We start from the raw sequence: 55,460 nt of genomic DNA on the forward strand, positions 1-55,460 counted from the left end.
GTCCGGTGCCGTGCATCGCAAGGCGGAGGGGCGCCCGTGTACGGGACGTACTCGGGCGCCCCGACAACGCGGCGAGGTGCGGCACCGGACACCGCGGGCCAGGCGGGACTTTGACGACAGCGCCTAGCGCTCGCGGTCTCGTACGCGGTCCAGTGCTACGGCTTGCCGTGCGGGTGGACGACCATCGCCGAACCGCCACCCCGGCGGGTGGTCTCGGCCGCCGCCAGCCAGCGGCCGTCCGGCAGGCGCTGGACGCCGGTGGCGGCGCCGATCTCAGGGTTCTGCCGGAAGCCGTGGCCGAGTGCCTCCAGCGAGGTCCGCAGCGGGCTGTTCCACAGGCCCGGCTCCAGCTCGGTGGTGCTCTGGTTGCGCTGGCTGGCCCGCGGCGCGGCGATCGCGTCGACCAGCGGCAGGCCCCGGTCCAGGTGGCCGGTCAGGGTCTGCAGGACGGTGGTGATGATCGTGGCGCCACCCGGGGAGCCGACCGCCAGGACCGGACGGCCCTCCTCCAGCACGATGGTCGGGGACATGGACGAGCGCGGCCGCTTTCCGGGACCGGGCAGGTTCGGGTCCGGGACGCCGGGCGCGGCCGGGGCGAAGGAGAAGTCGGTGAGCTCGTTGTTGAGCAGGAAGCCGCGGCCCGGGACGGTGATCGCGCTGCCGCCGGTGGACTCGATGGTCAGGGTGTAGGAGACCACGTTGCCCCAGCGGTCGGCGACCGTCAGGTGGGTGGTGTTCTCTCCTTCGTATGTGGTCGGCGCGGCCTGCCCGGTGGTGGCGCACGGCGCCGGGTGACGCGGGTCGCCGGGGGCGAGTGGGCTGGTCAGCGCCTGGTCGGGCTTGATCAGGCAGGCGCGCGTGTCCGCGTACCGCTGGGAGAGCAGTTCCCGCGTCGGCACGTCCTCGGCGGCCGGGTCTCCCACCCAGCGGCCGCGGTCGGCGAAGGAGATCCGGGAGGCCTCGATGAACCGGTGCAGGTACTGCGTCTCGGACAGCTGCGCGAGGTCGCTGCGCTCCAGGATGTTCAGCGCCTCGCCGACGGTCGTGCCGCCGGAGGAGGAGGGCGCCATGCTGTAGACGTCCAGGCCCCGGTAGCTCACCTGGGTCGGGGCCTGCCGCTTGGTCTCGTACGCGCGCAGGTCGCCGGTGGTCAGGTCGCCGGGGCGGACGGTACGGGTGGCCGCCGGGTCCACGGGGGGCTTGCCGACGGCGTCGACGATGTCCTCGGCGAGGGGACCCCGGTAGAGCGCGCCGGTCCCCTTGCGGGCGAGCTCGGCGTAGGTGGCGGCCAGGTCGGGGTTCTTGAAGGTGGAGCCGACCACCGGCAGGGCGCCGCCGGGCATGAACAGCTTCGCGGTGTCCGGGAAGTCCTTGAACCGGGCCTGGTTGGCCTCGGTCTGGGCGCGGAAGGTGGCGTCCACGGTGAAGCCGTCCCGGGCCAGTTTCTCGGCGGGCTTCAGCAGGTGGCGCAGCGGCCGGGTGCCCCAGGCGTCGAGGGCGCTCTTCCAGGTGGCGGGGGTGCCGGGGACGCCGACGCCGAGGCCGCTGGTCTGGCCCTCGGCGAAGGGGATGGGCAGGCCGTTCTCCTGGAACAGCGCGGCGGTGGCCGTGGCCGGGGCGGTCTCGCGGCCGTCGATGGTGTGCACGCGGCGCGAGCGGGCGTCGTAGTAGACGAAGTAGCCGCCTCCGCCGATGCCCGCCGAGTAGGGCTCGGTGACGCCGAGCGCGGCGGCGGTGGCGACGGCCGCGTCCACGGCGTTTCCGCCGGAGCGCAGGACCGCGATGCCGGCCGCGGAGGCGTCGGCGTCGACGCTGGCGACGGCCCCTCCGTAGCCGGCGGCGACGGGCGCCTTGGCCGGGGCGGAGTCCTGCGGTGGCGCCGCGGCCCCCGTGGACACCAGCGCCCCGGCGAGGGCGACGAGCGCTAACTGACGTGCGGCGGGACGGTGCATCCGGACCTCCAGTGGCAGCGTCCGCCGAGCCTATCGGCCGCCGTGGCGTTCCGTCAGGACGTCGGCCCCGTGCCGGTCGATGAGCCCCCGCGCGTACCGGCGGATGAGCCCCCGCGGGCGATGCCCTAGCATCCCGCGCATGAACGACGACGTGCGCAACATCGTGCTCGGGGTGATAGCCACCGCGCTCAGCGGCGGCTTCGGCTGGTTCACCCGGACCTACCTCACGCGCCGCGAACTGCGCCGCAAGCAGGCCTTCTTCGGGCTGCCGACGGGGTCGGACTGCCTGTTCGTGGTCAACCGGCAGATGGGCGGCACCGAATCGTCGCTGCACCGCAACGACGCCTTCGCGCTGCTGGAGATATCCGCCCTGATCAAGGACTGCGGTGCGAACGTGCAGATCGTCACCCACGACACGGCCCGCCAGGGGTTCGGCGAGCGGGCCGAGTTCTGCGTCGGCGGGCCGGTCTCCAACGCCCGTACGACGGCGCACCTGAGCTCCATGCTGCCGGGGGTGCGGGTCGACACCTCCACGGAGCGCGGCCCGGACCGCGGGTCCATCAAGGTCGGCGGCGAGACCTACCGCTGGCAGATGGGCCAGGTCGAGTACGTGCTGCTGGCGCGGCTGACGGCGGGGCGCGGCTCGCGACCGGTGTTCCTGCTGTCGGGTCAGACCGCCAACAGCAACCAGGCCGCGGCCCGCTACCTGGCCCGCCACCACCAGCGCCTGGCCCGCACGTACAACGGGGACTCCTTCTGCCTCGTGCTGAAGGTGATCAACTCCGATGCCTACGGGCCGGACGTGTCGGAGCTGGTCGCCGACGTCACCTCGGCGGCCCGGACACCCGTAGCGGCAGCCGTGTGATCCCGTTGATGAAGTTGGACACGAGCCTGCGCGGCGGGCCCGCCAGTTCGGGCGGCGGCATGGCCGCGCACCACTCCTCGTAGAAGACGCGCAGCTGGAGCCGGGCGAAGTGGGCGCCGAGGCAGACGTGCGGGCCGTCCCCGAAGGAGACGTGCGGGTTGGGCGTCCGGGCGAGGTCGAGGCGACCGGGGTCGGAGAAGACGCGCTCGTCGTGGTTGGCGGAGGCGTGGAAGACCACCACCTTGTCCCCGGCCCGGACGGGCTGCCCGGCGAGCTCGGTGTCCACGGCGGCGGTGCGGCGGAAGCTGAGGACCGGTGGGTGGACGCGCAGGAGTTCCTCGACCGCTCCCGCCGGGGAGCAGTGCCCCGCCGCGAGCCGACGGTAGGCGTCCGGGTCCCGGGCCAGGGCGAGCAGGCCGCCGGGGGCCGCGCTGCGCACGGTGTCGTTGCCCGCGACGGTGAGCAGGAAGAAGAACATCTCCAGCTCGGCCGGGTCGAGCCCGGCCCCGGCCAGGGCGGTCATCACGTCGTCGCCGGGGTGGGCGCGCTTGTGGGCGGCCAGCTCGCGGGCGTACGCGAACATCTCGCCGAGCAGCGCCGGGGAGCGCGGGTTGAGGGGCTTGCCGTCAGGGCCGAGCCGGGGCGCGGGCGCGTCCTCGGGGTCCTGGTAGCCGATGATCCGTACGGTCCACTCCAGCAGCAGTGCCCGGTCGGCGGCCGGGACGCCCAGCAGGTCGGTCAGGTTCAGCAGCGCGTACTCGTCGGTGACGGTGCGCACGAGGTCGGCGGCGCCGTCCTCGGCGCCGTCCCGGGCGGCGGCGAGCAGGGTCCGGGCGCGGTCCCGCACCCGTCCGGCGAAGGCGTCGACGCGGGCCGGGGTGAAGGCCCGGGCCACCAGCCGCCGCAGCCGGCCGTGGTCGCCGGCGGCCTTGGCCGGGTCCTGGTTGAGCATGGTGCGGCGCAGGAACGGCAGGTCGGCGGGGTCGGGGTCGCGGATCTGGGTGGCGCCCAGCCAGGAGGAGTACGTCCGGTGGTCGCGCATGACGCGCACGACGTCGGCGTGCCGGGTGACCGCCCAGAAGCCGGGTCCGGCCGGCCAGCCGTCGATCTCGGGCTCGGCCTGCCAGGAGACCGGGCGGTGCTCGCGAAGGGTCCGGTAGCGCTCGTGGGGGATGCCCTCGGCGTAGATCCGGGGGTCGAAGACGTCGGGTACGTCCGCGGCGTGGTCCATGGGGCCACCGTGACCGGTGCGCGGCGGGGCCGCAAGGGCGCGGCCGGCCCGCGGGCCGGCCGCACGCGTCAGCGCCGGGCCTCGCACTCGGCGGCCGGGTAGGTGGTGTTGGTGTCCCGCAGGACGACCGGGCTGATGACGTCCGGCACGGCGGAGACGCCGATGGTGCACACCAGCTGGTCGCGGGCCGTCTTCGACAGTCCCGCCACGGCGAAGGGCAGGTGGACCGTGATCCCCGTGCCCTGCGCGTACGCGCTCACCGCCAGCGCCGACTCCTGTCCGGGGGCCAGCGGGGGCAGCGCCGTGGTGAGGCCGGCCTCCTGGGCCGGGCCGCTGGGGCCGTTCAGCAGCAGCAGGAGGAGCGCCCTGGGCGCGATGGTGTAGGCGCTGTCGACGGGGAACGGTACCGGGACGAGCCGGCTGCCGTCCTTGGAGACGAAGTAGAGGACGGCGGTCTTTCCACCGGGGCTCTTGACCGTGGCGGCGTGGCCGCTGTCGATCACCCCGGTGGTCTTGATCCCGCATCCGGCGAGCAGCAGGGCGCAGGCCGCCAGCCCCGCAGCGGTCCGCGATGTCCTCTTCCACCCGGTCATGCGCGGGCCTCCAACGGCATGTCGAGGGTGAAGACGGCTCCCCCGAGGGGGCCGTTGGCCGCCCGGAGGGTGCCGCCGTGCAGGCGGACGTTCTCCAGGGTGATGGCGAGTCCGAGGCCGCTTCCGGCGGAGCGGGTCCGCGCCGCGTCGGCCTTGAAGAAGCGGTCGAAGATGTGCGGCAGCACCTCCGGGGCGATGCCGGGCCCGCTGTCGGCGACCTCGATCAGCAGCCGTCCGCCGTCCTGCCCCGGTGCGGTCCTTACGGTCACGCGCACGGGCGCGCCGCCGTGCCGCAGGGCGTTGCCGACGAGGTTGGCGAGGACCACGTCGAAGCGGCGCGGGTCGAGTCGGGCGCGTACCCCGTACGGCAGCTCGACGACGACGCGTTCGTCGTCCCAATGGCGTCGTTCGAGGGTCTTGCGCACGGATTCGGCGATGTCCACGTCGTCCAGGTTGAGCTCGGCGGCCCGGGCGTCGAAGCGGGAGATCTCCATCAGGTCCTCGACCAGGACGGCCAGTTTGCCGGTCTCGGCGCTCACCAGGCGCAGGGCCTTGGCGGTGTCGGCGTCCAGGTGCGCGGCGTCCTCGTCGAGGACCTCGGTCACGGCGAGCATCCCCGCGAGGGGGGTGCGCAGTTCGTGGGAGACGTCGGAGGCGAAGCGGCGGGCGCGGGTCTCCGCTTCGCGGAGCTCGGTCACCGACTGCTCCAGGGCGCGGGCGGTCTCGTTGAAGGTGCGGGCCAGTCCGGCGAGTTCGTCGGCGCCTCGGACCTCGATGCGGGTGTCGAGGCGGCCGCGGCCCATCCGCTGGGCGGCCCGGCGCATGTCGCGGACCGGCCGCAGCACGCTGCGGGCCGCCAGCAGCGCGGGGACGACGGCGATGGCCAGTCCCGGGACGGCGCCCTGCTGGGCGGCGTCGACCATGGCCTGGACGGTCTGTTTCTCGGTGGCCAGGGGGACGCTGGCGTAGAAGACGGCGCCGGTGGGTTCGCTGTAGCCGTTGTGCTCGAAGAGGGCGGGGACGCCGATGGTGAGCCACGGGTTGCCGCGCTGGTCCTCGACGCGCTGGAAGGCGGAGTACCGGTTCTCGCGGACCTTCTCGCGCAGGCCGTCGGTGATCACGGTGGAGGTGGGCGTGTCGGGGTTGGTGGAGACGCGCACGTCCTCGTACTCGCCGAAGATGATCCACGGGTGGGGTTTGCCGCGCTTGCCGAGCTCGATGACGACGCGCTGGAGCTCCTGCTGGGTCAGGGGAAGGCGCATCTCCTGCTGTTCGACCTGGTCCCGCAGGGTGTTGACGGCGGTGTCCTGGGTCTGCTTGAGGATGGCGTTGCGCGCCTGCTGGTAGGTGAAGGCGGCGGTGGTCACGGCGCTGATCGCGGCGACCAGCAGGAAGGCCGCGATGAGCCGGGTGCGCAGGCCGAGCGGTGCTATGCGTCTCACCGTCGCGGGCCTTGGACCGGGCCGAAGCGGTAGCCGAAGCCCCGCACGGTCTGTATGTAGCGGGGGGCGCCGGCGGGGTCCTCGATCTTGTGGCGCAGGCGGCGCACGCAGGCGTCCACGAGCCGCGCGTCGGCGTGGTAGCTGTGGTCCCAGACGTACTCCAGCAGCTGCTGGCGGGAGAAGACCTGCTCGGGCGAGGCCGACAGGTGCAGCAGGAGCTTGAGCTCGCTGGGGGCGAGGGCGACGCGCTCGCCGTTCTTGGCGACGGTGAGCCCGCTGCGGTCGATGGCCAGTTCGGCGTGCACCTCGACCTCGGGGCGGACGCCCACCGGGTCGATGAGGCGGCGCAGTACGGCCTTGATGCGGGCTTCTATGACCTCCGTGCGGGCGGGTTTGACGATGTAGTCGTCGGCTCCGGCCTCCAGGCCGATGACGATGTCGAAGTCGTCGCCGCGCGCGGTGAGCATGATGATCGGCACCTCGCTGGTCTCGCGGATGCGGTGGCAGACCTGCACGCCGTTGATCCCGGGCAGCATCAGGTCGAGCAGGACGAGTTCGGGCCGGAAGGCCCCCATCAGGGCGAGGCCCTCCTCACCGGTCTCGGCCGCTCTCACCTCGTGGCCGCGCCGGCGCAGGCCGAGAGCCACTCCTTCCCGGATGGAAGGGTCGTCCTCGATCAGCAGTACGCGTGGCATCCGGTCAGTATCCAGGGTGGGGGCGGCCCGGCCTCCCGTTATCGGCCCTTCTTGCGCCGCAGGAAGCCCAGCAGGTCGGTGATCTCCGTCAGGCGCAGCGGCCCGGCAAGGAGGACGACGACGAGCGCGAGGGTCGCGGTTCCCGCCCCGACGGCGGCGAAGTCCCCGAAGGGGTCGGCGGCGCGGGCCGCCGCGTACCCGGCGGCGGCCGCCGGAACGCAGGCGGTCAGCAGCCGCAGGTGGGTGCGTACGGCGTTCGCCCGCCTCTCGGTACGCGTGCCCGCGCGCGGGCCGAGCCGGCGGGCGAGGGTGTGTCCGGTGAGGGCGGCGCCCGCGAACAGGGCGACGGAGTTCGCCGCGGCCATGCCGGTGACCGCCCAGCGCGGCGGGAGCAGGGCGTAGGCGGCGGCCGCCAGCCCGGCGTTGAGGGCGGCGATGGTGAGATTGAGGAAGAAGGGGGTGCGGGTGTCGGAGAGTGCGTAGAAGCCGCGGGAGAGCACGTACTGCGCGGAGAAGGCGATCAGGCCCGGTGCGAAGGCGATCAGCATGCCCGCCATCACCGCGATGTCGGCCGGTCCCGTGCGCCCGTACCCGAAGACGCTGCCCATCACCCACGGCGCGAGGGCGGCGAAGAGCGCGGCGGCCGGTACGACGAGGGCGGCGCTGGAGCGCAGCGCGTAGGAGACGTCCGCCCGCACCCTGCCCAGGTCGCCTTCGGAGGCGGCGGCGCTCATCCGGGGCATCAGGGCGGTGACGAGGGACACGGTGACGATCCCCTGCGGGACGATCCACAGCTGGTAGGCGTTGCTGTAGGCGGTGTAGCCGGCGCCGCCCGCGAGGCCCGCTTCGACGGCGTGCTGTCCGGTGGCGGTGGAGAGCCGGGTGATGACCCAGTAGGCGATCTGGTTGGTGAGGACGAGCATGACCAGCCAGCCCGCGTTGCGCAGCGGACGGCCGAGGCCGCTGCCGCGCCAGTCGAACCGGGGGCGCCAGCGGAAGCGGGCGGCGCGCAGCGAGGGGATCAGGGCGAGGGCCTGGACGACGATGCCGGCGGTGGTGCCGAGCCCGAGGAGGCGGGTCTGCGCGGCCGTCAGCCCGGCCGTCGCGTCGTGGGAGAAGGAGAGGAAGAGCCCGAAGACGGCGATGATCACGAGGTTGTTGAGGACCGGGGTCCACATCATCGCGCCGAACCGGCCGCGGGCGTTCAGCACCTGGCCGAGCAGGGTGAACAGCCCGTAGAAGAGGATCTGCGGCAGGCAGTAGCGGGCCAGGGCCGCGGTGGTCGTGGCCTGGGCCCCGTCGTATTCGGTGTACACCGAGACGATCAGCGGGGCGGCGAGGACGGCCAGGGCGGTCAGCGCCACGAGCGCCACCGTGCAGGCGGTGAGCAGCCGGTCGGTGTAGGCGCTGCCGCCGTCCGCGTGTTCCCGGGCGGCCCGGACCAGTTCGGGGACGAAGACGGCGTTGAGCGCGCCGCCGATGAGCAGCATGTAGATGATGTTCGGCACGGTGTTGGCGACGGCGTAGCCGTCCCCGAGCAGTCCGGTGCCGAGCGCCGCCACGACCACGGCGGAGCGGATGAAGCCGGTGGCGCGGGAGACGATCGAACCGGCCGCCATGAGCGCGCCGCTGCGCAGCACCGAGGTCTTCGCCGGTGCGGGCGCGGCGGCCGGGGCGGCGCCCTCGGCGGTGGCGGCGTTGCTCACCGGCGGGCCAGGTAGGCCTGGAAGGCCTTGTAGAGCGCCGTGTTGGTGTATCCGTCCATCGGGGTCTCCCACTCGCCGAGCGTCTCGACGACCTGTCCTCCGGTGCCGAGCTTCCAGCGCAGCAGCCCGAAGGAACGTTCGTCGGGGTCGAGGGTGGAGGGTACCCCGCGCATGTCGTACTCCTCCGCCCCGAGGGCGTGCGCATCGCACATCATGCGCCACTGCAGGGCGTTGCTGGGGCGCACGTCGCGCCGGTGGTCGGCGGAGGCGCCGGTCTGGTACCAGACCCGGCTGCCGGCGACGATCATCGTGTGGGCGGCGAGGATCTCGCCCCGGTGAACGGCCAGGTAGAGCCGCATCCGGCCGGGCTGCTCCTCGTTCAGGACCCGGTACTGCTGCTCGTAGTACGCGAGGGAGCGGCCGAGCCGGAAACCGTCGCGCTCCTCGGTGATCCGCAGCAGCCGGTAGAACTCGGGCAGGTCGGCCGAGGTGCCCAGGACGCACTCCACGCCCGCCTTCGTGGCCTTGCGCACATTGCGCCGCCACTCCTGGTTCAGGCCCGCCCACACGTCATCGAGGGAGCGGCCGGCGAGCGGCACGCGAAAGACGTGGCGGGGCTGGGCGTCACCGTCGTTCTCACCGCCGCACCGCGTCCAGCCCCGGGTGCGCAGCCGGTCGGCGAGGGCGGCGCCCACCGGGTCGACCTCGGTGGCGAGCACGTCGGATATCTGCCGGCCGGGCCCGGTGGCGGCCTTGGCGGTGGCGGCGTCCCAGCGGCGGTAGGCGGGGGTGGGGCCGATGCGGACGGCGAAGGCGCCGGCGGCGCGCAGATGACGCATGAGGGGCGTCAGCCAGCGGTCTATGTGCGGGTCGGACCAGTCGGCGACGGGACCCTCGGGGAGGTAGGCGAAGTATTTGCGGGTGCCCGGGAATTGGCGATAGAGAACGAGTCCGGCACCCTCGATCTCCCCGCCCGGGTAGTGCCACCCGACCCTTTCCGAGCGCCAGAGGTCCTTCACGCGGGCCCAGGAGGGGTATTGGAGAAAGCTCGCCCGGCCATGCCGGGAAAGGAACGCCTCGTACTCGGGGACGGACAGGGCGCGCACCTGGAGCTCCCGTTCGCGGTTCTGATCCTGGGGCCGGTGCCGGTGCTGGTCCTGCTGGGAAGGGGTCGCGAGCATGTACCGGACTCTCACAGCCCGCCGTGACCGCCGTGCGCGGCGCGTGTGACCGGACGATGACCGTTTCGCTGCGGTGGTCGTCACAAAGAGAAAGCGGACCTTTTCCGCGGAAGGCGCAACCTAAAGTCGCCCCATTCGCATCTGTATTTGCGAACGATCACTATTGCCGCTACCTGAAGGGGCCCTTCGTTGAGCCGCATACGCCGCACCGCCATGGCGGGCACCGCACTTCTGGCCGCCGCACTGACCGCCTGCTCGGGCGGGGACGGCGGCAGCGCGACGGGCAAGACCGAGATGAAGCCGAAGCCGGACATGGCGATATCGGTGAACCTCACGGGTGATCAGGTCAAGGCGGGCGAGCCGGTCAAGGTGACCATCGCCGACGGCAAGCTCGCGCTGGTGAAGGTGACGGACGGCAAGGGCGGGGAGCTGGCCGGCCAGATATCCGCCGACGGCAAGACCTGGACCTCCGAGCGCAACGCCTCGCCGGGCACGGACTACAAGGTGGAGGCGCAGAACACCGAAAGCCAGAGCGCGGCGGCGCAGTTCAAGACCGGCGCCGCCGACAAGGTGAACAAGGTCTCGATCAACCTGCCCAAGGGCAGCACGGTGGGCGTGGCGATGCCCGTCTCGCTCGTCTTCGACAACCCGGTGACCAACAAGGCCGAGGTGGAGAAGCAGCTGAAGGTCAGCACGTCGAACAACACCGAGGGTTCCTGGGGCTGGTTCAAGGACTACTCCGGCAAGGACCGGGTGGACTGGCGGCCGAAGGAGTACTGGAAGTCCGGCACCGACGTGAAGGTCGACATGAACCTGAACGGTGTGGACTCCGGCAAGGGCGGCGGACTCTTCGCCCGGGACTACGCCACCGAGTTCAAGATCGGCAAGGACCGCCGGATGGAAGTCAGCCTCGACACGAAGAAGCTGAAGGTCTTCGAGGACGGTCAGAACGTCCGGACCATCTCCGTCTCGGCCGGTACGCCGGGCGGCAAGAAGGCCTCCTGGTCCGGGAAGATGGTGCTGATGTCCAAGGAGGGCACCATCCGGATGGATTCCCAGACGGTGGGCCTGGGCGACGCCTACGACAAGATGGTCGACTACTCGATGCGGCTGACCTGGTCGGGCATGTACGTCCACGCCGCGCCGTGGAACAGCGCCAACTTCGGCCGCGCCAATGCCAGTTCGGGCTGCGTCGGGATGAGTGACTCCGACGCCGCGTCCCTCTACTCCGAGGTGCAGGTCGGCGACCCCTTCGAGGTCGTCGGTGACGGGTCCAAGGGCAACGCGGACCTCGGCAACGGCTACGGCGAGTGGAACCTGTCCTGGGACCAGTGGAAGGCCAAGAGCGCCCTGTCCGGCGGCGCCCAGAACGGCTGACGCGCGGGCGGGGCGGCCGGGCCCGGAGCCGGGGCCCGGGCCACAGGCGGACACCGCCTAGTGCTTGAGGATCTTCGACAGGAAGTCCTTGGCCCGGTCGCTCTCCGGGGCGGTGAAGAACTGCTCGGGGGTCCGGTCCTCGACGATCCGCCCGTCGGCCATGAAGACCACGCGGTGGGCCGCGGAGCGTGCGAAGCCCATCTCGTGGGTGACCACGACCATGGTCATGCCCTCGCGGGCGAGCTGCCGCATGACCTCCAGCACCTCGTTGATCATCTCGGGGTCGAGGGCGGAGGTGGGCTCGTCGAAGAGCAGGGCCTTGGGGTCCATGGCGAGGGCGCGGGCGATGGCCACGCGCTGCTGCTGGCCGCCCGAGAGCTGGGCGGGGAACTTGGCGGCCTGGTCGGCCAGGCCGACGCGCTCCAGGAGCTCCCGGGAGCGCTGGTCCGCCTCCTCCCTCCCGCGGCCGCGGACCTTGACCTGGGCGAGCGAGACGTTGGCGAGGACGGTCTTGTGCGCGAAGAGGTTGAAGGACTGGAAGACCATCCCCACCTCGGCGCGCAGGCGGGCCAGGTCCTTGCCCTCGGCCGGCACCGGCTTCCCGTCGAGCAGGATCGTGCCCGACTCGACGGTCTCCAGCCGGTTGACCGCCCGGCACAGGGTCGATTTGCCGGAGCCGGAGGGGCCGATGACCACCACCACCTCCCCGCGGCCGACGGTGAGATTGATGTCCCGCAGGACGTGCAACTGCCCGAAGTGCTTGTTGACGTCCCGTAGTTCGATCAACGGATCGACGGCCATGCGCTGCCCTGCCCGGTTGTCGGTGTGTCGAGGTCAGCGCAAGCTATCCAGCCGCGGACGGGCACCCCGCCGCGACACGCTCACCGGGGCGGAAAGCTCGACGAGGCCTCGGAGGCCTCGGCGTACGCCTGGCTGAGCTCGGGGGATCCGGTCATCGCCCAGGACACCCCCGACTCGATCACGTTCAGCTCGCGGCCCGAGGCCAGCCGGATCACCGGCTGGCCGTTGGGCCACACCTGCCAGCCGGCGCCCGGGACGGTCCGGATGATCACGGTCCCGAGGTAGAAACCGGCGTCGTTGCCGAGCCAGGGCACGATCTCGGGGTCCCTGCGCCAGCGGGGCATCAGCTGGTCGAGCTCTTCCAAGGAGGCCTGGCTCTCGTCGAGTTCGAGCCCTGCCGCCCGGGCCTGGACCCGCAGCATCTCGCACTCCGAGAACATCTCGGTCACGCCCTCGGGGTCGGCCGCGAGGGCGGCGGCGAGCCCCGCACCCTGTTCCGTTTCACGCCGGTTCAGCCAGTTGTCCAGGAAAGGGATGTTCATACCGCCCAGCGTCGCACCAGGATCCACCCCTGGCCACAGGGCGCGCCTGGATCCGCCGGCCCGGATCCCCCGGCCCGGATCCCCGGCCCGTCCGGGGGACGGGCGTCTCCTAACGGTCGAGGTCCAGGTCCACGACGACGGGCGCGTGGTCGGAGGCGCCCTTGCCCTTGCGCTCCTCGCGGTCGACGTAGGCGTCGGTGACGGCCTTGGTGAAGGGTTCGTTCCCGTATACCAGGTCGATGCGCATGCCCCTGTTCTTGGGGAAGGCGAGCTGGCGGTAGTCCCAGTAGGTGTAGGGACGGTCGTACTTCAGGGGGCGCGGGACCACGTCGGAGAGCCCCGCCGCCCGCAGCGCCTCCAGGGCGGCCCGCTCGGCGGGGGTGACGTGGGTCATGCCCGCGAAGACGGCCGGGTCCCAGACGTCCTCGTCGGTCGGGGCCACGTTGAAGTCGCCGAGCACCGCGAAGGGGCGCGGGCCGGCCGCGTCCTCGGCGACGGCCGCGGTCAGCGCCCGGAACCAGTCGAGCTTGTAGCCGTAGTGGTCGTGCTCGACCTCGCGGCCGTTGGGCACGTACACCGACCAGAGCCGCACCCCGCCGCAGGTGGCGGAGATCGCGCGGGGCTCGTCGACACCCTCGTATCCGGGACCGTCGGCCAGGCCGACGACCACGTCCTCCAGACCGACCTTGGAGAGCAGGGCCACGCCGTTCCAGCGGCCGGTGGCATTGACCACCGACTCATAGCCCAACTCGCGCAGCTCGGCGTGCGGGAACTGCTCCGCGGAGCACTTGGTCTCCTGGACGCACAGGACGTCGGTGCCGGAGGCCTCCAGCCAGGCCAGCAGGCGCGGCAGCCGGGCGGTGATGGAATTGACGTTGAAGGTGGCGATACGCATACGTTCCAACCTACCGCCCGCCACCGACACTCAGAGGTCGGCGCTGTCCCCGGCGGAGAGTCGCCCGTGGTCGGTGCCGCCCAGGGTGTCCAGGGCGAAGTCGTAGATCGGCCGGGCGATGTCGGCGAGGTAGGCGTCGTGGATGTCCAGGGCCCGGCGCGGCTTGACCTCGCGGAGGTAGTCGATCACCTCGGAGACCTTGTTCCAGGGGGCGTGCACCGGGACCATCAGGGTCTGCACCGGCACCCCGGGCACGGTCAGCGCGTCCCCCGGGTGGAAGAGCGAACCGTCGACGAGGTAGCCGACGTTCGTCACCCGCGGGAGGTCCGGGTGGATCACCGCGTGCAGTTCCCCGTGCACCTGCACCTCGAACCCGGCGGCGGTGAAGGCGTCCCCGTGGCCGACGGTGTGCACCCGGCCGGGATAGGCGGGGGCGAGCCTGTCCGCGACGCTGCGCAGGGTCCACAGCGCGGCCGCCGGATTCGCGTCGAGGGCGGCCCGCAGCCGGCCCTCCTCGAAGTGGTCGGGGTGCTCGTGCGTGACGAGCAGGACGTCGGCCCCCAGGCCCGCGTCCGCTTCGCTGAAGGCGCCCGGGTCGATGACGAGCGTGTGCCCGTCCTTCTCCAGCTGGACGCAGGAGTGCAGCCGCTTGGTGAGCTTCATGATCCGAGCCTAGTGCTGTGACCGGGGGGACGGGGCCCGGCCCACCGTGCGGTCGCTCAGGGGGTGGTCGAGGAGACCACGTACACCTTGGAGACCTTGGGGTCGGTGAGGTCGACGGTGATGTCCCGGGTGGGCCTCGGGTCGTCCTGTTCGAGGGTGGTCCCGAGCCACTCGGTCCCGGGCTTCCAGTGCCATCCGGCGACCGAGGTGTCGTGATCGGAGATCGACACCCCGGGGGTCAGCTGCTCGCGGCTGGTGCCGACGGAGGCCAGGAACGCGTCCAGCTCGGGCGGGGTGACCGCGAACTGGGTGTACAGCCGGCTGGTGCGCCAGTTGTTGGTCTCCAGGAACCCGACCCGCCAGGCCTTCGGCGGGATGGGCACCTCGTAGATGCTGCGCTGCACCTTGGAGGGCCAGCCGGGGCGCACCTTGGACGCGCCGACCCGGGCGGCCTTGTCGCGCCCGCTCTCGCGGCTCTGCTGGGTGGAGATGGCCAGGTAGCCGGCGGGTACGCCGATCAGCAGCAGGATGATGATCGCGGTGATCCAGCGGCGTTTGACGACGTGCCGGCGGTCCTCGGCGGTGGCCGGGGGCGCGCCGCCCTCGTCGGGGGCGGAGGCCTGGTGGGGCAGGGTGGGCGGGGTCACGGCTGCTGGTCGTCCTTGGCGTCCGTGGGAGCCGCGGTGTCGCGCCGGCCCAGCTGCTGCGCGTAGCGCTCGTACCGTTCGTACCGCTCGACGCGGCGGCGCGTGGCGCGGCGGAAGCGCCGGGCGACGAGCCGGGCGAGGTCGGCGGCGCCGACCATGCCGGCCTCGGGACCGAGCTGGGCCTTGGCGATACGGGCCTCCGGCCGGTAGCCGCGGCCCGTGAGGTGGCGGCGGAAGGCGTCCCGGGCGGGCCCGATCAGCAGGTCGTCGGCGGCGCTGACGCCGCCCCCGATGACGAAGCAGGCGGGGTCGAGGGCGGCGGCGAGGTTGGCGATGCCGACGCCGAGCCACTGGCCGATGTCCTGGAGCAGTTCGACGCACATGGCGTCGCCCTCGCGGGCCAGCTCGGTGATGAGCGGCCCGGTGATCTCCGAGACGTTGCCGCCGACCCTGGCGATGATGTTGTGCGCGACCGGGGAGTCGGCCGCGGCGAGCTCGCGGGCCTCGCGGACGAGGGCGTTGCCGGAGCTGTACTGCTCCCAGCAGCCTCGGTTCCCGCAGGGGCAGCGGTGGCCGCCGGGGACGACCTGCATGTGGCCGAACTCCCCGGCGACCCCGTACCGGCCGCGCTTGACCTGGCCGCCTTCGAGGATGGCGCCGCCGATGCCGGTGCCCAGCGTGATCATGACGAGGTGGTCCTCGCCGCGTCCGGCGCCGAAGCGCCACTCCGCCCAGGCGGCGGTGTTGGCGTCGTTGTCGACCATGACCGGTACCGCGAGCCGGGACTGCAGGGCGTCGCGCAGCGGCTCGTCGCGCCAGGCCAGGTGGGGCGCGAACAGGACGCGGGAGCGGTCGGCGTCGACCCAGCCGGCCGCGCCGATGCCCACCGCGTGCACGTCGTGCCGGTCCGAGAGGTCCAGGACCAGCTCGACGATGGTGTCCTCGACGACCTTGGGGCTCTTGGACTTGTCCGGGGTCTCGGTGCGGATCTTCTCCAGGATGATGCCGTCGGCGTCGACGACCCCGGCCATCACCTTGGTGCCGCCGATGTCGATGCCGACGGTCGGGACGCGCGGGGCGGTCAGGTGCGACCGGCGCTCACGGGTTCCGATGGTCCGCAGGACGGTGCCTCGCGCCGACCCCCGGTGGGAGAGCGTGAAGTCCCGGTACGTGCTCATCGAGTCGTGTCGTCCCTCGTGGGTGCGGTGGTACGGGAAGCCGGGTCGGCTTCGCCGGCCGGGCCGGCCGGGCCCGCTGCGCCGGGGGTGGCGCCTGGTGCTGATTGTGCCACCCGCTCCAGTTCGTGGCTGAGCTCGTCCAGCTCGGAGCCGCCCGCCATCTGACGGGTGAGCTCGTCGAGGGTGATCGAGTCACGGGTGTGGCTGCCCGCCATGGTGCCGCGCTTGAGGAGGACGAAACGGTCCCCCACCAGGTAGGCGTGGTGCGGGTTGTGGGTGATCAGGACCACGCCCAGACCCGCGTCGCGGGCGGCGGCGACGTACTTGAGGACCACTCCGGACTGCTTGACGCCGAGGGCGGCGGTGGGCTCGTCCAGTACGAGGACCTTCGCACCGAAGTAGACGGCGCGGGCGATGGCCACGCACTGCCGTTCGCCGCCGGACAGGGTCCCGATGGGCTGGTCCACGTCGCGCAGGTCGATGCCCATGCGCAGCAGCTCGGCGCGGGTGGTCGCCCGCATGAACTCCACGTCCAGGCGGCGGAGGGGACCACGGCCCTTGGTGGGCTCGGAGCCGAGGAAGAAGTTGCGCCAGACGGGCATGAGCGGGACGACGGCGAGGTCCTGGTAGACGGTGGCGATGCCGTGGTCGAGGGCGGCGCGCGGGTTGGCGAGCGCGGTCGACTCCCCCTCGATCTCGAAGGTGCCGGCGTCGTGCCGGTGCAGCCCCGCGATGATCTTGATGAGGGTGGACTTGCCGGCGCCGTTGTCGCCGAGCACGCACGTGATCTCGCCCGCCGAGACCTCCAGGGAGACCCCCTGGAGGGCGCGGATGTTGCCGTAGAACTTGCTGACGTCGGTCAGCTTCACCAGTGCGCCGGTCATGCCCGTGCCTCCGCCCGCTTGCGGACCCATGCGTTGAGCAGCGTGGCCAGCAGCAGCATCGCGCCCAGGAAGAACTTGAACCAGTCCGGGTTCCACTGGGCGTAGACGATGCCGTTGCTGGTCATGCCGAAGATGAAGGCGCCGACCGCCGAGCCGATGGCGGAGCCGTAGCCCCCGGTCATCAGACAGCCGCCGATGACGGCCGCGATGATGTAGAGGAACTCGTTGCCGACGCCCTCGCCCGACTGGACCACGTCGAACGAGAAGAGGATGTGCTGCCCGGAGATCCAGGCGCACAGGGCGACGCCCATGTAGAGGCCGATACGGGTCTTCACGACGGGTACGCCGGTCGCGCGGGCCGCGTCGGCTCCGCCGCCCACCGCGAAGATCCAGTTCCCGGCGCGGGTGCGCAGCAGGATCCAGGTGGCCACGGCGACCAGGGCCAGCCACCACAGGACGGTGACCTTGAGGGTGACCGGGCCGAGCGTCCACTGCGAGGCGAACAGGGCGCGGGCGGAGGAGAAGCCCTCCATGTCGGCGATGGTCTTGGTGGAGACCGTGCCGCTGATCAGTTTGGTGAAGCCGAGGTTCAGGCCGGTCAGCATCAGGAAGGTGCCCAGCGTGATGATGAAGCTGGGCAGCTTGGTGCGGGTCAGCATGAATCCGTTGAAGAGGCCGACGGCCAGGGTGACCAGCAGCGACACCAGGACGCCGACCCATACGTTGGCGGTCATCTGGTAGCTGAACATCGAACTCAGCAGGGCGGAGGTGGTGACCATGACACCGGCGGAGAGGTCGAACTCGCCGCCGATCATCAGCAGGGCCACGGGGACGGCCATGATCCCGATGGTCGAGGCCGAGTACAGGACCGTGCTGAGGCTCGACGCCCGCAGGAAGCTGTCGGCGGCGAAGGAGAAGAAGACGAAGACCGCGGCGGCGCCGACGACGGCGCCCAGCTCCGGGCGGCCGAACAGCCTGCGCACCGCGGACGTCGGCGCGAGCCGTTCGTCGACGGCGCCGAGCGTGCTCATCGGCTGCCCCGCTTGATGAACTCCTCCAGCTTGGCGGACTCGGCCGCGGTGACGATCTGCGGGCCCGTGAGGACCGGGCGCCCGCCGCCGAGCACGTCCGCGTTGTAGCGGTAGAGCCAGAGCAGGTCGATGGCCTGGTAGCCCTGGAGGTAGGGCTGCTGGTCGACGGCGAAGCCGAGGGCGCCGGACTTCAGGTCGCGGGCGACCGACTCGTTGAGGTCGAAGGTGTCCACCTCGGCCTTGCTGCCCGCCGCGTCCTTGGCCTTGACGGCGGTGGGAGCGAAGGGCGCGCCGAGGGTGAGGATCGCGTCGACGGAGGGGTCCGCCTGCAGCTTGGCCTGGACGGCCGCCTGGACGGAGGGCATGTTGGTGCCCTCGACGTAGAGGTTCTCCATGGTCCCGGAGAAGGTCTTCTTGGCCCCGGCGCAGCGCTGCTCGTGGCCCACGTTGCCCTGCTCGTGCAGGACGCAGACGGCCTTCTTGCGGCCGCGCTCACTCAGCTCGGCGCCGACGGCCTCGCCCGCGATGGTCTCGTCCTGGCCGATGTGGGTCAGCGCCCCGTACTCGGCGGACTGGGCGGATCCGGAGTTGACCGTGATCACCGGGATACCGGCCTTGACGGCCTTGGCGATGACGTCCTTGAGGGCTTCGGGCTTGGCGAGGCTGACGACGATCCCGTCCACCTTCTGGTCGATGGCGTTCTGCACGAACTGCGCCTGCTGCTGTGCCTGGTCGTCGTGGGCGTAGACGAAGTTGATGTTGTCCTTCGCCGCGGCCTCCTTGGCACCCTTCTGGACGATGTCCCAGAAGGTGTCGCCGTCGCCGGCGTGCGTGACCATCGCGAAGGTCCAGCGCGGGGTGGACACCGCGGGCCGGCCCGCCTCGGCGGCCTTCGCCCGCTCCTCGGCGCGCTTGCCGCCCGTACTGCTGCAGCCCGCGAGCGAGGCCCCCAGTACCGCCGCGAGCACGGCGCCCACGACGCGTACCCCTGTCCGAACCCTAGCCACGTCGCCGCGCCCTTCCCTCGTCACCAATTCGGTCATTCCGGTTCCAGCCGCTCAGTATCCGCCACAGTGGACCATGAAGGGCCATCGGGGCATGCGCGGGCAGATTGACAGGTCCCCCGGAGGGGGTCACGTTGAGTGCATGCGCATCGGGCTCATCGGAACGGGCCGGATCGGCTCCTTCCACGCGGCGGCCCTGTCCCGCCACCCGGAGGCGGGCTCGCTCCTGCTCGCGGACGCCGATCCCGCGCGGGCGGCGCGCCTCGCCGACCGGCTCGGGGCCACCGCCGCGCCCTCCGTCGAGCAGGTCTTCACCTGGGGCGTGGACGCGGTGGTCGTGACCTGCGCGACCGACGCGCACGCCGAGATGGTCGTACGGGCGGTGCGCGCCGGGCTGCCGGTGTTCTGCGAGAAGCCCGTGGCCCCGGACCTGGACCGCACCCTGGCGGTGCTGCGCGAGGTGACGGCCGCGGGCGGGCTGCTGCAAGTGGGTTTCATGCGCCGCTTCGACGCGGGCTACCGCACGGCGCGGGAGCTGGTCCGTTCGGGCGCCCTGGGCAGGCTGCACACCGTACGGACGACGACGGCCGATCCGGCGCCGCCGAGCGCCGCGTACCTGGCGACCTCCGGCGGGCTGTACCGGGACTGCCTGGTGCACGACTTCGACATGATCCGCTGGGTGACCGGGCACGAGGTGGTCGAGGTGTACGCGGCCGGGTCGGACGCGGGGCCGGCGCAGTTCCGGGAGACCGGAGACGTCGACACGGCTGCGGCCGTCCTCACGCTGGACGACGGCACCCTGGCCACCTGCACGGGCTCGCGGATCAACGGCGCCGGCTACGACGTGCGCATGGAGCTGGCCGGGGAGCTGGACCAGGTCTCGGCCGGACTCGACGACCGTACGCCGATCGCCTCGACGGAACCGCACGGTCCGCCCTCGGCCAGCAAGCCGTGGACGGGCTTCCTGGAACGCTTCGGCCCCGCGTACGAGGCGGAGCTGGCGGCCTTCGTGCACCTGGTGCGCGGGGAGGGCGCCAACCCCTGCGACGGCCGGGAGGCGCTCGCCGCGCTCCGGGTCGCGGAGGCGTGCGAGCGCTCGCGCCGGGAGCGGCGCCGGGTCCGGCTGGAGGAACTCCCGGACCTGCCGGTTCTCTGAGCGCACGGGCATTGGGCCACCCTATGGCGGGGGTCCGCCCCTGACTGCGGCGTTTTTCGGACAGGCGTTCTGGCGCGGGCGGGGCTAGGCCGTCACGGACCGCGCCCACGATCTGCTCCACCGTCTCCCCGGCCTGAGCGGGGAGCCATCCCCGCTCCTGCGGCCAGCCGGGCTTTCCTGGGGGTGTAGCGGGACTCCGGGTTGGAGGCCGTACATCGTGAACCCTCTCAGGTTTTCTCTCTTTGTCTCCCTCGCGCGGGGGAGATGGCTCATTCTCGGGCACGAAGACCGGGCGCGGATGCCGGTGTGATCGTGAACGCATGACGAGCTTCCCTGACCTGAGCCAGGTGCCGGGCGCATGAACGCGAAGGCGATAGAAGCCGCTCGGCGGTGGCGGCTGGCACGTCGCCCGACCGCGGTAGCCCCTACATGGGCATGGCCCGCGTACCTGTCCGCTCTCGCCCAACTGGTATACGTGGTGGAGAAGGGCTACTACGCGACCCAAGGACGCCTGGGCATCCCCGGTGGGCCACAGGTGAGCGCCTCGCAGTACGCCGAGACGGCGGATGTCGCGCTCACCCAGTGGACGCTGGCCCTACTTGGTCTGCTCTCCGCCGTCATCGCGCTCGCCGCCGTTCGGCCGTGGGGCGGTCTGGCGCCGCGCCCGCTGCTACTCCTCGGGGTGTGGGCAACGGGCGCACTGGCGGCGGTCAGTCAAATCCACGTGGCCCGGGAAGTCCTCTTCCCTTCCGGTCCCGGTGGATGGTCGCCGTGGGCCGCAGTTCAGGGCGTCGCCGCCCTCTGCCTCTGGCTGGCCATGGCCTGGATCTGCACTCGCCGCCTGGGACTGGACACCACAGCCGTGGCGAACACGGGGCGGGACACGAAATGACGGGAGTGATGGACACGCGGCCTGCGATGCGCCGCACCCTGTCAGTACGGCGATGGGCCGCCTACGCGACTTGTGTCTGGACCCTCGTCGGCTACGGGACGCTCAAACTCTATTGGGCGCTGGGCGGCACGGCGCTCACCTCCAGTGCTCCTTTGCCGCGGTCGGCCCGTGAGGAGCTCGTCGCGCAAACTCCCGGCGCGATCGCCGGCCACTGGATCTCGGTTGGCCTGGTCGTCGTGGGCGCGTTGGCGGCGCTAGCCACAGTGCGGCCCTGGGGACACGTGCTGCCACGCCGGCTCTTGACCGTGCCGATGTGGATCATCGGATGCCTCATGGTGTTGCGGGCGTGTGGCGTGTTGGGTTTTGGCTTCGTCGGTGACGTCATGGTGTTGACGGGCAGCGTTCACGTGGATCCGTCCGACGTGGGGATCGCGCGTCATCTGTCCCGTGTGGACCTGCTGCTCTGGTCTCCCTATTTTCTGGTGTGGGGTCTGCTGTGGGGTACGACCGCATGGGCTACCCCGGTGCGCCGGCCCCCTGTTCGCCCGTAAGCCCGGCCGGGCGTTCAGCAGGCCGGACCACGGAGCGTCGAGCGGCCGGGGCCCGGCCTGCTCGACGAGCTCGAGCCGGGTGCACCGCCCCGCGGGGGTGCTTTCCTCAATGCGTTGATCAGCACCCATGTTATCTTGAACACGTTCAATTGAACGCGTTCAAGGGGGGGTAGGGTGTCCGAGGTACAGCAGGTGGCGGCCCGGCAGGCGGGATGGGCCGTGGCAGCTGCGGTGGTCGCCGCAGTCGTAACCTTGATCGGAATAGTGATGTTCACCGCTGTCGCGGGGTACTTCGTGCTGACCGCGATGGCGGTCATCACCCCGCTCCAGCTGCGAGAACACCCCAAAGCCTTTGCCCGAGTGTGCATCTTCCTGAGCGCCGGGCTGCTGGCCTGGGCGGTGGTCGGCTTGGTCATCGGCATGTTCCTGTTCCTGCCAACAGCGGTGCTGCTGCTGTTCGCAGCCCTCGCCGACGCAGACAACCGTCCAGGGGGGTGGTGGGCGGCGAGTGCCCCGCTCGCGGCCGCGGCAGCCATGGCACTGCCTTCCGTCATGCCGCCGGACACGGGCAACGGGCCGCCTCCCTCTTTCCACGCAAACCTCGATTCCACCTCCCGGTTCCACGACCCGGACTTCAACAAGAAGAAGGCACGGCTGAAGGAGTTCGGAGCCACGAGCGTCTCGGTCGGCGAGTGGGCGGGTCGGCTCGAGCTGACGGTGCAGGTACCCGAGGGCTTCCATGAGGAGAGCCGGGCCAGGCTCGAGGAGCGGATCCGCCAGCTCCCAGGAGTCGTCGACCTGTGCTTCGACACGTACGACACCTGCCAGAAGGAGCTGCAAGGTTAGGGGGTGTGCGCGGGATGTGCGCGGGCCACGGCGCGGCGGCCCCACGCGGTGCCGGCCAGTACCAGGACGACGCCCGCGTAGCCGAGCGGGCCCAGGTGCTCTCCGCCGATCGCGATGCCGGCGAGGGCCGCCCACAGGGGCTCGGTGCCGAGCAGCAGGCTGACCCGGGAGGGCGAGGTGCGCCGTACGGCCCACATCTGCACGAAGAAGGCGAAGAGCGTGCAGAAGACCGAGAGGAAGGCCAGGCCGGCCCATTGCGCCGCACCGAAGCCCACGCCGGCGGCCCAGGGGCTGTCGCCCGTCCCCGGGAGGGCCGCCAGCAGGGCGAAGACCAGCACCGCGCCGCCGAGCTGCACGGTGGTCAGGGACAGCGCGTCGGCGTCCTGCACGGCCTTCACCCGGGCCATCAGCAGGACGTGCACGGTCCGCGCGCACGCGGCGCCGAGGATCAGCAGGTCACCGGAGGCGGGCGCGGTGAAACCGGCGCCCTGGGTGAGCAGCACGACCCCGCCCGCGGACAGCGCGGCGGCCGCGAGGAACGCGCCGGACGGCGCCCGCCTGCTCACCGCGGCCTCGGCGAGCGGGGTGAGGATCATGGTCAGGCTGATGATCAGCCCGGCGTTGGTGGCGGAGGTGTGGACGACCCCGTAGGTCTCCAGCAGGAAGATCCCGCCGAGTACGAGCCCCAGCAGCCCGGCGCCGCGCAGCTGAGCGGGGGTCAGCGCGCGCAGCCGTCCCCACCCGGCCACGACCAGGACGGGAAGGACCAGCGCGAACCGGAGCACGAGCACGGCGACGACCGTGTGCGCGGTGGTGACGCCCTTGGCGGCGAGGTAGCTGCCGCCCCAGACGACGGCGACGGCCAGCACGGGCAGATCGGCGAGCCAGGCCCGGCGGGGAACGTCCAGGGCGGGCGAGATCACGGTCATCGCGGTGTCTCCGACGGTTTGAGTGGTGGAGACTTCGGCGGCTCGCACGGATGCGCGCTCACCGTACCGGAGCCGATCATGGCGGTCGACCCTTTTCCGGTCCGCCGCCCCGCGCCCCGTAGCATCGGCGTCATGGCTGATCTCTACGCCCTTGACCTGGCGTTCGACCTGCTCGACGACACACCGGAAGCCGTACTGGCCCACGTGCGGCGTCAACTGACGGGGGACGGGCTCCTCGCGGCCCGCGGCCCGGCCGCGCGGGTCGCGGGCATGCTCGTCGGGGACCTCGGGCGGCGCCCGGACGGCGGCTGGGCCCTGACCGCCCGCCAGGAGGTCCACGAGGAACAGCTCCCGGAGCTGGAGGACCTCCTGCTGCTCCTCGCCCGCCACATCCGCCCGCCGGGCCCGGTCGGCCGGATCCGGCACTACGAGCACGAGGCCCCGGACCTGCTGGTCCTGCGCGAGGGCCGCGTGGTCCAGCTGGCCCTGGACCCGCGGTAGTTCAGTCGCCGAACGAGCCGAAGGCGGCCCGCCCCTTCGGCCGGTAGGTGTGGATGGCGGTCCCGGCCGACGTCGTGCGGGAGCCGGTCAGTTCGAAGGCCGTCGGCAGCCCGCCGGTCGGGAACAGCCGCCGCCCGGCGCCCAGGAAGACCGGGAACACCAGCAGGTTCAGCTCGTCCACGAGGTCCCGGGCCAGCAGCCACTGTGCGAGCCGCCCACTGCCGTGCACCTGCAGCTCCCCCTCCATCGCGTCCTTCACCCGCACGATCTCGCTCTGCAGGTGCTCCCCGTCCAGCACGGTGGCCGGCCCCCAGGCGGGCTCCTTGAGGGTGGTGGAGGCCACGTACTTCGGCAGGCGGTTCAGTGCGCCCGCCACCGGGTCGGCGGGGTCGTCGTGCTCCGGCCAGTACGAGGCGAAGATCTCGTACGTCCGCCGCCCGAGCAGGAACGCCTCGGTCCGCCCGAACACCTCGGTGACGAACTCCCCCATCCCCTCGTCGGCGAACGGCACGAGCCACCCGCCGTAGTCGAACCCGCCGCTGCGGTCCTCGTCCGGGCCACCGGGGGCCTGCATCACACCGTCGAGGGTCAGAAAGGTGGTGAGGGTCAGCTTGCCCATGTCTCTGCGCTCCTTGCTCGGTCGTCCTGCGGGTTCAGACTCCCGGACCCCGGAGAACTCATCGCCGCGGCGCGCGAGAACGCCGTGTCCGATTCCCGCCAGCACCCGCCCGCTGATTCCCATTTCATTGAAGCCGCAACCACTTAGTGGGCAATCGAGGGAGGAACACCATGGACGGCAAGGTGGCACTGGTGACGGGCGGCAGCCGGGGGATCGGGGCCGCGACCGCGCTGCGGCTGGCCGAGGAGGGCGCGGACGTCGCGTTCACCTACGTCAGCGACGCGCAGGCGGCGGGCGAGGTCGTCGGGAAGATCGAGGCACTCGGGCGGCGCGGCCTGGCCCTGCAGGCCGATGCGGCGGATCCGGAGGCCGCCGCGGAGGCGGTGGAGCGGGCCGTACGGGAGCTGGGGAGGCTCGACGTCCTGGTCAACAACGCGGGGGTCGGGGTCATCGGGCCCCTGGAGGGGCTGACGGCGGCCGACGTGGACCACGTGCTCGCGGTCAACGTGCGCGGCGTCTTCGCCACCACGCAGGCGGCCGCCCGGCGGATGGGCTCCGGCGGGCGGATCATCACCATCGGAACGTGCATGAGCCAGCGGGTGCCGGCGGGCGGCGGAACGCTCTACACGATGAGCAAGTCCGCCATGATCGGGCTGACCAAGGCCCTCGCGCGGGAGCTGGGCGAGCGCGGGATCACCGCGAACATCGTCCATCCGGGGCCGGTCGACACCGATATGAACCCGGCGGCCGGGCCGTACGCGGCGGCGCAGGCCGCGATGACGGCGCTCGGGCGGTTCGGCGCCCCGCGGGAGGTGGCGGCCGTGGTGGCCTTCCTCGCGGGACCGCAGGCCGCGTACGTCACGGGCGCCGAGTTCGCCGTGGACGGCGGGCACGCGGCGTAGCCCTCGGGCCGGGCGTGCGGGCGGGGGTGCAGGCGGCCGGGCGTGCGGCCGGCCCCGAAAGCAGCGCGCCCCGGGGGTGTCGGCCCCCGGGGCGCGGGTGCGGGTGCGGGGCCGGGGGCTCCGCCCCGACCCCGCGCCTCACACGTCGGCGCGGCTGGACTAGCCGCCCAGTTCCTGGTGGCGGGCGGCGTGCGCGGCGGCGCCGGCCTGCGTCAGGGAGCCGAACAGGCGCAGGCGGGAGAAGCCGCCGTCCGGGAAGATGTCGATGCGCACGTGTGTACCGACCGCCGGGGCGTCCAGGACGAAGCGGTGGTTGGTGTCGGGCTGCAGGCGGGTGCGCGGCAGGAACTCCGTCCACTCCCCGTCCTCGCCCGTCTTGACGGACAGGGAGGCCCAGCCCGCGGAGTTGCCCTTGAGGTACGCGGTGTCGATCTCGACGGCGCGGATCTCGGACTCGGCGACGAGCTGGTAGCGGATCCAGTCGTTGCCGTTGTCGCGGCGGCGCGCGGTCTCCCAGCCGTCGTCCATCTTGCGGGAGCGGCCCGGGTTGATGGTGTTGGTCGGCGGGGAGTAGAAGCGGTTGGACGCGTCCTCGACCGAGCCGCCGTTCTCCAGCGCCACGACGTCGAAGGTGCCGAGCGCGGCGAGCCACTTCGGGTCCGCGACGACCTCGCCGTACACGCGCAGGCGGGCGATGCCGCCGTCCGGGTGCTGGTTGACGCGCAGGTGCGTGAAGCGCTGCTCGGCGTTCACCTCGAAGCCGTTGGCGGCGTGGCCGCCGACCGGGGTGCGCGGGACGAGGGTCGTCCACTTGACGTCGTCACCGAGGAGCTCCTCGGGCGTGGGGGCGCCCTCGACCGAGGTGCCCTCGACGGATACGGCCTGCGGCATGTTGCCGCGGAAGTGGGCGGTGTCGACGACGATGCCGCGGATCACGCCGGGGGCGCCGAGGCGGACCAGGGCGTAGTCGTGGTCCTCCGGGGTGGGCCAGGGCTCGGTGGCCGAGACGCCGCGGCGGCGGCGGGTCTCCCAGCCGTCCATGACCTTGCCCTTGTGCCCGAAGTGCTCGGGGTCGAAGTGCGCGGCCTCGGCGATCAGCAGGTTCTCGCGCTCGGCGAAGAACTCGTCGTTGGCGAAGGTGACACCGGCGCCCAGCTCACGGGCGGCGAGGTTCGCGTACTGGGTGAACGGGAAGTCCGCGGTGCGGTAGTCCGCGTACGGGTCGCCGCCTCCGTACGGGTTCGCGTTACCGGTGAAGGAAGCCAGTCCAGTTGAACGCTGTGCCACTGTCAGTTCTGCCTTTCGAGGAGGAGGCCCGTGGGCTCGGTCGGGGTGCCGTGGTCGGCGATCTTCGTACCGCGCAGCCAGGTGGACTTCACGACGCCGTGCAGGGTCTTGCCCGCGTACGCCGTGACCCGGTTGCGGTGGTGGAGCTCGGCCGGGTCCACGGTGAAGGTGTCTTCGGGGGCCAGCACGGCGAAGTCGGCGTCGCGGCCGGCCTCGATCGCGCCCTTCTGCGCCAGGCCGGCGAGCGCCGCCGGGGCGGCGGACATCCAGCGGACGACGTCCTCCAGGGTCCGGCCGCGTCGGCGCGCCTCGGTCCAGATGGCGGGCAGGCCCAGCTGGAGGGAGGAGATGCCGCCCCAGGCGGTGGAGAAGTCGCTGGTCTTGAGGTCCGCGGTGGAGGGCGAGTGGTCGGAGACGATGCAGTCGATGGTGCCGTCGGCGAGCGCGTCCCACAGGAGGTCCTGGTTGGCGGCCTCGCGGATGGGCGGGCAGCACTTGAACTCGCTCGCGCCATCGGGCACTTCCTCGGCCGTGAGGGTGAGGTAGTGCGGGCAGGACTCGACCGTGATCCGGACGCCCTCGGCCTTGGCGGCGGCGATCAGCGGCAGCGCGTCGGAGGACGACAGGTGCAGGACGTGTACGCGGGCGTTCAACCGCTTGGCCTGGGCGATCAGATTGCCGATCGCGGTGTTCTCGGCGTCGCGCGGGCGGGAGGCGAGGAAGTCGGCGTACTTGGGGCCCGGGACGACGGGGGCGGCGTCGAGGTGGTGGGGGTCCTCGGCGTGCACGATCATCAGTCCGCCGAAGCCGGTGATCTCGGCGAGGGAGGTGGCCAGCTGCTCCTGGTCCAGCTCGGGGAACTCCTCGACGCCGGAGGGCGACAGGAAGCACTTGAAGCCGTAGACGCCGGCGTCGTGCAGCGGGCGCAGGTCCTTGACGTTGTCCGGCAGGGCGCCGCCCCAGAAGCCGACGTCCACGTGCGCCTTGGCGCGGGCGACCTCCTGCTTGACGCGCAGGTTGTCCGTCGTGGTGGTCGGCGGCAGGGAGTTCAGCGGCATGTCGAGGATCGTGGTGATGCCTCCGGCCGCCGCGGCGCGGGTGGCCGTCCAGAAGCCTTCCCACTCCGTGCGGCCCGGGTCGTTCACGTGGACGTGGGTGTCGACCAGGCCGGGGAGCAGGACGTCGTCGCCGAAGTCCTCCAGCCGGGCTCCGGCCGGTACCTCGGCCTCGTACGCCAGCACGGCCGTGATCTTCCCGCCGGCGACGGCCACCGAAGCGGCACGCGTCCCCTCGGGGGTGATGACGCGCGTCGAGCGCAGTACCAGTTCCACAGCCACGTCGGACACCGGAACCTCCCCATCTACTTCCACAGAGCGAAATTCAACGTTCTGTTGAGGGAGTCTTCATGGCGATCCGGGAGCAGTCAAGAGCGCCCGGAGGGGCGGCTGACCGATCTGGATCCCAGTTGGATGTTTCCACAGGATGGAATTATGATTTCGCTATACAGAATGTAGCTACCACCACCGGGAACGGGGAAGGTAACTTCCCGAGGACGTCCGCCACCCGGACACACCACCTCTGACCGGCGGTGACGGGCCCGACCCCAGCACTAGGGCCGCCGTCGGCCGCCGGGTAGGCTGCTCCCTTGCCTGCCAGCACCGAAAGGACCGCGCCGTGCCGACGTCCAGCGCCAGCACCACCGACGCTTCCTCAAAGACCCCTGCCGCCAGCGGTGGCGTCCAGTCCCTTGAGCGCGCCTTCGATCTGCTCGAACGCATGGCGGACGCCGGGGGCGAGGTGGGCCTCAGCGAGCTCTCCGCCGCCAGCGGTCTGCCCCTGCCCACCATCCATCGCCTGATGCGCACGCTGGTGGCGTGCGGTTACGTACGCCAGCAGCCCAACCGACGGTACTCCCTCGGCCCCCGCCTGATCCGCCTCGGCGAGTCCGCGTCGCGGCTGCTGGGTACCTGGGCCCGCCCCTATCTGGCCCGTCTGGTCGAGGAGACCGGCGAGACGGCGAACATGGCCCTGCTCGACGGGGACGAGATCGTCTACGTCGCCCAGGTGCCCTCCAAGCACTCGATGCGCATGTTCACCGAGGTCGGCCGCCGGGTGCTGCCGCACTCCACCGGTGTCGGCAAGGCGCTCCTCGCCCACACCCCCGCCGACGAGGTGCGCGCCCTCCTCGCCCGCACCGGGATGCCGGCGGCGACCGAGAAGACCATCACCACGCCCGAGGGCTTCCTCGACGCGCTGGAGCAGGTCCGCAAGTCGGGCTACGCGGTCGACGACAACGAGCAGGAGATAGGAGTCCGCTGCCTCGCCGTCTCGGTGCCGAACTCGCCGACCGCCGCCGCGATCTCCATCTCCGGCCCGGCGGGCCGGGTGACCGAGGCCGTGGCCGAGTCCTTCGTGCCGATCCTTCAGGGCGTGGCCGCCGAGCTGTCGGTGGCCCTGTCCAACCAGACCCCGGCGTAGGCCCCGTCCGGCGCGGACAATACGAAGGCCCCGGCGCCCCTCGGTGAGGGGCGGCGGGACCTTTCCGTGCCGTATGTGACCTGCCGTACGCCCCCGCGAGGGGGGCGGTCAGGCCGCCCGGGCGGGCTCCGGCCCCTGCGTCAGGCAGCCGTCGGTCATCGTCACCGTCCGGTCCATCCGCTCCAGGTGGGCGCGGTCGTGGGTGACCAGCACCGTGGCGGTGGAACGCTCGCGGGTCAGGGCGACCAGCAGGTCGAGGACCGCCGCGCCCCGCTCGTGGTCCAGGGCGCTGGTCGGCTCGTCGACCAGCAGCACCGCGGGCTCGTTCATCAGGGCGCGGGCGATGTTGACGCGCTGGCGCTGCCCGCCGGAGAGCTGGTGGGGACGCTTGTCGGCCTTGTCGGCCAGGCCCACCGCGTCCAGCAGCTCCAGCGCCCGCGGGCGCAGCTGCCGTGCGGGGCGCCCGGACAGGTGCCCCATGACCTGGAGCTGTTCGGCGGCGGTCAGCGAGGCCAGCAGGTTCGGCTGCTGGAAGACGATGCCGATCTTCTCCCGGCGCAGCGCCGACTTCTCGGCGGCGGTGAGGTGCGCGGTGTCCCGGCCCGCCACGACGACCCGCCCCGAGTCCGGGGTGACGAGGGTGGCGGCGACCGCGAGCAGGCTGGACTTGCCGGATCCCGACGGTCCGATCACCGCCGTCAGCGTGCCCGCGGGCACCTCCAGGCGGACCGCGTCGAGGGCGGTGAGCCGGCTCTCGCCGTCGGGGTAGGTGAGCGTCACGTCGTCCACGAGCAGGGTCATCGGGCGCTCCCCAGAGCGGTCAGCGGGTCTACGGCGGTGATCCGCCGGATGGACAGGGCGGCGCCCAGCGCGCCGAGCACGATCATGATCGCGGCGGGCCCCAGCACGGTGGCGGCGTCCAGGACGAAGGGCACGTCCCCGCCGCTGATCAGCGCGCCGAAGCCGGCGGCGAGCGCGGTGCCCAGCCCGGTGCCGAGCGCGAGCATGACCACGGCCTGGCCGAGGGCGTCCTTCAGCAGATACGGGGTGGAGGCACCCAGTGCCTTCAGGACGGCGACGTCCCCGCTGCGCTGGATCGTCCAGACGGTGAAGAAGGCGCCCGTCACCAGGGCCGAGATGGCGAAGAGGAAGCCGCGCATCAGCTGCAGCGAGCCGTTCTCGGCCTGGTACGAGCCGATGGCGCCCAGCGCCTCGTCGACGGTGCGAACCGCGGTCCCCGCGGCCCCGTCCGCGGCGGCGAGGTCGACGCCGGTCCCCGAGACGGCGACGACGGTGGCGAGGGTGTCGAGGGAGGTGCCGGGATTCCCGATGCGCTGCCAGTCGTTGAGGTCCATCCACACGACCGGGGTGTGGCTGTAGGCGGCGGTCCCGGAGACTGCGGCCACGGTCAGTTCGAGCGGGCCGATCTTCAGCGCGGCGCCTGCCGTGAGGCCGCCGAGCTCCTTCGCGGCCTTCTCCGCGAGGACCACCCGGCCCTGGGCCAGACCGGTCCCCTTCGGGGCGAGCGGGCCGGCCGGGTCCACGCCGAAGACCGAGACGGCGGCGGTGCGCTCACCCGATACGGCGTTGGTGGTGCGGATGCCGAGCGGCTCGGCGGACTTCACCCCCGGCCCCTTGCGCCACGCCTGCCAGGCCCTCTCGGTCACCTGCGAGCGGGCGAAGGAGACCTCCTGGTCCCCGGTGGGCGCGGCGAAGGCCAGGTGCGTGGCGGGCAGGCCGGTGACGGCCGAGACGTTCTCCCGGGCCAGGCCGGAGGTGAGCCCGGACAGCAGGCCGACCAGCAGCGTGATCAGCACGACGACCGAGCCCATGAGGGCGAAGCGGCCCTTGGCGAACCGTAGATCTCTCCATGCGACGAACATGTTCCCCACCTTGGTCTTCCGCGGGGACACAAGGCATCGCGCCACAGGAGCGATCCTGGTATCGAAGGGCGCACCGGGACATCAAACTTTTGGTTGACCGGGGCCGGTCCGCACCGACTTACGCTGGTCAGGCCATGACTGCACCGGACCCCCGCGCCCCTCGCGACCCCCGCGCCCCTCGCGCCCTCACGCCCGTGTCGAAAGTGCTGCGGCTGTGCCTGCACGCGCTGTTCCTCGCGCTGCTCGCACTCGCCGCCGGGCGGGCCGTCGCCGGTTCCGCGCCACGCTCCGGCTGGGTGGTGGCGCTCTGCGCGGTGCTGGCCGCCGCGTACCTGGGCGGCGTTCGGGTCCCGGCGGTGCACAGCTCCCCGCGCGCCGGGGCGCTGTGGCTGGCCGGGCTCGGGGCACTGTGGGCGGCGCTGCTCGCGCTCTCCCCCGACGGCCTGTGGATCGCCTTCCCGCTGTACTTCCTGGAGCTGCACCTGCTGCGGCTGCGCTGGGGGGTCGCGGCCGTCGCGGTGACGGCCTGCGCCGCCATCGCCGGCTACCTCGGGCACAACGGCCCCGCGCACGGCGGCGCGGTGAACCCCGGCGCCTTCCTGGGGCCGCTGCTGGGCGGGGCGGTGGCGGTGGCGACCGTACTGGGCTACCAGGCGCTGTACCGCGAGAGCGAACGCCGCCGCGAGCTGATCGAGGAGCTCATCGCGACGCGGGCCGAGCTGGCCGCCGCGGAGCGCAGCGCCGGGATCCTGGCCGAGCGCGAGCGCCTGGCCCGGGAGATCCACGACACCCTCGCCCAGGGGTTGTCCTCCATCCAGCTGCTCCTGCGGGCCGCGGAGCGCGCCCTCGGGGAGCCGGACCCCGCGCCGGGCCCGGCGGTGGAGCACATCGCCCGCGCCCGGGAGGCCGCCCAGGAGAACCTGGCCGAGGCGCGTCGCTTCGTACGGGCGCTCACCCCGCCGGACCTGGAGCACGGCTCCCTCGCGGCGGCATTGGGGCGGCTGTGCGCGGCGGCGCCGTGGCCCCGGGTCCGGTTCTCGCTGAGCGGCAGCCCGAGGGTGCTGCCGACGCCCTACGAGGTGGCCCTGCTGCGGATCGCGCAGTCGGCGCTGGCCAATGTGGTGCGCCATGCGCGGGCCGGGCGTGCCGAGATCACCCTGACCTTCATGGACGCCTCGGTCACGCTGGACGTCGTGGACGACGGGCAGGGCTTCGACCTCTCCGCGGCGGCGTCCCGTTCCGGCGCGGGCTCGGGCGACGGCGGCTTCGGGCTGCCCGCGATGCGCTCGCGTGCCGAGACGCTGGGCGGGCTGTTCACCGTGGAGTCCGACCCCGGCCAGGGCACCGCCGTGGCCGTCACCCTGCCGTTGCCGCTGGAACCCGTGGAGGCACCGTGACCATCCGTCTGCTGCTCGCCGACGACCACCCGGTGGTCCGGGCGGGGCTGCGTGCGGTCCTGGACACCGAGGCGGACTTCGCGGTGGTGGCGGAGGCCGCGACCGCCGAGCGGGCGGTGGAGCTGGCGGCACAGGAGTCCGTGGACGTGGTCCTGATGGACCTCCAGTTCGGGCCCGGCATGCACGGCTCCGCGGCGACGGCCCTGATCACGGCCCGCCCGGACGCGCCCCGGGTGCTGGTGCTGACCACGTACGACACGGACGCGGACATCCTGGCGGCGGTCGAGGCGGGCGCCTCGGGCTACCTGCTCAAGGACGCCCCGCCGGAGGAGCTGGCGGCAGCCGTACGGACGGCCGCGGAGGGTCAGTCGGCGCTGGCCCCGGCGGTGGCGCTGCGGCTCATGGACCGGATGCGGACCCCGGCGGAGGCGCTGACGAAGCGGGAGCTGGAGGTGCTGCAACTGGTCGCGGACGGCCTGTCGAACCAGCAGATCTCCAAGAGGCTCTTCCTCAGCCAGGCCACGGTCAAGTCGCACCTGGTGCACGTGTACGCGAAGCTGGGCGTGGACTCCCGTACGGCGGCGGTCGCGGCCGCCGCGACCCGCCGGCTCATCCGCACGCCGTAGTGGGCGTCGGGGGCGGGCCGGAAGTCCTCCGGCGGCGGGCCGGACGGCCCCTTCGGCGTCCCGCCCGCGTGGACGGCGGGCGGCTGGGCAGGCGCACTTCGCAGCCCCGTACCGACGGAAGGAAGGGATCGTGGCTCACGCCTCCTGACCCGCGTCCTTGCCACACTGCGCACGGGCATGCCCGCCGCGTGACCGCGGCGGCGCCGCCGGTGCCAGCTACCCAGCCGGTGATGCCATATGAGCCCCTTCGTCCCCCAGGACCCCGACACGCTGAAGCAGCTCCTCGCCCGCGAGGTGACGGCTTTGCGGGAGGCCGCCCGCCACGATGCGGGGGTCCGGCTCGACGAAGGACCCGCAGGGTCCGGGGCGCAGTCGGCCGGCGAGGTCGGGGAGTCCTGCCGGTGCGGTGCGGCGGGGCCCGGGCACGGCTGCGGTGACGAGGACGGGGAGCACGACCCGTGGGCGTGTGTCTGTGCGACGCTGCCCGCCATCCCGCTGTCGGCCGCGCTGTTCACGCCCGAACACGACGAGGCCGGACGGACGGTCGACTTCACCGTCACGGCCGGCAACCACGTCCGCGCCGCCGAGTGGCTGGAGGCTCCCGATCGCCAGATCGGCCGGCGGTTGCTGGAGGTCCAGCCCGGCGCCGCGGTCGGCGGGCTCGTCGGGGCCCTGGACTCCGTGCTGCGCACCGGTCGCGCCCTGAAGTCGTACGCCCTGGACTATACGGAGCAGCGCAGCGACGGTCTGCACCGCACGAAGCTCCTGTACGACGCGGCGGCCTGCGGCGGGAAGGTGCTGGCGACGTGGCGGGCGGCCCACAACCGCATGGAACTGCTCTCGCTCGACGCGCAGTACATCGCGTCCATGGGATGGGGCACCTGGGACCTGCTGTCCGGCGAGGTCACCTGGTCGGAGGGGTTGTCGTCGATCTTCCGCAACGATCCGTCCCGGCCCCTGTCACTCGCCGACCTGTGCGACACGGTGCTCCTGGAGGACGTACCGCGCTTCGGGACGTTCCTGCTGGCGCTGGTCGACGGAGAGGAGCCGCCCGGGGCAGAGATCCGCTTCAGCGTGCTCGGGGAGGTGCGTACCCTCCAGTTGGTGGGGCATCCGGTCATCGCGACCGACGGGCTTCCCTGGTCGGTGCACATCATCGCGCGCGATCTGACGTCCCAGGTACGCAGTCGGCAGCGGCTCGCCGCGACGCGCAGGCAGTCCGACCGGCTGCGGGAGCAGGCCGCCGCCGAGCGGCGCGTGGCCTCCGCCCTGCGGGAGGCGCTGCTCCCGACGCACTCCACGGAACTGGCGCAGGCGGGCCTGTCGGTGGCGGCCGCGTACCTGCCGGTGGAAGCGGACTCCGCGGTGGGCGGCGACTGGTACAAGTGCCGCGCGCTGCCGGACGGCCGGATCCTGCTCGCCATCGGCGACGCCTGCGGCCACGGGCTGAGGGCGGTCGCCCGGATGGCGCAGCAGCGGCACGCCCTCGCGGGTCTCGCCCACGCCCCGGGGACGCACGCGGGCCAGCTGACCACCTGGCTCAACGAGCTGCTGTGCGCCGACCCCGCCGCCGAGACCGCGACCGGGATCATCGGGCACATCGACCGGGGCCGGCGGTTCCGATGGGCGTGCGCCGGCCATCCGGCGCCGCTGCTGCTGCGTGACGGAGCGGCCTCGGCCCTGGACACGGCGCACCGGGGGCCCCTCTTCGGACTCCTGCCCGGGCACGAGTACGGGACCGCGACCGTGGAGCTTCGCCCCGGGGACCTGCTGCTGCTCTACACGGACGGCATGGTCGAGCGCCGGGGCGAGGACATCACGGACGGCATCGAGCTCCTGGGCAAGGTGCTGACGAGCTGCGGCGGACTCGGCCCGCAGGACGCCCTCGACCGCATCATGGAGGCGTGCACGCCCGAGGAGAACGAGGACGACACCTGTCTGCTCGCCCTGAGCGTCGGCTGACACGCAGGTCGGCGAAGTGGCCGCGGGGCGACGGGCGGTCAGGAATCAGGCCACCCAGTGCGGCCGTTCCACCGCCGGGGTCAGCGGGACGCCGTCGTGGAACGCCTGCGCGAGGAGCCGTACGCCCTCGTCCAGGCGGTCGGCGGGCAGCGAGTACGGGATCCGCAGGCGGTGTTCGAAGGTGCCCGGGTCCACCCCGAAGCGGGCCCCTCGGCCGATGTGCACTCCGGCGGCCGCGGACCGCTCGCCCAGCGCGGAGCTGACCGGCTCGCCCAGGTCGACCCAGAGCGAGAGCCCGCCCGGCGGCAGCTGCCAGGACCATTCCGGCGCGTACCGCTGGAGGGCGCGCACCAGGGCCTCGCGCTGGGTCCGCAGCTGCGCGAGGCGGGCGGGCAGGGTCCGGTCCAGGCCGTCCATCAGGGGGAGCGCGACCAGCTGGTCGAGGACGGAGCCGGTCATGTCGGCGGCGACCCGTACGGCGGTCAGCTCCATGATCATCTTTTCGGTGGCCCGGACCCAGCCCACCCGCAGGCCGCCCCAGTGCGTCTTGCTGAGCGAGCCGATGGTGATCACGTGGTCCGCGCCGCCGCGCGGCCCGAGCGAGGCCAGGGGCGCGGGCGCGGGAACGTCCAGGGCGATGTCGGCGATCGTCTCGTCGACCACCAGCCAGGTCCCGGTGGCCCGGGTGGCCGCCAGCAGCCGCATCCGCTGCTCCGGGGGCATCAGCGCGCCCGTCGGGTTGTGGAAGTCGGGGATCACGTACGCCAGCCGGGGCACCAGCTGCCGCAACGTGGACTCGGCTATCTCCATGTCCCAGCCGGCGTCGGAGACGGCGATGGACCCGGTGCGCAGCCGCGCGTGGCGCAGGGCGTCGAGGGCGTTGGCGTAGGTCGGGTTCTCGGTGACGACCCGGTCCCCCGCCCGGCACAGGAGGCCGACGACCAGCGCGAAGGCCTGCTGGGCTCCGGCCGTGACCAGGATCTGCTCGGGGCGGGTGGGCAGTCCGCGGCGGGTGAACCGCTCGGCGATCGCCGTCCGCAGCTCGGGCATCCCGAAGGGGTGGTAGCCCGGCGAGCGGGCGAGCCCCGGCAGCCTGGGGGCGGCCCAGGCGAGCGCTTCGGCGAGGCTGCCGTCGGGTGCGCCCATGGCGGCGATGGCGAGGTCGATGCCGGTGTCCCCGTCGGCGCCGTAGCCGCCCGCCCCGACGAGCGCGTGCGCCCCGACCGGGCGGTGGCCGTCGGGGAGCTCGGTCCAGGTGCCGGAGCCGCGCCGGCTGCGGACGTAACCGCTCTCGCGCAGCAGGTCGTAGGCGCCGGTGACGGTGGCCCGGCTGGCACCGACCGCCTCGGCGAGCTCGCGTTCGGCGGGCAGCCGTACGTGCAGGGCGATCCGGCCGTCGAGGATCAGCGTGCGCACGGCGTCGGCGAGCGCCCGGTAGCCCGGGCGGGCCAGCACCTCGGCGGGGAGCAGGGCGGCGAGCTGGCGGCTGCCGATGGTTCTGTCCGCTGTCTGGACCACTCGCCCGTTTGCCATGCCAACCTCCCCTGATTGGCTCTGACGGCCAGGCCAATCGAGGACCAGACTCGCTGTATTGGCCCCCGAATGGCAAGGAGAAGCCGAGATGTTGACCGACCGTGACGAACGCGCCCTGGCGAGCGCCGCCGAGAACCGGATCTCCCGGCCGCTGCGGATCGGGGCCGCCCTGGCCTCCGTACGGCGCACTCTGACACGGCGCTCACCGCAGGGCGTGCAGGAGCGAGAATCGGTGGCATGTCAGCCCAAGACGACACCCTCCCCGCCCACACCGCTCCACCAGTGATCGCGGGCCTGCTCCTGGCGGCCGGCGGCGGCCGGCGGCTCGGCGGGCGGCCCAAGGCCCTGCTCCCCTACCGCGGCCGCCCGCTGGTCGAGAACGCCGTACGGGTGCTGCGCGAAGCGGGCTGCGGCCCGGTCCACGTGGTGCTCGGCGCCGGCGCACCCGAGGTCCGCGAGCGCGCGGACCTGACCGGCTGCGTGCTCGTGGAGAACCCGGACTGGGCGCAGGGCATGGGCTCCTCCCTGCGCGTCGGTCTCACCTCGCTGGCCGGTACGGGCGCCAGCGCGGCCCTGGTCTCGCTGGTGGACCAGCCGGGCATCGGTCCGGCGGCCGTCGCCCGGGTCCGGGAGGCGTACCGCTCCCCCGCGAGTCTGGTGGCGGCGGCGTACGACGGGGAGCGCGGCCACCCCGTGCTGTTCGGCGCGGACCGCTGGGCCGACATCGCGGCGACGGCCACGGGCGACAAGGGGGCGCGCGTACACCTCGCACGACACGCCGAAGAGCTCATGCTGGTGGAGTGCTCGGACGTCGCGGAGGCCTTCGACATCGACACGCCGCCCGACCTGGCGCGTCTGCTCTGAGCACGGCGTGACGACAGTGGCACTGAGGGCCACCGACGGGCGGAATGTGTCGACCAAGAGAATCTCGACATCAACAAACCATTGAACTTCCACCATGAGGAAATTACTATCCACTGGTCAGAAACGCCCTGAACCCACAGACGGCGCCCGCGACCGTATCCCGGAACTCTCCACACCCGACGGCACTGCGTGCCGTCTCGCGCGAGCATTCCCCCGCGGCCGCCAGGCACCGCCGCTGAAGGAGTGACAGATATGTCCGCACCAGCGCCGTCCCCGCTGGCCATCGTCGACGCCGAACCCCTGCCCCGGCAGGACGAAGTCCTCACCGAAGCGGCTCTCGCCTTCGTGGCCGAGCTCCACCGGCGGTTCGCCCCCCGCCGCGCCGAGCTCCTCGCCCGCCGCGCCGAGCGCCGTGCCGAGATCGCCCGGACCTCCACCCTCGACTTCCTCCCGGAGACCGCACAGGTCCGCGAGGGCGACTGGAAGGTGGCGCCGGCCCCGGCCGCGCTGAACGACCGCCGTGTGGAGATCACCGGTCCGACGGACCGCAAGATGACCATCAACGCCCTGAACTCGGGCGCCAAGGTCTGGCTCGCCGACTTCGAGGACGCCTCCGCTCCCACCTGGGAGAACGTCGTCCTCGGCCAGCTCAACCTGATCGACGCCTACGAGCGGCGCATCGACTTCACCGACGCCCGCACCGGCAAGTCGTACGCCCTCAAGGCGGCCGACGAGCTCGCGACCGTGGTCATGCGCCCGCGCGGCTGGCACCTGGAGGAGCGCCACCTGCGGTTCGAGGGCGGCCCGGCCTCCGGCTCGCTCGTGGACTTCGGCCTGTACTTCTTCCACAACGCGAAGCGCCTGATCGACCTCGGCAAGGGCCCGTACTTCTACCTGCCGAAGACGGAGTCGCACCTGGAGGCACGCCTCTGGAACGACATCTTCGTCTTCGCACAGGACTACGTCGGCATCCCGCAGGGAACCGTGCGCGCGACCGTCCTCATCGAGACGATCACCGCCGCGTACGAGATGGAGGAGATCCTCTACGAGCTGCGCGACCACGCGGCCGGACTGAACGCGGGCCGCTGGGACTACCTCTTCTCCATCGTCAAGAACTTCCGTGACGGCGGCGAGAAGTTCGTCCTGCCGGACCGCAACGCGGTGACGATGACCGCCCCGTTCATGCGGGCGTACACCGAACTGTTGGTGCGCACCTGCCACAAGCGCGGCGCGCACGCCATCGGCGGCATGGCGGCCTTCATCCCGTCCCGCAAGGACGCCGAGGCCAACAAGGTCGCCTTCGAGAAGGTCAAGGCCGACAAGGACCGCGAGGCGGGCGACGGCTTCGACGGCTCCTGGGTCGCCCACCCCGACCTGGTCCCGATCGCGATGGCCTCCTTCGACGCGGTCCTCGGCGACAAGCCGAACCAGAAGGACCGCCTGCGCGAGGACGTCTCGGTGGCCCCGGGCGAGCTCATCGCGATCGACTCCCTGGACGCGAAGCCGACGTACGAGGGCCTGCGCAACGCGGTCCAGGTCGGCATCCGCTACATCGAGGCCTGGCTGCGCGGCCTCGGCGCCGTCGGCATCTTCGGCCTGATGGAGGACGCGGCCACGGCCGAGATCTCGCGCTCGCAGATCTGGCAGTGGATCAACGCCGGCGTCACCTTCGAGCACGAGGGCGAGCACGTGCTCGCCACGGCGGAGCTCACCCGCGCGATCGCCGCCGAGGAACTGGCCGCCATCCGCGCCGAGGTCGGCGAGGAGGCCTTCGCGGCCGGCAAGTGGCAGCAGGCCCACGACCTCCTCCTCCAGGTCTCCCTGGACGCGGACTACGCGGACTTCCTCACCCTCCCCGCATACGACCAACTGGTCGGCTGAGAACGGGTTTCGGCTGAAACGCACAGCAGTCGAAACCGCCGGCTCCGCCCCCGTCGCCCTACGGCGCGGGGGCGGAGCCGTTTGCGTTGCGGAAGGTGAGCCGCCGAACGACCGGTCGGTTGTTACTTGTTCGTAACTTGCCTGTACCTAGCGGTAACAAGCAGCCGCGTGTCACCTTTCCGATGCCACCGGCCGGCGGTACCCCCACTTCCCAGCCACGCGACGCAGTCGTCGCCGACGCAGTCGTCGCCGACTTCGGCGTGGCCGAACGCAGGAGTTCCGCAGTGATCGGATTCCGCAAGGTCAGCAAGGACCGGGGCCGCAGTCGTATGCGACGGCTGGCCGGTGCCGGGATGGTCCTCCCGCTCGCCGTCAGCGCTCTGCTGGCCGGCGGGGCCGGCACCTCCGCTGCCAGTCCGGGCACCGGCCCGACCGCCGTGGTGTCCATGGGCGACAGCTACATCTCCGGCGAGGCCGGCCGCTGGAAGGGCAACAGCCTGACCAACACCGGCAGTCGCGACGGGACCGACCGGGCCTGGATCACCGGAAGCACCTACGACCCCACCAAGGTGTACGGGACCACCGCGGGCGGATGTCACCGCTCCGACTCCGCCGAGGTGCGCAGCGCGGGCGCGATCGCCGACGTCGCGGTGAACCTCGCCTGTTCCGGGGCCACCTCCGACAACGTGTTCCGCTCCTCCAACGGCGGCGTCGCCTTCAAGGGCGAGGCCCCGCAGGCCGATCAGCTCGCCGCGGTGGCCGCGAGCCACAACGTCAAGGTCATCGCGCTGTCCATCGGCGGGAACGACCTGGGCTTCGCCGACATCATCAAGGAGTGCGCGCTCGACTTCACCCTCTGGTACTCCTACTGCTACGACGACCAGCAGTACGCCGTGGACCAGCGGATCGACGGCGTCATGGTCAAGGTCGGCAAGTCCGTCGACGAGATCCGCGCCGTGATGCGGGGCGCCGGGTACGCCGACTCCGCGTACCGGATCGTGCTGCAGTCCTACCCGTCGCCGATCCCGCGCGGCACGGAGAACCGGTACACGCAGAGCGACTGGAGCCGCCTCAACACCGGCGGATGCCCCTTCTGGAACCGGGACTCCGACTGGGCGCGGGACTCGCTGGTGCCGCAGATCGCGGGCCGCATCAAGGGCGTCGCCGCGGCCAAGGGCGTGCAGTTCCTGGACCTGCGGGACATGCTCCAGGGCCGCGAGGTGTGCGCCAAGGCGAGCAAGCAGGTGACGTCCACGGTCCCGGCCTCGGCGAAGACGAGCGAGTGGGCGCGCTGGATCGACAACAACGAGTCGCAGGGCCTGGTCCAGGAGTCCATGCACCCGAACTACTTCGGCCAGCTGGCCGCCGGGCGCTGCCTCTCCCTGGTCGTCGCCCAGAGCGCCACCTCCGGTTTCAGCTGCAAGAACACCGCCGGGGCGGACGAGAGCGGGATGTACCTGACGCCCCCGTCGTAGGGCGGGAACGCTTGGCAGGACGCACGCGTACGGCGGTGCGCACGCCACACCCGCAGTGGGTGGCGTGCACACCGCCGCACGGCGCCCGGGAACCGGGGCGGTACGCGGCGCGGGCGGCGGCCGGTCAGTGCACCAGCGCCGGGTCCGGGACGGCCGGCGAGGCCGCTCCCTTCTTCGCCCCGAGGTGGTTGAAGCCCAGGTTGAGCAGGATGGCCACGACGCAGCCGGTGCTGATCCCGGAATCGAGGACGACCAGGAGGTCCTTCGGGAAGGCGTGGTAGAAGTCCGGCGCGGCGATCGGGATCAGGCCGATGCCCACGGAGGCGGCGACGATCAGGGCGTTCTCGCCCTTCTCCATGGCCGCACCGGCCAGGGTCTGGATGCCGCTGGCGGCGACCGATCCGAAGAGGACGATGCCGGCGCCGCCGAGGACGGGCAGCGGGACCACGCCGATGACGGAGGCCGCCATCGGGCACAGGCCGAGCAGGATCAGGATGCCGCCGCCCGCGGCGACCACGAACCGGCTGCGCACCTTGGTCATGGCGACCAGCCCGATGTTCTGGGCGAACGCGCTGCACATGAATCCGTTGAACAGCGGGCTGATGGCGCTGCCGAGGGTGTCGGCGCGCAGGCCCCCCGCGATGGTCCTGGCGTCCGCCGGCCGGCCGACGATCTTCCCCAGCGCCAGGATGTCGGCGGTGGACTCGGTCATGCAGACGAGCATGACGATGCACATCGAGACGATCGCGGCGACCTGGAACTGCGGCAGGCCCAGGCTGAAGGGGGTCGGGAAGCCGACGACGGACGCGTTCTTGACGGCGTCGAAGCTGGTCATGCCGAGCGGGAGGGCGATGAGCGTGCCCGCGATCAGGCCGAGCAGGATGGATATCTGCTGGAGGAAGCCGCGCAGGAACTTGCGCATCAGCAGGACGATGACGAGGGTGACGGCGGCCATGCCGATGTTCTTCATCGAGCCGTAGTCGGTGGCGGTGCGGTTCCCGCCCTGCGACCAGTTGAAGGCGACGGGCAGGAGCGAGACGCCGATCAGGGTGATGACCGTGCCCGTGACGACCGGCGGGAAGAAGCGGACGAGCTTGCCGAAGTAGGGGGCGGCGAAGAAGCCGACGATTCCGGCGACGATGATCGCGCCGAAGATGACGGGGAGGGCGTCGTCCCCCTCCCCCTTCCCGATCGCGATCATCGGGGTCACCCCGGCGAAGGAAACGCCGTTGACGAAGGGGAGTTTGGCACCGATCTTCCAGAACCCGAGGGTCTGGAGGAGGGTGGCGAGGCCGGCGGTGAAGAGCGAGGCGCCCATCAGGAAGGCGGTCTCGGTGGCGGAGAGTCCGACGGCCGGGCCGACGATCATGGGCGGGGCCACGACACCCGCGTACATGGCGGCCACGTGCTGCAGGCCGCTCGTGAACATCTTCAGCGGGGGCAGGATCTCGTCGACCGGGTGTTTCTCCCCGGAGACCTGCGGTACTGCGACTGCGTCTTTGCGAAACCTGGGCGCCTGGGCCACGGCTTCCTCCGGTCGGGTAACACGTCGGCAGGGACGTGGGTGTCTTGGAGGTGGTGCGAAAGCGGAGCGAGTCGAGCGGTATGGAGTTGTGGCGGTATGGAGTTGTGGGTGGTGCGGATGCTTGTCCCAAGGGGTGCAGAAACGATTCGCCCAAACCGTTCCGCGTACGTTCGCGCGCAGGGCGGAGCCCATGGCGTCAGTCACCGTCCCCGGGGGCGCCTTCGGATCTCCTCGGGCGCTTCCCGGGAACGGCTGCCGCGGACCCCGCTCGGGTCCGCGGCCGCCGGCCGGAGGCCGTCCCCCCCGGCCGGACTTCTGGGGGTCCTCCCGGCGCAGCCAGGGGGAGATCAGCCCTGCGCGGTGATCCGCGCGAGGCGCTGGGCCTCTTCCCGGGTGGACACGGCGATGGCGTCCTCGTCGGCGAAGAGGAGGCGGTTGTCCTCGACGATCTGCTTGCCGTTGACGAACGACGCGGTCACCGGGGCGGCCGCACCGAAGACCAGCGCGGTGACCGGGTCGGCGATCGAGGAGTGCAGGAAGGTGCTCAGGTTCCACAGGACCAGGTCGGCGCACTTGCCGACCTCCAGCGAGCCGATGTTCGCGGCGCGGCCGAGGACCTGGGCGCCACCGTACGTACCCAGGCGCAGGGCCTGACGCGCGTTCAGGGCGCGCTCGCGGTGGACCGGGTTGAGGCGGTTGATCAGCAGCGCGTTGCGCAGCTCGGTGTGCAGCTCACCGGACTCGTTGGAGGCGGTGCCGTCCACGCCGAGGCCGACCGGGACGCCGGCGGCGAGCATGTCCGGTACGCGGGCGATGCCGGCGGCCAGACGGGCGTTGGAGGACGGGCAGTGCGCGACACCCGTCTTGGTACGGGCGAACGCGGCGATGTCGGAGTCGTTCATGTGGACGCTGTGCGCCATCCACACGTCCTCGCCGAGCCAGCCGGTCGACTCGAAGTAGTCGGTCGGGCCCATGCCGAACAGTTCCTTGCAGAACTGCTCCTCCTCGACGGTCTCGGAACCGTGCGTGTGCATGCGCACGCCCAGGCGGCGCGCCAGCTCGGCGCCCTGCTTCAGCAGCTCGGTGGAGACGGAGAAGGGGGAGCAGGGGGCGACGGCGACCTGGGTCATCGCGTCGAAGGAGGCGTCGTGGTACTTCTTCACGGTCGCCTCGGTGTCCGCGAGCGCACCCTCCAGGGTCTCCACCGCGTGGTCCGGCGGCAGGCCGCCGTCCTTCTCGCTGCGGTCCATGGAACCGCGGGCGAGGGTGAAGCGGACGCCCATCTCGGAGGCGGCGCGGATGATCGAGCCGGAGAGGTCGCCGGCGCCCTTCGGGTACACGTAGTGGTGGTCCATGGCGGTGGTGACACCGCCGCGGGCCATCGCGGCCAGGGAACCCTGGGCGGCCGTGTAGGCCATCTGCTCGTCGATGCGCGCCCACGTCGGGTACAGCGCGACGAGCCAGTTGAAGAGGTTGTGGTCGGTGGCCAGGCCGCGCGTGATCCACTGGTAGAAGTGGTGGTGCGTGTTGACCAGGCCGGGGGTCACGAGGTGTCCCGTGCCGTCGATGCGGCGGACCACGTTCTCGAGGTTCTCGGGGGCCTTGCCCGCGCCGATGGACTCGATCTTGTTGCCGGCGACGACCACGTGGCCCGAGGCGTACTCGGTGTCGTTCGCGTCGACGGTCGCAATCGCGCAGTTCTCGATGACGATGCGCTCGAGCGCGCTGTCAGGGGCTGCCGATGCTGCCATGGGACTTCCTCGTGCTTTCAGTGGCGGTGTGGGCACGGCAAGGCCCAGGAGATTTGAGTGCCGGAGCGGGGGCCTTGACAGCTGACAGTACTGCCGCCCCGTGGGGTGCGTCCGGGTGCCGATTCAGGAAGCTGAAGGTGTCGCGGCGTCCCGGGGCCACTGCGGTGCCCCGGGACGCGCGTGCCGCGTTCGGGCGGCGCTCTAGAGGTTGGTCATGTCCACGGGGATACGGGCGTCGACGCCGTCACGCAGGACCGTGGCCTCGATCAGGCCGTACGGACGGTCCGCGGCGAAGTACACCTCGTTGTCGTTCTTGAGGCCGAACGGCTCAAGGTCCACGAGGAAGTGGTGCTTGTTCGGAAGCGAGAAGCGGACCTCGTCGATCTCCGAACGGTGGTTGATGATGCGCGAACCCATCTGGTACAGGGTCTGCTGCAGCGAGAGGGAGTAGGTCTCCGCGAAGGCCTGGAGCATGTGCTTCCTGGTCTCGGCGTAGGACTTCTCCCAGTTGGGCATCCGCTGCTCGTCGTCCGACCAGTTGAAGCGCCAGCGGGCCGACACCTGGGTGGCCAGGATGCGGTCGTAGGCCTCCTTCAGCGTCGTGTACTTGTCCTTCACGTAGCCCCAGAACTCGGAGTTCGTGGAGTTCATGACGACGAGGTCCTTGAGGCCGGAGATGACCTCCCAGTTCTTGCCGTCGTACGTGATCTGGGTGACGCGGGTCTCCATGCCCTGGCGGACGAAGGAGTGGTTGACCTCGTCGGAGCCGATGAACTTGGAGTTGGCGTCCGAGGTGGCGATCCGGTCCCAGGCGTACTCCTCGATCCGGATGCGCGCCTTCTGGATCGGCTCCTGGCTGTTCACGAACCAGCGCGCCAGGTGGATGCCGAACTGCTCGGCGGACTCGATGCCGTGCTCCTTGGCGAACGCGTACACCGTGTTCTTGGTGGTGTCCGTCGGCAGGACGTTGGCGTTGGAGCCGGAGTAGTGGACGTCGTCCATGTCGCCGGAGAGGGCGACCGAGACGTTCAGGTCCTTGATGTGGTGGGTGTCGCCGTCCCGCGTGATCTTGACGACGCGGTTCTCTGCCTTGCCGTACTGGTTCTGGCCCAGAATCGTGGCCATGCTAGCTCCCTCGGTAAACGGAGTAGCCGAACGGGTTGAGCAGCAGCGGTACGTGGTAATGCTCGCCGGGAGTGACCGCGAACGTGATCGTCACTTCCGGGAAAAACGCACCGCTGTCCCTTACGCGGGGGGCGTCCTGCTGCGCCTCGGCTTGCTGATCGGAACTGTGCTTGTGAAAGAAGTACGTCTCGGTCTCGAAGTCGAGACGCACGTGGGTGGTGCCCTCCGGCAGCGCCGGCAGGTCCTTGCAGCGCCCGTCCGCATCAGTGGCGGAGCCGCCCAGGGCCGTCCACTCCCCGTTGAGGCCCGCACGGGCCGACAGGGAGACGGCGACGGACTCGGCGGGCTTGCCGATGCTGGTGTCCAGGATGTGCGTGGACACCGACGCGGTGGTCTCCGTGCTCATGCGCGGCTTCACTCTCCTTCGACGAGTCGGGTCAGGCGGATCTTGTTGATCTTGACGAGCTCACCGCGGGCGATCTCCCGCTCCTGCTGCGGCGAGTTGTCGATCCGGACCTTGACCGCGTCCCGCATGAACTCACCGGTCGCACCGGTGGCACAGATGAGGAAGACGTGGCCGAACTTCTTCTGGTAGGCCAGGTTCAGTTCGAGGAGCTCGTTCTTGAGCTCCTCCGAGGCACCGGCCATGCCGCGCTGCTCGCGGGCGGAGGTCGGGTCTCCCGGCTTCGGCCGGCCGATCGGCGCGTGGCCTCCCATGGCCTCGGCCAGGTCGTCCGCGGTGAGCTCCGCCATGGCGGCCTCATTCGCGGCGAACAGGGCCTCGGCGCTGGTGAAGGGGCGCTGGGCGAGCATCTTGCTCCCCCACGCCGAACTGGCGCAGACCTCGTGCAGCTCGGCCGTGGCCGCGCTGTCGTCCAAGGCGTTGAACCGGGTGAGACCCGGGGTCGGACTCGAAGTCACGGTAGGCCTCCGTGGCCTGTTGTTGCTTTGACGGGCTGCGCATAGCTAACGCCCTCCACCACACGGCGTCAACACTTTGTTGAAACTTCCCGTACACAAAAGCCGCCGCCCGGGTGAATTGGGCGGCGGCTCGTCGCTGTGGGTCAGGAAACGCTCACTCCGGGCTGCGCTTGGCGGACCCCTTCGCGGCGCCGGAGTCCCTGTTCAGGTAGTTGTAGACGGTGAAACGGCTGACGCCCAGGGCGCTCGCGACCGTTTCCACCCCGTGCCGCACCGAGAAGGCGCCTCGCGCCTCCAGTATCCGCACGACGTCCTGCTTGGTCTTGCGGTCGAGCTGCGCCAACGGTACGCCGTGGCGGCGCTCCAGGGCCGCAAGGATGTGGTCGAGCGAGTCCGAGAGCTGCGGCAGGCGCACGGCGAGCAGGTCCTGCCCCTCCCAGCTGAGGACGACGTCGTCGGGCTGCGCCAGGGCCGGATCCATCAGCTCCCCGCCCATGGCGTCCACCAGCGGCTTGACCGCGGCGACGAAGGGGTGGTCGCGGGGTTCGGTCATGGGGTGTCCTCCCCGATCACGTTGACCTGGAGCGAGACGCGCGTGGCTCCGGCCTCCAGGGAATCGCGCAGCAGCGCGCGCACCGCGTCCAGTACGCGCTCGGCCTCACCCTCGGCGGTGTTGCCGAACGGGCCGACGTCCACCGCGTCCAGCTGGGCCTTCTGGATGACCTCGCGGGCGGCCACGGCATGGGCAGGAGCCTCTTCGAGATCGAAGGGCTCGGTCGTGAACTCCACTCTCAATCGCACGCGGTCAAGCTACCCGGATGAAAAGCGGCGGCGCGAACGCGCCTCCTCGAGGGGCGGCGGTCGAGCGACGGGCGGGCGGGGTTTTCCGGGAGTCCGCACTTGACATCCGCGCGGAACCCCATGCAGTCTTCCATCAAGCAGAAACTAACTTCCGCAATACGGAAGGAGCGCACACCCCTCATGGGATACACGGACCAGCGCTTCGATGTGAACCTTTCGATCCTCTTCACGGAACTCCCGCTCCTGGAGCGTCCCGCGGCCGCCGCCGCGGCGGGCTTCACGGCGGTCGAGCTGTGGTGGCCCTGGATCGAGACCCCCACCCCCGCACAGGAGGAGCTCGACGCCCTCAAGAAGGCTCTTGAGGACGCCGGCACCCAGCTGGTGGGACTGAACTTCTACGCCGGCCAGCTGCCGGGCCCGGACCGCGGCGCGGTATCGGTTCCCGGTGAGGAGTCGGAGCGCTTCAACGCCAACATCAACGTGGCCGCCGACTTCGCGGCCTCGGTCGGCTGCAAGGCGCTGAACGCCCTCTACGGCAACCGCGTCGAAGGCGTGGACCCGGCCGTCCAGGACGAGCTCGCGCTGAAGAACCTGGTCGTGGCCGCTCAGGCCGCCGACCGCGTCGGCGCGATCCTCCTGATCGAGACCCTCAACAAGCCCGAGTCGCCGCTCTACCCCCTGGTGAGCGCCCCGGCGGGCATCGAGGTGGTGGACAAGGTCAACGAGGCCACCGGCCTCGGCAACGCCAAGTTCCTCCTCGACCTGTACCACCTGGCGATGAACGATGAGGACCTCTCCGGGGTCATCGAAAAGTACGCCGCCAAGACCGGGCACGTCCAGATCGCGGACAAGCCCGGACGCGGTGCCCCCGGCACCGGCGAGCTGCCCCTGGAGGAGCTGCTCGACCAGCTGAAGAAGGCCGGATACGAGGGCTACGTAGGCCTGGAGTACAAGGCCGCCGACGCTGCCGCGTCCTTCGCATGGCTGCCGGCCGAGGCCCGCGCCGCGAAGTAGGCGGACAAAGTCCAGGCGATCCGCCAGGCACGTCACGAACTTTTCGTACAAAGCATTAAGAGAAGGACCCTCATCATGAGCAACCCCACTGCGCTCCCGTCGATTGCGTGGATCGGACTCGGCATCATGGGCTCCCCCATGGCCGAGAACCTCCTCAAGGCCGGCTACTCGGTCACCGGCTTCACCCTGGAGCAGGACAAGCTGGACCGCCTGGCCGCCGCCGGCGGTACCGCGGCCGGCTCGATCGCCGAGGCGGTCAAGGAAGCCGACGTCATCATCACGATGGTGCCCGCCTCCCCGCAGGTCGAGGCCATCTCCTACGGTGAGAACGGCATCCTGGAGAACGCGAAGTCCGGCGCGCTGATCATCGACATGTCGTCGATCACGCCCCAGACCTCGATCGACCTCGCGAAGAACGCCGCCGAGAAGGGCATCCGCGTCATCGACGCCCCGGTGTCCGGCGGCGAGGCCGGCGCCATCGAGGCCGTCCTGTCGATCATGGTGGGTGGCGAGCAGGCCGACTTCGACGAGGCCCTGCCGGTCCTGGAGGCCCTCGGCAAGACCATCGTGCTCTGCGGTCCGCACGGTTCCGGCCAGACGGTGAAGGCCGCCAACCAGCTCATCGTCGCGGTGAACATCCAGGCGTGCGCCGAGGCCGTGGTGTTCCTGGAGAAGTCAGGCGTGAACCTCCAGGCCGCCCTGGACGTACTGAACGGTGGGCTCGCCGGTTCCACGGTCCTGACCCGCAAGAAGGACAACTTCCTGAACCGCGACTTCAAGCCCGGCTTCCGGATCGACCTGCACCACAAGGACATGGGCATCGTCACCGACGCCGCCCGCAACGTCGGTGCGGCCCTGCCGGTCGGCGCGGTCGTCGCCCAGCTGGTGGCCTCGCTGCGCGCCCAGGGTGACGGCGGCCTGGACCACTCGGCCCTGCTCCGCGCCGTCGAGCGCCTCTCCGGCGCGCAGGTCTGAGCCCGCGGCCCGCTCGCCGGGCCGCTCCTCCCCCTCACGGGGGCACCCCTCCCCCTCACGGGGGCCTGAGTTTCCGGATGGCGTCGGTGCTGACACCTGTCCTGTCGCGCCCAAGTGCCGACGCCGTCCGGATTACCTCTCCTCAACTTCGTTCAACAAACTGTTGACGTTTAGTTCGTGCCGAAATTAGGCTCCGCATGACGGAAGACACTTTCCGTCAGCAGTTACCCGTACGGAAGGTCACCATGTCGAAGCGCACGCTGACGACCGAGTCCGGCGCCCCGGTCGCCGACAATCAGAACTCCGCCACCGCCGGCGTCGGTGGCCCGCTCCTGATCCAGGACCAGCAGCTCCTGGAGAAGCTCGCCCGCTTCAACCGCGAGCGCATCCCGGAGCGCGTGGTGCACGCCCGCGGCTCGGCCGCGTACGGCTACTTCGAGGTGACCGACGACGTCACCGCGTACACCAGCGCCGCGTTCCTGGACACGGTCGGCAAGAAGACCGAGACCTTCCTGCGGTTCTCCACCGTCGCGGACTCCCTCGGTGGCGCGGACGCCGTCCGCGACCCGCGCGGCTTCGCGCTGAAGTTCTACACCGAAGAGGGCAACTACGACCTCGTCGGCAACAACACCCCGGTGTTCTTCATCAAGGACCCGATCAAGTTCCCCGACTTCATCCACTCCCAGAAGCGCGACCCCTTCACGGGCAAGCAGGAGCCGGACAACGTCTGGGACTTCTGGGCGCACGCCCCCGAGGCGACGCACCAGATCACCTGGCTGATGGGTGACCGCGGTATACCGGCGTCGTACCGTCACATGAACGGCTACGGCTCCCACACCTACCAGTGGACCAACGCCCGGGGCGAGGCCTTCTTCGTCAAGTACCACTTCAAGACGAACCAGGGCATCCGCTGCCTGTCCTCCGAGCAGGCCGCCGAGCTCGTCGGCAAGGACGCCAACTCGCACCAGACCGACCTGCTCCAGGCCATCGAGCGCGGTGTGAACCCGTCGTGGACCCTGTACGTGCAGATCATGCCGGCCGCCGAGGCCGCGGACTACCGCTTCAACCCGTTCGACCTCACCAAGGTGTGGCCGCACGCCGACTACCCGCTGCAGCGCGTGGGCCGTCTGGTCCTCGACCGCAACCCGGACAACGTCTTCGCCGAGGTCGAGCAGTCCGCCTTCTCCCCGAACAACTTCGTCCCGGGCATCACCGCCTCGCCGGACAAGATGCTCCAGGGCCGTCTCTTCGCGTACGCCGACGCCCAGCGCTACCGCCTGGGTGTGAACCACACCCAGCTGCCGGTCAACGCCCCGAAGGCGACGAAGGCCGACAACTACGGCCGCGACGGCGTCATGGCGCTGCGCAACGGCTCGCGCCACGACAAGAACTACGAGCCCAACTCGTACCAGGGTCCGGCCGAGACCGGTCTGGCGCTGGGCGCCCCGAAGGCCGTCTCCGGCTACACGGGCACCCACGAGGCCCCGGCCCACACCAAGGACGACGACTTCTTCCAGGCCGGTGAGCTCTACCGCCTGATGTCGGAGGCCGAGAAGCAGCGTCTGGTGGCGAACATCGCCGGCGGCCTGTCCCAGGTCACCCTGGAAGACGTCATCGAGAAGAACCTGGCTCACTTCCACGCCGCCGACGCCGACTACGGCAAGCGCGTCGAGGAGGCCGTCCGCGCCCTGCGCGACGCCTGAGCCGCACAGCTGTACCGGGGGCCTGACGGGAGGTCAGGCCCCGGGTGCTGGCCCGAGCTGCTTGCCCGGATGAGGGGTGGTACGCAGTGAGGGCAGACTGCGCCAGCTTATGCGGCTGGCGCCGCGTGAGGACCGTGGTGGGCGTGCGAGCCAGTGCGGTGGTAATGGGTTCCGAGGCCCGTCTCTTGACCTGAGGGAGACGGCGCCGGAGTTCTCGTCGCCCGCCCACCACGGTCCCAGCCATCCTCTTCCCGCGGGGGCCGCGCACAGAGTCCCCCGGGGGTACGAGGACCTCCTACTCCGCCCGGCGGCGCGAACGTCCTGTCGCGCCAGCCTCGCTCCGTCGGGCGGAACCAACCAGAGCGCCGAGTCACGGACGGTCCCGTGACTCGGCGCTTTGTCGTTTCGGGGTACCGGGGAGAGGGTGAGGACTGACCCGCCAGACGCCCCCTAGGCGGCCACCGCGTCGGCGAAGACGTCGGGGTTGTCGAACATGATGTTGTGGCCGGCGCCGGGGACGGTCACGACGTCCACGCCGGCGGCCCGGAGCCCGTCCGCGCCGGGCAGGTCGCCGCTGAGCTCGCCCTGCAGGTAGACGCGCGGGACGCGCGCGTGGACGAACATGTCCCGCATCACGGGCTCGGTGCCCCATACCAGGTGGGTGGCGGAGCGGTGCAGGGCGAGTGGATCGGCCAGGCGCATGGTGGCCGCCCAGGCCGGGCCGACGCGCTCAAGGGCGCGGGCGAAGCCCCCGCCCCGTACAAACTCCTCCTCCGTGTACGACGCGATGCCGCTGCTGCCGGCCGTCGGCTCCGGAAACGCGTCGAGGTTGCCCTCGGTGACGACGAGCCGTCCCACCAGATCGGGCCTGCGGTGGGCCAGAACGATCGCGACCGCACCGCCCATGCTGTGTCCGGCGATCACCCCGCCGCGCACCCGGGCCGCGTCGAGCGCGGCGGCCAGGGCGTCGGCGTGGTCTTCGAGCCGGTAGTCGAAGTCGGCGGGCCGGTCGCTGATGCCATGCCCCGGCAGGTCGACGAAGAGGACACGTCGGCCGGCGAGTTCGGGGCGGGCCGCGATGTGCGCGTGGTAGACGGTCGACGCGGCCCCGAGGCCGTGCACGAACACGACCGCGGGGTCCTCGCCGGCCGCCTCGGTCCATCGGATGACGCTGCCCCGCTCGTCGAATCGTGCCTCGCGCACCGTGCACACCCCTCTCGTATACCTCGCCGCCACAGTACTACGTCGACGTAGTACTGCGACAGCGTCCTCCTGCGAGAGAATGCGGGCATGCTGGAACTGTCCATCCTCGGCTTCCTCTACGAGGCCCCGCTGCACGGCTACGAGCTGCGCAAACGCATCACCGCCCTCACCGGCCACGTACGCCCGGTGGGCGAGTCGACCATCTACCCGGCCATCAAGCGCCTGGAGAGGGCCGGCCTGCTGGTACGCGAGACCCGGCCCGGCCCGGCCGCCGCGCCCCGCCAGGTCCTCACCCTCACCCCCACCGGCCGGGAGGAACTCAGGCGCCGTCTCGCCGACGCGGACGGCCCCGAAGTGACCGACGAGAACCGCTGGTTCACCCTCCTGGCCTTCCTGCGCCACCTCGACGACCCCGCCGCCCAAACCGCGGTCCTGCGCCGCCGCCTCGCCTTCCTGGAGGAACCCGCCAGCTTCTTCTACGACGGCGAGCGCCCCCTGCGCGCCGAAGAACTGGACGACCCGTTCCGCCGCGGCATCCTCACCATCGCCCGCGCCACCACCCGCACGGAACTCACCTGGCTCCGCGCCACCCTCACCGACCTGGAGAGCACCTAGGGGCGCCTTGTTAGCTCGTTGGCCGCCGCCCCAAACCGGCCGACGGCGGCCGTGGCCGCACGTTGATCGACCGGCGTCTGTATCTGCCCACGTCATCAAAGGCTGACCGCGAACGGTCCGGGGCCGCTGGCATCGACGGCACGGTTGCATTTCAGACGTAGCGGTGATGGCCATGTCTTCCACGTCATATCCACCGCCTATCACGACACCGTCGTCACCGGCTGGGTGATCGACCACCCCGTCCACAACCTGTTCCCGGGCTGCCCCGGCAGAAGTGGAAGCGCCGTTCCTACGGCGACGGCGCCCACGGCCCGCGCGCCTATGACTGGGGGCAGGTCGAGGTCCGCCCGCCCCTGGCACCGCGGGGACCGCCGGCACTGGGTCATCGCCCGCCGAAGCATCCGCCGCCCGGACCAGATCTCCTATTACGTCGCCTACTGCCCGGCCGGTATGGCCAGTGCCCGGTGGGAGTTCGAGGAATGCCTCCAAACCGCGAAACAGGAATGCGGCCTGGATGATTACCACGTCCGCCGCTACAAAGGCTGGCGCCGCCACATGACCCTCGCGATGGCCGCCCACGGCCTCACCGTCCTGCAGACCAGCCAACCAGACACCGGGAAAGCAGAAGGGGACCCCCCTCAACTCATACCCCTCACTCCCCCCGAGCTCCGACGCCTGATCCACCGACTCACCCGCCCCGCCCACGAACCGACCACGTCCTCCACTGGTCACACTGGCGGCGGCGTGAAGCCAACAAACCATTCCTGCTAGCACCGTTGCAGTACTAGCACCAGGCATCACGGTCGCGCAGGACGAGTTCGACAACGGCTTCGTTCTGAACGCTCTCAAGGTCGCGAACGTAGGGAGGGGTATTGGGGTCGTGGGTGCAGAAAGTTACGGAGGCCGTCAAGAGGTCGTCGTCGACACCGCCCAACGACAGGACGATGTAGGACCGCGTCTCCTGGTCACCGAACCGCTTCTCAGCCTCTCCGAGGCAAGCGAACGCGTACGCGAGGCAGCGCCTGAGGAGGGGACCCGTCCGCTCGGATTCTGTTACGGGGAGGTCGTAGCCGATCATGCCCCGCCCGTTGATCGACGTCTCCTCCTGGAGCACGTCGAAGTAGGACGCGGCGAAATCGGGAATCAGCCCCTTCAGCACGCGCGCTCCGTTGGGCGTGTATACCCAGCCTTCCTCCTTGACCTCGCGGAACATGGGCGGGACGTCCTGGTCCGTGAGCCCAACCGGGGGGTACTTCGTCAGGAGTTCCGCCATCTTCTGATTCACTCGCATGGTTATCATCCCTCCCCGAGAGCAGAGAGGCCCTTTCTGATCGCTCCGACAAACCCCGGAGTGTTTCCTGCAGCCTTCTGGATGGATCGCGGAAGTCCGTCGAATTGCTGGGTTTCAAAATTATACTGAGACTTGGCGCCCTTGTTCGACTGGTGGGCCGGCCACCGCCCGGCCCGTTACCGCCCCGCTCCCGCACCACCTTCACCAGCTTCACGAACCGCTCGATCCGCAAGCCCGTAAACGTCTCCACCCACAACGAGTCAGCCCTCAACACCCCATCCAGACAGGGGAAATGCCCGAACCGAAGCCTTCTGCAACACCCTTTACGAGCTCGTGCATGTTTGGCGGTGACCCGTCGAAAGGTGCAGGTCGGCCCGGCGCTCACTGTCGCTGACTGGCCCCGCGGGTGACGGTCTGCTGGTGTGAAAGGAGTCCGGCGACGGCTTGGATCGTGTCGCTCATGTGCTCGCGTCGGCCCAGGTGCCGGGCGAGGGCTCGCCAGTTCTTGAGGTGTGCGATGCCGTGCTCGACGCGGATACGCCGTGAGGAATGCGCCTTGCGCTGCCGCTCGTAGATCTCCTCGTACCACTCTGGCGGGTTCTTCTTGAACTTGCGGTGCGGTGGTGTCACGACACGGCCCCCGGTCTGAGCACCCAGCCCCTGATAGCCGGCGTCAGCGAGAACTTCCACGGCCGGGCCGTTGACCAGGTGCTTGACCAGGCCCAACTGCCGGGCATGGGTGATGTCGGCACAGCTTGCCGGCTGGGCTGGACTGCAGAACAACAACCCGCCAGCAGAGTCGGTGAGGACCATGGTCTTCACGGCGTTCTGCTTGTTCTTGCCGGAGATGAACTTCTCCCGGTCCCTGCGGCCTGCGGCTGGCCGCCGGACTCGGATCTCGGTGCCGTCGATGATTCCGGCCTCTCCGCTGGCGCCGAGGTGGTCGATGACCTGGGCCAGGGTGCGGAGCCGGATGCCGGTGGCGACGGTGCAGCCCCGCTCGGCGAGCAGTGGCCGCACCTCGCCGATCGCCCGGGTGACCGTGGAACGGTCGACGCCGAACCAGCAGGCCAGCACGTCATGAGTGGTTGCGTGGCGGAGATGGACGAGCGTGGCCAGGAGCCGGTCGATGAAGACCAGCCGGTGCTTTGCGCCGGCCCCGACGGCCCGCTTTCGCGGCCTGGACTCCAGTCCCGCCTGATGCCGTTCATGCCATAACGGACCCACCTCGGCGACGAGTTCCGCGATCACCTCGGCCCGCAGTCCTGTGATCCGCCGGTCGCTGACGATCGCTGCACGAGCCTCATTCCCCACCACACGAACATGATCAGGGATCAAGCTCCAGCATCGCACCGCCAACCATGCACGAGCTCGTTAGTACTGCAACGGTGTTTGCGGTGATGGTTTGTCGGCTTCTGGTGGTGTGTGGCCGCCTCGTCTGTAGGGGCTACCTGCCCCGGCCAAGGCAGGTCGACACGGGCTGCTGGCACGTGGAACGACCCCCGGCCCTCTCGGAGGAGGGGCGGGGGTCGTCGTGTGGGACAGGGCTACGCGGCTACGGGGTTACCGAGTGCCGGGCCTGCTGGGGCTGATCAGACCTGGAGGGCCTTGATCGCGGTCGGGGCGTGGCCCGGCTCGGTGGCGAGTTCCTCGAACTCGGTGACGTCGCTCATGTCGACCGTCTTGCTCATCGAGATGTTGGTGACGCGCTCCAGGATGGCCTCGACGACGACCGGGACCTGGAACTCCTGGGCCAGCTTCTTGGCCTGCTCGAAGGCGGCGCCCAGCTCCTCCGGGTCGGTGACGCGGATGGCCTTGACGCCCAGGCCCTCGGCGACCTTGACGTGGTCGACACCGTAGACACCCAGCTCGGGGGTGTTGATGTTCTCGAATTCGAGGTTGACCTCGAAGTTGATGCCCAGGCCGCCCTGCGCCTGACGGATCAGACCCAGGTAGGCGTTGTTCACCAGGACGTGGACGTAGGGGACCTTGTGCTGCGCGGCGACCGCGAGCTCCTCGATCATGAACTGGAAGTCGTAGTCGCCCGAGAGCGCGACGATCGGGGTC

Annotated in this window: 54 protein-coding genes and 2 pseudogenes (1 of these 56 running past the window's edge); 21 read left to right on the forward strand and 35 right to left on the reverse strand. The window is 71.1% G+C overall.

The annotated features are described in order from the left end of the window. Positions 1-155: 155 nt before the first annotated feature. Complete coding sequence (ggt, locus tag AC07DU_RS31300; RefSeq protein WP_479115127.1) at positions 156-1,952, reverse strand: gamma-glutamyltransferase; 1,797 nt, start codon at positions 1,950-1,952, stop codon at positions 156-158. A gap of 139 nt (positions 1,953-2,091) precedes the next feature. On the opposite strand from ggt, the gene AC07DU_RS31305 reads away from it, so the two are divergent. Further along, on the forward strand, positions 2,092-2,817 hold the full coding sequence (locus AC07DU_RS31305) for a hypothetical protein (RefSeq protein ID WP_479115129.1): 726 nt from the start codon (positions 2,092-2,094) through the stop codon (positions 2,815-2,817). Here the strand turns inward: AC07DU_RS31305 and AC07DU_RS31310 are convergent. From AC07DU_RS31310 to AC07DU_RS31335, 6 genes are all read right to left on the reverse strand, one after another. Continuing rightward, positions 2,777-4,048 carry a cytochrome P450 gene (locus AC07DU_RS31310; protein ID WP_479115131.1) on the reverse strand — a complete coding sequence of 424 codons (1,272 nt, stop codon included), beginning with the start codon at positions 4,046-4,048 and terminating at the stop codon, positions 2,777-2,779. The two genes, AC07DU_RS31305 and AC07DU_RS31310, sit on opposite strands and share 41 nt — an antisense overlap. Before the next feature lie 68 nt (positions 4,049-4,116). Then, on the reverse strand, positions 4,117-4,641 hold the full coding sequence (locus tag AC07DU_RS31315) for a hypothetical protein (RefSeq protein ID WP_479115133.1): 525 nt from the start codon (positions 4,639-4,641) through the stop codon (positions 4,117-4,119). Further along, entirely contained in the window at positions 4,638-6,083 is a 1,446-nt protein-coding gene (locus tag AC07DU_RS31320) for an ATP-binding protein (protein WP_479027927.1), read from the reverse strand. The genes AC07DU_RS31315 and AC07DU_RS31320 overlap by 4 nt, the downstream gene beginning before the upstream one ends. Then, a complete protein-coding gene (locus AC07DU_RS31325; RefSeq protein ID WP_360889436.1) occupies positions 6,080-6,778 on the reverse strand; it encodes a response regulator transcription factor in 699 nt (232 codons plus the stop codon). The genes AC07DU_RS31320 and AC07DU_RS31325 overlap by 4 nt, the downstream gene beginning before the upstream one ends. A 38-nt stretch (positions 6,779-6,816) precedes the next feature. Further along, the gene (murJ, locus tag AC07DU_RS31330) at positions 6,817-8,484 is read right to left on the reverse strand and encodes a murein biosynthesis integral membrane protein MurJ (RefSeq protein ID WP_479115135.1); all 1,668 of its coding nucleotides are present in this window, start codon (positions 8,482-8,484) and stop codon (positions 6,817-6,819) included. Then, complete coding sequence (locus AC07DU_RS31335) at positions 8,481-9,665, reverse strand: lipid II:glycine glycyltransferase FemX (RefSeq protein ID WP_453373029.1); 1,185 nt, start codon at positions 9,663-9,665, stop codon at positions 8,481-8,483. The genes murJ and AC07DU_RS31335 overlap by 4 nt, the downstream gene beginning before the upstream one ends. A gap of 213 nt (positions 9,666-9,878) precedes the next feature. Between AC07DU_RS31335 and AC07DU_RS31340 the strand changes: the two genes are divergently transcribed. Further along, positions 9,879-11,042, forward strand: a complete 1,164-nt coding sequence (locus tag AC07DU_RS31340) for a L,D-transpeptidase (protein WP_453373092.1) — start codon at positions 9,879-9,881, stop codon at positions 11,040-11,042. A 57-nt stretch (positions 11,043-11,099) separates the two neighbouring features. On the opposite strand, the gene AC07DU_RS31345 is transcribed toward AC07DU_RS31340, so the two are convergent. The 9 genes from AC07DU_RS31345 to AC07DU_RS31385 all read right to left on the reverse strand — a co-directional run bounded on the left by AC07DU_RS31345 (position 11,100) and on the right by AC07DU_RS31385 (position 18,690). After that, positions 11,100-11,843 carry an amino acid ABC transporter ATP-binding protein gene (locus AC07DU_RS31345; protein ID WP_479115137.1) on the reverse strand — a complete coding sequence of 248 codons (744 nt, stop codon included), beginning with the start codon at positions 11,841-11,843 and terminating at the stop codon, positions 11,100-11,102. Between the two features lie 80 nt (positions 11,844-11,923). Next, entirely contained in the window at positions 11,924-12,385 is a 462-nt protein-coding gene (locus AC07DU_RS31350) for a DUF6278 family protein (protein ID WP_479115139.1), read from the reverse strand. 109 nt (positions 12,386-12,494) lie between these two features. Continuing rightward, positions 12,495-13,280 (reverse strand): exodeoxyribonuclease III, encoded by a 786-nt coding sequence (locus tag AC07DU_RS31355; RefSeq protein WP_360889448.1) that lies wholly within the window; start codon positions 13,278-13,280, stop codon positions 12,495-12,497. Positions 13,281-13,310: 30 nt separating this feature from the next. Then, positions 13,311-13,943, reverse strand: coding sequence for an MBL fold metallo-hydrolase (locus AC07DU_RS31360; protein WP_479115141.1), 633 nt, complete (start codon positions 13,941-13,943; stop codon positions 13,311-13,313). Between the two features lie 56 nt (positions 13,944-13,999). After that, positions 14,000-14,590, reverse strand: coding sequence for a hypothetical protein (locus AC07DU_RS31365; RefSeq protein ID WP_453374722.1), 591 nt, complete (start codon positions 14,588-14,590; stop codon positions 14,000-14,002). Beyond that, complete coding sequence (locus AC07DU_RS31370; RefSeq protein ID WP_360889457.1) at positions 14,587-15,768, reverse strand: ROK family glucokinase; 1,182 nt, start codon at positions 15,766-15,768, stop codon at positions 14,587-14,589. Before AC07DU_RS31370 ends, AC07DU_RS31365 begins: the two co-directional genes overlap by 4 nt. After that, positions 15,765-16,682: an ATP-binding cassette domain-containing protein gene (locus AC07DU_RS31375; protein WP_479115143.1), complete on the reverse strand. Its 918-nt coding sequence runs from the start codon at positions 16,680-16,682 to the stop codon at positions 15,765-15,767. The genes AC07DU_RS31370 and AC07DU_RS31375 overlap by 4 nt, the downstream gene beginning before the upstream one ends. Then, positions 16,649-17,683 (reverse strand): ABC transporter permease, encoded by a 1,035-nt coding sequence (locus AC07DU_RS31380; RefSeq protein ID WP_360889463.1) that lies wholly within the window; start codon positions 17,681-17,683, stop codon positions 16,649-16,651. Before AC07DU_RS31380 ends, AC07DU_RS31375 begins: the two co-directional genes overlap by 34 nt. Then, positions 17,680-18,690, reverse strand: a complete 1,011-nt coding sequence (locus AC07DU_RS31385; protein WP_479027948.1) for a sugar ABC transporter substrate-binding protein — start codon at positions 18,688-18,690, stop codon at positions 17,680-17,682. Before AC07DU_RS31385 ends, AC07DU_RS31380 begins: the two co-directional genes overlap by 4 nt. A gap of 139 nt (positions 18,691-18,829) precedes the next feature. On the opposite strand from AC07DU_RS31385, the gene AC07DU_RS31390 reads away from it, so the two are divergent. The 4 genes from AC07DU_RS31390 to AC07DU_RS31405 all read left to right on the forward strand — a co-directional run bounded on the left by AC07DU_RS31390 (position 18,830) and on the right by AC07DU_RS31405 (position 22,132). Further along, positions 18,830-19,843: a Gfo/Idh/MocA family protein gene (locus AC07DU_RS31390; protein WP_453374719.1), complete on the forward strand. Its 1,014-nt coding sequence runs from the start codon at positions 18,830-18,832 to the stop codon at positions 19,841-19,843. Positions 19,844-20,201: 358 nt separating this feature from the next. Continuing rightward, positions 20,202-20,735, forward strand: coding sequence for a hypothetical protein (locus tag AC07DU_RS31395; protein WP_479115145.1), 534 nt, complete (start codon positions 20,202-20,204; stop codon positions 20,733-20,735). Then, the gene (locus tag AC07DU_RS31400; protein ID WP_479115147.1) at positions 20,732-21,286 is read left to right on the forward strand and encodes a DUF3995 domain-containing protein; all 555 of its coding nucleotides are present in this window, start codon (positions 20,732-20,734) and stop codon (positions 21,284-21,286) included. The genes AC07DU_RS31395 and AC07DU_RS31400 overlap by 4 nt, the downstream gene beginning before the upstream one ends. A gap of 174 nt (positions 21,287-21,460) precedes the next feature. Continuing rightward, positions 21,461-22,132, forward strand: a complete 672-nt coding sequence (locus AC07DU_RS31405) for a hypothetical protein (protein WP_479115149.1) — start codon at positions 21,461-21,463, stop codon at positions 22,130-22,132. On the opposite strand, the gene AC07DU_RS31410 is transcribed toward AC07DU_RS31405, so the two are convergent. Beyond that, on the reverse strand, positions 22,129-23,061 hold the full coding sequence (locus tag AC07DU_RS31410; RefSeq protein ID WP_479115191.1) for a DMT family transporter: 933 nt from the start codon (positions 23,059-23,061) through the stop codon (positions 22,129-22,131). The genes AC07DU_RS31405 and AC07DU_RS31410 overlap by 4 nt on opposite strands. A 132-nt stretch (positions 23,062-23,193) precedes the next feature. Here AC07DU_RS31410 and AC07DU_RS31415 point away from each other — a divergent pair, with 132 nt between their 5' ends. After that, positions 23,194-23,562, forward strand: a complete 369-nt coding sequence (locus tag AC07DU_RS31415) for a hypothetical protein (RefSeq protein WP_453374715.1) — start codon at positions 23,194-23,196, stop codon at positions 23,560-23,562. Between the two features lies 1 nt (position 23,563). On the opposite strand, the gene AC07DU_RS31420 is transcribed toward AC07DU_RS31415, so the two are convergent. Further along, complete coding sequence (locus AC07DU_RS31420) at positions 23,564-24,181, reverse strand: dihydrofolate reductase family protein (RefSeq protein ID WP_479115151.1); 618 nt, start codon at positions 24,179-24,181, stop codon at positions 23,564-23,566. Positions 24,182-24,351: 170 nt separating this feature from the next. Here AC07DU_RS31420 and AC07DU_RS31425 point away from each other — a divergent pair, with 170 nt between their 5' ends. Continuing rightward, positions 24,352-25,083 carry an SDR family NAD(P)-dependent oxidoreductase gene (locus AC07DU_RS31425; protein ID WP_479115153.1) on the forward strand — a complete coding sequence of 244 codons (732 nt, stop codon included), beginning with the start codon at positions 24,352-24,354 and terminating at the stop codon, positions 25,081-25,083. A 159-nt stretch (positions 25,084-25,242) separates the two neighbouring features. Here the strand turns inward: AC07DU_RS31425 and alc are convergent, their stop codons facing one another. Both alc and allB read right to left on the reverse strand, forming a co-directional pair. After that, positions 25,243-26,370: an allantoicase gene (gene alc / locus AC07DU_RS31430; protein WP_453374713.1), complete on the reverse strand. Its 1,128-nt coding sequence runs from the start codon at positions 26,368-26,370 to the stop codon at positions 25,243-25,245. 2 nt (positions 26,371-26,372) lie between these two features. Next, a complete protein-coding gene (gene allB, locus AC07DU_RS31435; protein ID WP_453374726.1) occupies positions 26,373-27,707 on the reverse strand; it encodes an allantoinase AllB in 1,335 nt (444 codons plus the stop codon). Positions 27,708-28,044: 337 nt separating this feature from the next. On the opposite strand from allB, the gene AC07DU_RS31440 reads away from it, so the two are divergent. Then, positions 28,045-28,848: an IclR family transcriptional regulator gene (locus AC07DU_RS31440; RefSeq protein ID WP_361947551.1), complete on the forward strand. Its 804-nt coding sequence runs from the start codon at positions 28,045-28,047 to the stop codon at positions 28,846-28,848. Between the two features lie 108 nt (positions 28,849-28,956). Here the strand turns inward: AC07DU_RS31440 and AC07DU_RS31445 are convergent, their stop codons facing one another. Both AC07DU_RS31445 and AC07DU_RS31450 read right to left on the reverse strand, forming a co-directional pair. Further along, the gene (locus AC07DU_RS31445) at positions 28,957-29,649 is read right to left on the reverse strand and encodes an ABC transporter ATP-binding protein (protein ID WP_479115155.1); all 693 of its coding nucleotides are present in this window, start codon (positions 29,647-29,649) and stop codon (positions 28,957-28,959) included. Further along, a complete protein-coding gene (locus AC07DU_RS31450; protein WP_479115157.1) occupies positions 29,646-30,731 on the reverse strand; it encodes an ABC transporter permease in 1,086 nt (361 codons plus the stop codon). The genes AC07DU_RS31445 and AC07DU_RS31450 overlap by 4 nt, the downstream gene beginning before the upstream one ends. Before the next feature lie 134 nt (positions 30,732-30,865). Here AC07DU_RS31450 and AC07DU_RS31455 point away from each other — a divergent pair, with 134 nt between their 5' ends. The 3 genes from AC07DU_RS31455 (at position 30,866) to AC07DU_RS31465 (ending at position 34,716) form a co-directional block, all read left to right on the forward strand. Then, on the forward strand, positions 30,866-32,128 hold the full coding sequence (locus AC07DU_RS31455) for a sensor histidine kinase (RefSeq protein ID WP_479115159.1): 1,263 nt from the start codon (positions 30,866-30,868) through the stop codon (positions 32,126-32,128). Beyond that, entirely contained in the window at positions 32,125-32,754 is a 630-nt protein-coding gene (locus AC07DU_RS31460; protein WP_479115161.1) for a response regulator, read from the forward strand. Before AC07DU_RS31455 ends, AC07DU_RS31460 begins: the two co-directional genes overlap by 4 nt. 237 nt (positions 32,755-32,991) lie before the next feature. Then, a complete protein-coding gene (locus AC07DU_RS31465) occupies positions 32,992-34,716 on the forward strand; it encodes a PP2C family protein-serine/threonine phosphatase (RefSeq protein WP_479115163.1) in 1,725 nt (574 codons plus the stop codon). A gap of 45 nt (positions 34,717-34,761) precedes the next feature. Here the strand turns inward: AC07DU_RS31465 and yczR are convergent, their stop codons facing one another. Further along, positions 34,762-36,249, reverse strand: coding sequence for a MocR-like transcription factor YczR (gene yczR / locus AC07DU_RS31470; RefSeq protein ID WP_479115165.1), 1,488 nt, complete (start codon positions 36,247-36,249; stop codon positions 34,762-34,764). Between the two features lie 88 nt (positions 36,250-36,337). On the opposite strand from yczR, the gene AC07DU_RS31475 reads away from it, so the two are divergent. The 4 genes from AC07DU_RS31475 (at position 36,338) to AC07DU_RS31490 (ending at position 40,469) form a co-directional block, all read left to right on the forward strand. Next, positions 36,338-36,535, forward strand: a complete 198-nt coding sequence (locus AC07DU_RS31475; protein WP_479027968.1) for a hypothetical protein — start codon at positions 36,338-36,340, stop codon at positions 36,533-36,535. After that, a complete protein-coding gene (locus AC07DU_RS31480; protein WP_453374708.1) occupies positions 36,487-37,113 on the forward strand; it encodes a nucleotidyltransferase family protein in 627 nt (208 codons plus the stop codon). The genes AC07DU_RS31475 and AC07DU_RS31480 overlap by 49 nt, the downstream gene beginning before the upstream one ends. 252 nt (positions 37,114-37,365) lie before the next feature. Then, positions 37,366-38,994: a malate synthase A gene (gene aceB / locus AC07DU_RS31485; protein WP_366864157.1), complete on the forward strand. Its 1,629-nt coding sequence runs from the start codon at positions 37,366-37,368 to the stop codon at positions 38,992-38,994. A 329-nt stretch (positions 38,995-39,323) separates the two neighbouring features. Beyond that, complete coding sequence (locus tag AC07DU_RS31490) at positions 39,324-40,469, forward strand: GDSL-type esterase/lipase family protein (RefSeq protein WP_479115193.1); 1,146 nt, start codon at positions 39,324-39,326, stop codon at positions 40,467-40,469. A 124-nt stretch (positions 40,470-40,593) separates the two neighbouring features. On the opposite strand, the gene AC07DU_RS31495 is transcribed toward AC07DU_RS31490, so the two are convergent. From AC07DU_RS31495 to AC07DU_RS31525, 7 genes are all read right to left on the reverse strand, one after another. Beyond that, positions 40,594-41,994 (reverse strand): nucleobase:cation symporter-2 family protein, encoded by a 1,401-nt coding sequence (locus AC07DU_RS31495; protein WP_360900900.1) that lies wholly within the window; start codon positions 41,992-41,994, stop codon positions 40,594-40,596. Between the two features lie 347 nt (positions 41,995-42,341). Then, on the reverse strand, positions 42,342-43,745 hold the full coding sequence (locus AC07DU_RS31500) for an 8-oxoguanine deaminase (RefSeq protein WP_453372292.1): 1,404 nt from the start codon (positions 43,743-43,745) through the stop codon (positions 42,342-42,344). Between the two features lie 201 nt (positions 43,746-43,946). Continuing rightward, positions 43,947-44,870, reverse strand: coding sequence for a factor-independent urate hydroxylase (gene pucL / locus AC07DU_RS31505; protein WP_360900894.1), 924 nt, complete (start codon positions 44,868-44,870; stop codon positions 43,947-43,949). A 1-nt stretch (position 44,871) separates the two neighbouring features. After that, positions 44,872-45,276 carry a hydroxyisourate hydrolase gene (uraH, locus tag AC07DU_RS31510; protein WP_360900891.1) on the reverse strand — a complete coding sequence of 135 codons (405 nt, stop codon included), beginning with the start codon at positions 45,274-45,276 and terminating at the stop codon, positions 44,872-44,874. Positions 45,277-45,284: 8 nt separating this feature from the next. Beyond that, the gene (uraD, locus tag AC07DU_RS31515) at positions 45,285-45,791 is read right to left on the reverse strand and encodes a 2-oxo-4-hydroxy-4-carboxy-5-ureidoimidazoline decarboxylase (RefSeq protein WP_479115167.1); all 507 of its coding nucleotides are present in this window, start codon (positions 45,789-45,791) and stop codon (positions 45,285-45,287) included. Positions 45,792-45,945: 154 nt separating this feature from the next. Further along, complete coding sequence (locus AC07DU_RS31520) at positions 45,946-46,344, reverse strand: helix-turn-helix domain-containing protein (RefSeq protein ID WP_360900885.1); 399 nt, start codon at positions 46,342-46,344, stop codon at positions 45,946-45,948. After that, on the reverse strand, positions 46,341-46,592 hold the full coding sequence (locus AC07DU_RS31525) for a thiamine-binding protein (protein WP_360900882.1): 252 nt from the start codon (positions 46,590-46,592) through the stop codon (positions 46,341-46,343). Before AC07DU_RS31525 ends, AC07DU_RS31520 begins: the two co-directional genes overlap by 4 nt. A 180-nt stretch (positions 46,593-46,772) precedes the next feature. On the opposite strand from AC07DU_RS31525, the gene AC07DU_RS31530 reads away from it, so the two are divergent. The 3 genes from AC07DU_RS31530 (at position 46,773) to AC07DU_RS31540 (ending at position 50,284) form a co-directional block, all read left to right on the forward strand. Further along, the gene (locus AC07DU_RS31530; RefSeq protein ID WP_479115169.1) at positions 46,773-47,606 is read left to right on the forward strand and encodes a TIM barrel protein; all 834 of its coding nucleotides are present in this window, start codon (positions 46,773-46,775) and stop codon (positions 47,604-47,606) included. Between the two features lie 75 nt (positions 47,607-47,681). Further along, the gene (locus AC07DU_RS31535) at positions 47,682-48,581 is read left to right on the forward strand and encodes a 2-hydroxy-3-oxopropionate reductase (RefSeq protein WP_360900876.1); all 900 of its coding nucleotides are present in this window, start codon (positions 47,682-47,684) and stop codon (positions 48,579-48,581) included. A 245-nt stretch (positions 48,582-48,826) separates the two neighbouring features. Continuing rightward, positions 48,827-50,284 carry a catalase gene (locus AC07DU_RS31540; RefSeq protein ID WP_479115195.1) on the forward strand — a complete coding sequence of 486 codons (1,458 nt, stop codon included), beginning with the start codon at positions 48,827-48,829 and terminating at the stop codon, positions 50,282-50,284. A 450-nt stretch (positions 50,285-50,734) separates the two neighbouring features. Here AC07DU_RS31540 and AC07DU_RS31545 read toward each other — a convergent pair whose 3' ends face one another. Then, complete coding sequence (locus AC07DU_RS31545; RefSeq protein ID WP_479115171.1) at positions 50,735-51,487, reverse strand: alpha/beta fold hydrolase; 753 nt, start codon at positions 51,485-51,487, stop codon at positions 50,735-50,737. Positions 51,488-51,574: 87 nt separating this feature from the next. Here AC07DU_RS31545 and AC07DU_RS31550 point away from each other — a divergent pair, with 87 nt between their 5' ends. Continuing rightward, positions 51,575-52,102, forward strand: a complete 528-nt coding sequence (locus AC07DU_RS31550) for a PadR family transcriptional regulator (RefSeq protein ID WP_479115173.1) — start codon at positions 51,575-51,577, stop codon at positions 52,100-52,102. A 47-nt stretch (positions 52,103-52,149) separates the two neighbouring features. Next, positions 52,150-52,781, forward strand: a pseudogene (locus AC07DU_RS31555) (transposase family protein); the annotation flags it as partial. Between the two features lie 105 nt (positions 52,782-52,886). On the opposite strand, the gene AC07DU_RS31560 reads toward AC07DU_RS31555, so the two are convergent. The 4 genes and pseudogenes from AC07DU_RS31560 to gcl form a co-directional block, all read right to left on the reverse strand. Then, complete coding sequence (locus tag AC07DU_RS31560) at positions 52,887-53,375, reverse strand: hypothetical protein (RefSeq protein ID WP_479115175.1); 489 nt, start codon at positions 53,373-53,375, stop codon at positions 52,887-52,889. A gap of 172 nt (positions 53,376-53,547) precedes the next feature. Further along, a pseudogene (locus tag AC07DU_RS31565) lies at positions 53,548-53,676 on the reverse strand (IS5/IS1182 family transposase); the annotation flags it as partial. Between the two features lie 98 nt (positions 53,677-53,774). Next, positions 53,775-54,710 (reverse strand): transposase family protein, encoded by a 936-nt coding sequence (locus AC07DU_RS31570; protein WP_479115177.1) that lies wholly within the window; start codon positions 54,708-54,710, stop codon positions 53,775-53,777. Positions 54,711-54,985: 275 nt separating this feature from the next. Beyond that, positions 54,986-55,460, reverse strand: partial view of a glyoxylate carboligase gene (gene gcl, locus AC07DU_RS31575; protein ID WP_479027991.1) — the final stretch only. It continues 1,313 nt past the right edge of the window; the window shows 475 of its 1,788 coding nt (coding positions 1,314-1,788); its start codon lies beyond the right edge, outside the window — the gene reads right to left on this strand; the stop codon is at positions 54,986-54,988.

It is taken from the genome of Streptomyces sp. NPDC045695, assembly GCF_056432025.1.

Bases quoted from the DNA above. Each gene is read 5' to 3' on its own strand.
- AC07DU_RS31465 (WP_479115163.1), top strand. From the start codon at position 32,992: ATGAGCCCCTTCGTCCCCCAGGACCCCGACACGCTGAAGCAGCTCCTC.
- uraH (WP_360900891.1), bottom strand. From the start codon at position 45,276: ATGAGCACGGAGACCACCGCGTCGGTGTCCACGCACATCCTGGACACC.
- AC07DU_RS31355 (WP_360889448.1), bottom strand. From the start codon at position 13,280: ATGCGTATCGCCACCTTCAACGTCAATTCCATCACCGCCCGGCTGCCG.
- AC07DU_RS31375 (WP_479115143.1), bottom strand. From the start codon at position 16,682: ATGGGTCCGCAAGCGGGCGGAGGCACGGGCATGACCGGCGCACTGGTG.
- AC07DU_RS31400 (WP_479115147.1), top strand. From the start codon at position 20,732: ATGACGGGAGTGATGGACACGCGGCCTGCGATGCGCCGCACCCTGTCA.
- aceB (WP_366864157.1), top strand. From the start codon at position 37,366: ATGTCCGCACCAGCGCCGTCCCCGCTGGCCATCGTCGACGCCGAACCC.
- AC07DU_RS31420 (WP_479115151.1), bottom strand. From the start codon at position 24,181: ATGGGCAAGCTGACCCTCACCACCTTTCTGACCCTCGACGGTGTGATG.
- AC07DU_RS31315 (WP_479115133.1), bottom strand. From the start codon at position 4,641: ATGACCGGGTGGAAGAGGACATCGCGGACCGCTGCGGGGCTGGCGGCC.
- AC07DU_RS31350 (WP_479115139.1), bottom strand. From the start codon at position 12,385: ATGAACATCCCTTTCCTGGACAACTGGCTGAACCGGCGTGAAACGGAA.
- AC07DU_RS31370 (WP_360889457.1), bottom strand. From the start codon at position 15,768: ATGAGCACGTACCGGGACTTCACGCTCTCCCACCGGGGGTCGGCGCGA.
- AC07DU_RS31380 (WP_360889463.1), bottom strand. From the start codon at position 17,683: ATGAGCACGCTCGGCGCCGTCGACGAACGGCTCGCGCCGACGTCCGCG.
- AC07DU_RS31500 (WP_453372292.1), bottom strand. From the start codon at position 43,745: ATGGCAGCATCGGCAGCCCCTGACAGCGCGCTCGAGCGCATCGTCATC.
- AC07DU_RS31425 (WP_479115153.1), top strand. From the start codon at position 24,352: ATGGACGGCAAGGTGGCACTGGTGACGGGCGGCAGCCGGGGGATCGGG.
- AC07DU_RS31345 (WP_479115137.1), bottom strand. From the start codon at position 11,843: ATGGCCGTCGATCCGTTGATCGAACTACGGGACGTCAACAAGCACTTC.
- AC07DU_RS31535 (WP_360900876.1), top strand. From the start codon at position 47,682: ATGAGCAACCCCACTGCGCTCCCGTCGATTGCGTGGATCGGACTCGGC.
- yczR (WP_479115165.1), bottom strand. From the start codon at position 36,249: ATGGCAAACGGGCGAGTGGTCCAGACAGCGGACAGAACCATCGGCAGC.
- AC07DU_RS31455 (WP_479115159.1), top strand. From the start codon at position 30,866: ATGACTGCACCGGACCCCCGCGCCCCTCGCGACCCCCGCGCCCCTCGC.
- AC07DU_RS31450 (WP_479115157.1), bottom strand. From the start codon at position 30,731: ATGTTCGTCGCATGGAGAGATCTACGGTTCGCCAAGGGCCGCTTCGCC.
- AC07DU_RS31325 (WP_360889436.1), bottom strand. From the start codon at position 6,778: ATGCCACGCGTACTGCTGATCGAGGACGACCCTTCCATCCGGGAAGGA.
- AC07DU_RS31490 (WP_479115193.1), top strand. From the start codon at position 39,324: ATGCGACGGCTGGCCGGTGCCGGGATGGTCCTCCCGCTCGCCGTCAGC.
- AC07DU_RS31395 (WP_479115145.1), top strand. From the start codon at position 20,202: ATGAACGCGAAGGCGATAGAAGCCGCTCGGCGGTGGCGGCTGGCACGT.
- AC07DU_RS31415 (WP_453374715.1), top strand. From the start codon at position 23,194: ATGGCTGATCTCTACGCCCTTGACCTGGCGTTCGACCTGCTCGACGAC.
- AC07DU_RS31305 (WP_479115129.1), top strand. From the start codon at position 2,092: ATGAACGACGACGTGCGCAACATCGTGCTCGGGGTGATAGCCACCGCG.
- AC07DU_RS31335 (WP_453373029.1), bottom strand. From the start codon at position 9,665: ATGCTCGCGACCCCTTCCCAGCAGGACCAGCACCGGCACCGGCCCCAG.
- AC07DU_RS31390 (WP_453374719.1), top strand. From the start codon at position 18,830: ATGCGCATCGGGCTCATCGGAACGGGCCGGATCGGCTCCTTCCACGCG.
- pucL (WP_360900894.1), bottom strand. From the start codon at position 44,870: ATGGCCACGATTCTGGGCCAGAACCAGTACGGCAAGGCAGAGAACCGC.
- AC07DU_RS31550 (WP_479115173.1), top strand. From the start codon at position 51,575: ATGCTGGAACTGTCCATCCTCGGCTTCCTCTACGAGGCCCCGCTGCAC.
- AC07DU_RS31360 (WP_479115141.1), bottom strand. From the start codon at position 13,943: ATGAAGCTCACCAAGCGGCTGCACTCCTGCGTCCAGCTGGAGAAGGAC.
- AC07DU_RS31530 (WP_479115169.1), top strand. From the start codon at position 46,773: ATGGGATACACGGACCAGCGCTTCGATGTGAACCTTTCGATCCTCTTC.
- AC07DU_RS31480 (WP_453374708.1), top strand. From the start codon at position 36,487: ATGTCAGCCCAAGACGACACCCTCCCCGCCCACACCGCTCCACCAGTG.
- AC07DU_RS31310 (WP_479115131.1), bottom strand. From the start codon at position 4,048: ATGGACCACGCCGCGGACGTACCCGACGTCTTCGACCCCCGGATCTAC.
- AC07DU_RS31475 (WP_479027968.1), top strand. From the start codon at position 36,338: ATGTTGACCGACCGTGACGAACGCGCCCTGGCGAGCGCCGCCGAGAAC.
- AC07DU_RS31540 (WP_479115195.1), top strand. From the start codon at position 48,827: ATGTCGAAGCGCACGCTGACGACCGAGTCCGGCGCCCCGGTCGCCGAC.
- ggt (WP_479115127.1), bottom strand. From the start codon at position 1,952: ATGCACCGTCCCGCCGCACGTCAGTTAGCGCTCGTCGCCCTCGCCGGG.
- AC07DU_RS31520 (WP_360900885.1), bottom strand. From the start codon at position 46,344: ATGACCGAACCCCGCGACCACCCCTTCGTCGCCGCGGTCAAGCCGCTG.
- AC07DU_RS31340 (WP_453373092.1), top strand. From the start codon at position 9,879: ATGGCGGGCACCGCACTTCTGGCCGCCGCACTGACCGCCTGCTCGGGC.
- AC07DU_RS31445 (WP_479115155.1), bottom strand. From the start codon at position 29,649: ATGACCCTGCTCGTGGACGACGTGACGCTCACCTACCCCGACGGCGAG.
- AC07DU_RS31410 (WP_479115191.1), bottom strand. From the start codon at position 23,061: ATGACCGTGATCTCGCCCGCCCTGGACGTTCCCCGCCGGGCCTGGCTC.
- AC07DU_RS31560 (WP_479115175.1), bottom strand. From the start codon at position 53,375: ATGGCGGAACTCCTGACGAAGTACCCCCCGGTTGGGCTCACGGACCAG.